The 57671-nt window shown below is 55.0% G+C and carries 53 protein-coding genes and 1 pseudogene (2 of these 54 running past the window's edge); 2 read left to right on the top strand and 52 right to left on the bottom strand.

Annotated features, from left to right (window positions below):
- From CCB157_RS01850 to CCB157_RS01640, 40 genes and pseudogenes are all read right to left on the bottom strand, one after another.
- Window positions 1-805, bottom strand: partial view of an ABC transporter ATP-binding protein gene (locus tag CCB157_RS01850; protein ID WP_077614223.1) — the 5' portion only. The gene continues 161 nt to the left of window position 1, outside the view; the window shows 805 of its 966 coding nt (coding positions 1-805); its start codon is at window positions 803-805; its stop codon lies off the left edge, out of view.
- Window positions 777-1793, bottom strand: coding sequence for an ABC transporter ATP-binding protein (locus CCB157_RS01845; protein WP_077614222.1), 1017 nt, complete (start codon window positions 1791-1793; stop codon window positions 777-779). The genes CCB157_RS01850 and CCB157_RS01845 overlap by 29 nt, the downstream gene beginning before the upstream one ends.
- Before the next feature lie 28 nt (window positions 1794-1821).
- On the bottom strand, window positions 1822-2724 hold the full coding sequence (locus CCB157_RS01840) for an ABC transporter permease (protein ID WP_077614221.1): 903 nt from the start codon (window positions 2722-2724) through the stop codon (window positions 1822-1824).
- Entirely contained in the window at window positions 2721-3680 is a 960-nt protein-coding gene (gene nikB, locus CCB157_RS01835; RefSeq protein WP_077614220.1) for a nickel ABC transporter permease, read from the bottom strand. Before nikB ends, CCB157_RS01840 begins: the two co-directional genes overlap by 4 nt.
- 78 nt (window positions 3681-3758) lie before the next feature.
- Window positions 3759-5327, bottom strand: a complete 1569-nt coding sequence (locus CCB157_RS01830; protein WP_077614219.1) for an ABC transporter substrate-binding protein — start codon at window positions 5325-5327, stop codon at window positions 3759-3761.
- 477 nt (window positions 5328-5804) lie between these two features.
- Window positions 5805-6254, bottom strand: coding sequence for an Lrp/AsnC family transcriptional regulator (locus tag CCB157_RS01825; RefSeq protein ID WP_077614218.1), 450 nt, complete (start codon window positions 6252-6254; stop codon window positions 5805-5807).
- A gap of 210 nt (window positions 6255-6464) precedes the next feature.
- Complete coding sequence (locus CCB157_RS01820; protein ID WP_077614217.1) at window positions 6465-7352, bottom strand: DUF1028 domain-containing protein; 888 nt, start codon at window positions 7350-7352, stop codon at window positions 6465-6467.
- Window positions 7353-7727: 375 nt separating this feature from the next.
- Window positions 7728-8651, bottom strand: a complete 924-nt coding sequence (gene spoIIQ, locus CCB157_RS01815; protein WP_158077168.1) for a stage II sporulation protein SpoIIQ — start codon at window positions 8649-8651, stop codon at window positions 7728-7730.
- Window positions 8652-8720: 69 nt separating this feature from the next.
- Window positions 8721-9017 carry a hypothetical protein gene (locus CCB157_RS01810; protein ID WP_143286884.1) on the bottom strand — a complete coding sequence of 99 codons (297 nt, stop codon included), beginning with the start codon at window positions 9015-9017 and terminating at the stop codon, window positions 8721-8723.
- Window positions 9018-9119: 102 nt separating this feature from the next.
- Entirely contained in the window at window positions 9120-10124 is a 1005-nt protein-coding gene (gene spoIID, locus CCB157_RS01805) for a stage II sporulation protein D (RefSeq protein WP_077614214.1), read from the bottom strand.
- A 551-nt stretch (window positions 10125-10675) separates the two neighbouring features.
- Window positions 10676-12003, bottom strand: a pseudogene (gene murA, locus CCB157_RS01795) (UDP-N-acetylglucosamine 1-carboxyvinyltransferase).
- Window positions 12004-12092: 89 nt separating this feature from the next.
- On the bottom strand, window positions 12093-12833 hold the full coding sequence (locus CCB157_RS01790; RefSeq protein ID WP_158077167.1) for a YwmB family TATA-box binding protein: 741 nt from the start codon (window positions 12831-12833) through the stop codon (window positions 12093-12095).
- Window positions 12834-12928: 95 nt separating this feature from the next.
- Window positions 12929-13162, bottom strand: a complete 234-nt coding sequence (locus tag CCB157_RS01785) for a DUF1146 family protein (protein ID WP_238594553.1) — start codon at window positions 13160-13162, stop codon at window positions 12929-12931.
- A 423-nt stretch (window positions 13163-13585) separates the two neighbouring features.
- On the bottom strand, window positions 13586-13990 hold the full coding sequence (locus CCB157_RS01780; RefSeq protein WP_077614211.1) for a F0F1 ATP synthase subunit epsilon: 405 nt from the start codon (window positions 13988-13990) through the stop codon (window positions 13586-13588).
- A 52-nt stretch (window positions 13991-14042) separates the two neighbouring features.
- Window positions 14043-15464 (bottom strand): F0F1 ATP synthase subunit beta, encoded by a 1422-nt coding sequence (gene atpD / locus CCB157_RS01775; RefSeq protein WP_077614210.1) that lies wholly within the window; start codon window positions 15462-15464, stop codon window positions 14043-14045.
- Window positions 15465-15490: 26 nt separating this feature from the next.
- Complete coding sequence (locus CCB157_RS01770) at window positions 15491-16360, bottom strand: F0F1 ATP synthase subunit gamma (protein ID WP_077614209.1); 870 nt, start codon at window positions 16358-16360, stop codon at window positions 15491-15493.
- 86 nt (window positions 16361-16446) lie between these two features.
- Window positions 16447-17958: a F0F1 ATP synthase subunit alpha gene (gene atpA, locus CCB157_RS01765; protein ID WP_077614208.1), complete on the bottom strand. Its 1512-nt coding sequence runs from the start codon at window positions 17956-17958 to the stop codon at window positions 16447-16449.
- A gap of 14 nt (window positions 17959-17972) precedes the next feature.
- Window positions 17973-18512 (bottom strand): F0F1 ATP synthase subunit delta, encoded by a 540-nt coding sequence (locus CCB157_RS01760; RefSeq protein WP_077614207.1) that lies wholly within the window; start codon window positions 18510-18512, stop codon window positions 17973-17975.
- Window positions 18509-18997: a F0F1 ATP synthase subunit B gene (gene atpF / locus CCB157_RS01755; protein WP_077614206.1), complete on the bottom strand. Its 489-nt coding sequence runs from the start codon at window positions 18995-18997 to the stop codon at window positions 18509-18511. The genes CCB157_RS01760 and atpF overlap by 4 nt, the downstream gene beginning before the upstream one ends.
- Window positions 18998-19100: 103 nt before the next feature.
- Entirely contained in the window at window positions 19101-19325 is a 225-nt protein-coding gene (atpE, locus tag CCB157_RS01750) for a F0F1 ATP synthase subunit C (protein ID WP_077614205.1), read from the bottom strand.
- 39 nt (window positions 19326-19364) lie between these two features.
- Window positions 19365-20114 (bottom strand): F0F1 ATP synthase subunit A, encoded by a 750-nt coding sequence (gene atpB, locus CCB157_RS01745; protein ID WP_077614204.1) that lies wholly within the window; start codon window positions 20112-20114, stop codon window positions 19365-19367.
- Window positions 20092-20511: an ATP synthase subunit I gene (locus CCB157_RS01740; protein WP_077614203.1), complete on the bottom strand. Its 420-nt coding sequence runs from the start codon at window positions 20509-20511 to the stop codon at window positions 20092-20094. Before CCB157_RS01740 ends, atpB begins: the two co-directional genes overlap by 23 nt.
- 5 nt (window positions 20512-20516) lie before the next feature.
- Window positions 20517-20735, bottom strand: a complete 219-nt coding sequence (locus CCB157_RS01735; protein WP_077614202.1) for an AtpZ/AtpI family protein — start codon at window positions 20733-20735, stop codon at window positions 20517-20519.
- A 770-nt stretch (window positions 20736-21505) separates the two neighbouring features.
- Window positions 21506-22135, bottom strand: a complete 630-nt coding sequence (upp, locus tag CCB157_RS01730; RefSeq protein ID WP_077614201.1) for a uracil phosphoribosyltransferase — start codon at window positions 22133-22135, stop codon at window positions 21506-21508.
- A 255-nt stretch (window positions 22136-22390) separates the two neighbouring features.
- On the bottom strand, window positions 22391-23632 hold the full coding sequence (gene glyA / locus CCB157_RS01725) for a serine hydroxymethyltransferase (protein WP_077614200.1): 1242 nt from the start codon (window positions 23630-23632) through the stop codon (window positions 22391-22393).
- A gap of 75 nt (window positions 23633-23707) precedes the next feature.
- Window positions 23708-24283, bottom strand: a complete 576-nt coding sequence (locus CCB157_RS01720) for a TIGR01440 family protein (RefSeq protein ID WP_077614199.1) — start codon at window positions 24281-24283, stop codon at window positions 23708-23710.
- 58 nt (window positions 24284-24341) lie between these two features.
- On the bottom strand, window positions 24342-24944 hold the full coding sequence (locus CCB157_RS01715) for a low molecular weight protein arginine phosphatase (protein WP_238594552.1): 603 nt from the start codon (window positions 24942-24944) through the stop codon (window positions 24342-24344).
- A gap of 419 nt (window positions 24945-25363) precedes the next feature.
- Window positions 25364-25882: a manganese efflux pump MntP gene (locus tag CCB157_RS01710; RefSeq protein ID WP_077614243.1), complete on the bottom strand. Its 519-nt coding sequence runs from the start codon at window positions 25880-25882 to the stop codon at window positions 25364-25366.
- Between the two features lie 287 nt (window positions 25883-26169).
- Window positions 26170-27204: an L-threonylcarbamoyladenylate synthase gene (locus CCB157_RS01705; protein ID WP_238594551.1), complete on the bottom strand. Its 1035-nt coding sequence runs from the start codon at window positions 27202-27204 to the stop codon at window positions 26170-26172.
- 188 nt (window positions 27205-27392) lie between these two features.
- The gene (gene spoIIR, locus CCB157_RS01700; protein ID WP_077614196.1) at window positions 27393-28031 is read right to left on the bottom strand and encodes a stage II sporulation protein R; all 639 of its coding nucleotides are present in this window, start codon (window positions 28029-28031) and stop codon (window positions 27393-27395) included.
- A 256-nt stretch (window positions 28032-28287) separates the two neighbouring features.
- Window positions 28288-29175, bottom strand: a complete 888-nt coding sequence (prmC, locus tag CCB157_RS01695) for a peptide chain release factor N(5)-glutamine methyltransferase (protein WP_077614195.1) — start codon at window positions 29173-29175, stop codon at window positions 28288-28290.
- On the bottom strand, window positions 29175-30248 hold the full coding sequence (gene prfA, locus CCB157_RS01690; protein ID WP_077614194.1) for a peptide chain release factor 1: 1074 nt from the start codon (window positions 30246-30248) through the stop codon (window positions 29175-29177). Before prfA ends, prmC begins: the two co-directional genes overlap by 1 nt.
- A gap of 1096 nt (window positions 30249-31344) precedes the next feature.
- Window positions 31345-31965 carry a thymidine kinase gene (locus CCB157_RS01680; RefSeq protein WP_077614192.1) on the bottom strand — a complete coding sequence of 207 codons (621 nt, stop codon included), beginning with the start codon at window positions 31963-31965 and terminating at the stop codon, window positions 31345-31347.
- A 173-nt stretch (window positions 31966-32138) separates the two neighbouring features.
- Entirely contained in the window at window positions 32139-32342 is a 204-nt protein-coding gene (gene rpmE, locus CCB157_RS01670) for a 50S ribosomal protein L31 (RefSeq protein ID WP_077614190.1), read from the bottom strand.
- A gap of 151 nt (window positions 32343-32493) precedes the next feature.
- On the bottom strand, window positions 32494-33756 hold the full coding sequence (gene rho / locus CCB157_RS01665; RefSeq protein WP_077614189.1) for a transcription termination factor Rho: 1263 nt from the start codon (window positions 33754-33756) through the stop codon (window positions 32494-32496).
- Window positions 33757-34278: 522 nt separating this feature from the next.
- Window positions 34279-35244, bottom strand: a complete 966-nt coding sequence (glpX, locus tag CCB157_RS01660) for a class II fructose-bisphosphatase (protein WP_077614188.1) — start codon at window positions 35242-35244, stop codon at window positions 34279-34281.
- Window positions 35245-35507: 263 nt separating this feature from the next.
- Window positions 35508-36797 (bottom strand): UDP-N-acetylglucosamine 1-carboxyvinyltransferase, encoded by a 1290-nt coding sequence (gene murA / locus CCB157_RS01655; RefSeq protein WP_077614187.1) that lies wholly within the window; start codon window positions 36795-36797, stop codon window positions 35508-35510.
- Window positions 36798-36861: 64 nt separating this feature from the next.
- Complete coding sequence (gene fsa / locus CCB157_RS01650) at window positions 36862-37515, bottom strand: fructose-6-phosphate aldolase (RefSeq protein ID WP_077614186.1); 654 nt, start codon at window positions 37513-37515, stop codon at window positions 36862-36864.
- Window positions 37516-37597: 82 nt separating this feature from the next.
- Window positions 37598-38461 carry a class II fructose-1,6-bisphosphate aldolase gene (fba, locus tag CCB157_RS01645; protein WP_077614185.1) on the bottom strand — a complete coding sequence of 288 codons (864 nt, stop codon included), beginning with the start codon at window positions 38459-38461 and terminating at the stop codon, window positions 37598-37600.
- 352 nt (window positions 38462-38813) lie between these two features.
- On the bottom strand, window positions 38814-39188 hold the full coding sequence (locus tag CCB157_RS01640; RefSeq protein WP_077614184.1) for a response regulator: 375 nt from the start codon (window positions 39186-39188) through the stop codon (window positions 38814-38816).
- Between the two features lie 289 nt (window positions 39189-39477).
- Here CCB157_RS01640 and CCB157_RS01635 point away from each other — a divergent pair, with 289 nt between their 5' ends.
- Entirely contained in the window at window positions 39478-40023 is a 546-nt protein-coding gene (locus CCB157_RS01635; protein WP_077614183.1) for a DUF2529 family protein, read from the top strand.
- A 133-nt stretch (window positions 40024-40156) separates the two neighbouring features.
- On the opposite strand, the gene pyrG is transcribed toward CCB157_RS01635, so the two are convergent.
- The 11 genes from pyrG to CCB157_RS01580 form a co-directional block, all read right to left on the bottom strand.
- On the bottom strand, window positions 40157-41761 hold the full coding sequence (gene pyrG / locus CCB157_RS01630) for a CTP synthase (protein WP_077614182.1): 1605 nt from the start codon (window positions 41759-41761) through the stop codon (window positions 40157-40159).
- A gap of 410 nt (window positions 41762-42171) precedes the next feature.
- Window positions 42172-42315: a hypothetical protein gene (locus CCB157_RS17510; RefSeq protein ID WP_158077166.1), complete on the bottom strand. Its 144-nt coding sequence runs from the start codon at window positions 42313-42315 to the stop codon at window positions 42172-42174.
- 25 nt (window positions 42316-42340) lie between these two features.
- A complete protein-coding gene (gene rpoE, locus CCB157_RS01625) occupies window positions 42341-42670 on the bottom strand; it encodes a DNA-directed RNA polymerase subunit delta (protein WP_158077165.1) in 330 nt (109 codons plus the stop codon).
- Between the two features lie 295 nt (window positions 42671-42965).
- Window positions 42966-46223 carry a fused isobutyryl-CoA mutase/GTPase IcmF gene (icmF, locus tag CCB157_RS01615; protein ID WP_143286882.1) on the bottom strand — a complete coding sequence of 1086 codons (3258 nt, stop codon included), beginning with the start codon at window positions 46221-46223 and terminating at the stop codon, window positions 42966-42968.
- Between the two features lie 111 nt (window positions 46224-46334).
- Complete coding sequence (locus tag CCB157_RS01610) at window positions 46335-46997, bottom strand: TetR/AcrR family transcriptional regulator (protein ID WP_077614178.1); 663 nt, start codon at window positions 46995-46997, stop codon at window positions 46335-46337.
- 106 nt (window positions 46998-47103) lie between these two features.
- Entirely contained in the window at window positions 47104-48099 is a 996-nt protein-coding gene (gene meaB / locus CCB157_RS01605; protein ID WP_077614177.1) for a methylmalonyl Co-A mutase-associated GTPase MeaB, read from the bottom strand.
- A 195-nt stretch (window positions 48100-48294) separates the two neighbouring features.
- Window positions 48295-49440 (bottom strand): acyl-CoA dehydrogenase, encoded by a 1146-nt coding sequence (locus CCB157_RS01600; RefSeq protein WP_077614176.1) that lies wholly within the window; start codon window positions 49438-49440, stop codon window positions 48295-48297.
- A 161-nt stretch (window positions 49441-49601) separates the two neighbouring features.
- A complete protein-coding gene (locus tag CCB157_RS01595) occupies window positions 49602-50741 on the bottom strand; it encodes an acyl-CoA dehydrogenase (protein WP_077614175.1) in 1140 nt (379 codons plus the stop codon).
- Window positions 50742-50825: 84 nt separating this feature from the next.
- Window positions 50826-51680, bottom strand: a complete 855-nt coding sequence (locus CCB157_RS01590) for a 3-hydroxybutyryl-CoA dehydrogenase (protein WP_274519605.1) — start codon at window positions 51678-51680, stop codon at window positions 50826-50828.
- 224 nt (window positions 51681-51904) lie between these two features.
- Window positions 51905-53086: an acetyl-CoA C-acetyltransferase gene (locus tag CCB157_RS01585; protein WP_077614174.1), complete on the bottom strand. Its 1182-nt coding sequence runs from the start codon at window positions 53084-53086 to the stop codon at window positions 51905-51907.
- A gap of 381 nt (window positions 53087-53467) precedes the next feature.
- The gene (locus CCB157_RS01580) at window positions 53468-55573 is read right to left on the bottom strand and encodes a (Fe-S)-binding protein (RefSeq protein ID WP_077614241.1); all 2106 of its coding nucleotides are present in this window, start codon (window positions 55571-55573) and stop codon (window positions 53468-53470) included.
- Window positions 55574-56082: 509 nt separating this feature from the next.
- Between CCB157_RS01580 and cls the strand changes: the two genes are divergently transcribed.
- Window positions 56083-57291, top strand: a complete 1209-nt coding sequence (gene cls / locus CCB157_RS01575; protein WP_077614173.1) for a cardiolipin synthase — start codon at window positions 56083-56085, stop codon at window positions 57289-57291.
- Between the two features lie 231 nt (window positions 57292-57522).
- On the opposite strand, the gene CCB157_RS01570 is transcribed toward cls, so the two are convergent.
- On the bottom strand, window positions 57523-57671 hold the 3' end of the coding sequence (locus CCB157_RS01570; RefSeq protein ID WP_077614172.1) for an alpha/beta fold hydrolase. It continues 637 nt past the right edge of the window; only the last 149 of its 786 coding nucleotides appear in the window; its start codon lies off the right edge, out of view — the gene reads right to left on this strand; it ends in the stop codon at window positions 57523-57525.

The following is a 57671-nucleotide window of genomic DNA, read 5'->3' as shown; positions in this document are numbered from 1 at the left end:
CGCGCTTTTCCTCGCCCATCTTCGGGATGGCGGAAAGCAAAGCTTGCGTATAAGGATGGCGCGGTTGCGCATATAAATCATGCTTATTCGCCATTTCCACGATCTTGCCCAAATACATCACGATTACGCGATCACTGATGTGTTTGACGACGGATAAATCATGGGAAATGAAAAGATAAGTCAAATGGCGTTCCTGTTTCAATTTCCGCAAAAGGTTCAAGATCTGCGCCTGCACCGAAACGTCCAACGCGGAGACGGCTTCGTCGCAGACGATCAATTTCGGCTGAACGGCCAATGCTCTGGCAATGCTGATGCGCTGCCTTTGCCCGCCGCTGAATTCATGGGGATAGCGATCGGCATGTTCGGGTTTCATGCCGACATCGACGAGCAGTTCGCGCACATAATTTGCGACTTCATGTTTCGGAACGATGCGGTGCGTCCGGACGATTTCGCCGAGCATGGCGCCGACCGTCATGCGCGGATTCAATGAGCCGTATGGATCTTGAAAGACCATTTGCATCTCTTTTCTCAACTTCCGCCGCTCACGGCCTTTTAACGTGGAAAGGTCCTTGCCGTTGAATGTGACTTGGCCGGCGGTCGGAGGCTGTAAGTAGAGGATCGCCCGCCCCATCGTCGACTTTCCGCAACCGGATTCCCCGACGACGCCGAGGGTTTCGCCTTCATAGACTTCAAAAGAGACATCGTCAACGGCTTTGACCGTATGTTTCCGACTCACGGGAAAATATTTTTTTAATCCTTTCACTTCCAATATCGATTCAGAGTTTGATCGTTTCTCCGGTTGCATGCTCCTGGCCACCTCCCGCCCATTCGTTTGTGTACATCCAGCAGCTCACGCGATGCGCTTCATCGCCGTACAGCCCCGGAGCTTTCGTCCGGCACAGTTCGGTCGCAAACGGACACCGCGTCGAGAACCGGCATCCCGTCGGCATGTCTTCAGGAGCCGGTACATTACCGGGAATGATCGGAAGTTCATCGACTTCTTTGTCCAGGCGCGGCATCGAGGCGATCAAGCCTTGGGTGTAAGGGTGGCGCGGGTTTTGAAACAACCGTTTGGTGTCCGTCGTTTCCACCACTTTTCCGGCGTACATGACGATCACTTTATCCGCCATTTCCGAAACGACGCCGAGATCGTGGGTGATCATCAAAATCGCCATGCCGAACCGTTTTTTCAACTCATTCATCTGTTCAAGGATCTGCGCCTGAATCGTCACATCCAAGGCCGTCGTCGGTTCATCGGCGATGAGCAGTTTGGGCCTGCAGGCGAGAGCCATGGCGATCATCACCCGTTGCCGCATGCCGCCGCTCATCTCATGCGGATAATTTTTGACGCGGGCCTCCGGCGAGGGAATGCCGACGAGCCGCAACAATTCAATCGCCCGATCCCAAGCTTCTTTTTTACTGACCGATTGGTGGATCAGGATGGCTTCCGCCACTTGTTTGCCGATCGTATGAACCGGGTTCAACGATGTCATCGGCTCTTGAAAAATCATGGAGATCTCATTGCCGCGGATGTTGCTCATTTCCTTCGCGGATTTTTTCGTCAAATCCTCGTGATTGTAGATGATTTTCCCGCCCGCGATCCGGCCGCCGGGAGGAAGAAGCCCCATGATTGCCAAAGAGGTCAAGCTTTTTCCGCATCCGGATTCGCCGACGATACAAACGGTCTCCCCCGGCTGAATGTCAAAACTGACGTCATCCAAAATTTTTACGAAGGATTTGCGATTTTTAAATCCGACGTCCAAATGTTCCACTTTCAACAGCGGTTCGCTCAACGATCGCTCCCCTCCTCTCAGCCATGTGTCATTTCAACTTCGGGTCGAGCATATCGCGGACCCCGTCTCCGAATACGTTGATGGACATGACGGCCAGGAAAATAAACAGGCCCGGAAACACCGCAATCCACGGCGCTTGGGTAATATAGCCTTGCCCTTCGGACAACATCGATCCCCAGCTCGGGGTCGGCGGCTGCGTGCCCAATCCCAAAAAGCTCAAGGACGCTTCGGAAATGATCGCCCCCGCCACGCTGAGCGTCGCCTGCACCATGATCGGCGCCCAGGCGTTGGGAAGAATGTGTCTGAGCATGATGCGCCAGTGGCTGATGCCCGCGGCGATCGCCGCTTCGACGTATTCCCTTTCGCGCTGGGCGAGCACTTGACCGCGGACAAGGCGAATGAAATGCGGCGTATAAACGAGGCCGATCGCGAGCATCGCGTTGTTCAAACCCGCCCCGAAAACCGCGGCTAAGGTTAACGCGAGGACGAGCGACGGAAAAGACAACATGGCATCGGTGATTCTCATGATGATGAATTCGTCCCAAAAGCCTCTAAAGTAGCCTGAAATGAGGCCGATCGGCACGCCGATCGCCAACGCGATGGCGACGGATATGATTCCGGCTTTTAAGGAAACGCGCGCGCCGTATATGATGCGGGATAAAACGTCGCGGCCCAAATCATCCGTACCGAACCAATGCTTGGCGCTGGGCCCCTGCAAAATGGCCATATAATCTTGTTTCATCGGGTTGTATGGCGCAAGCCACGGCGCAAAAATCGCTAAGATGACCAAGATGAGCAAAAAGAGGCCGCCGGCCACTCCCAGTTTGTTTTGAAAGAAACGCCCGAGCGCCTTTTTCAGCGAGCGTAGGCGCGGGGAGCTTTCCAGCCGGTTTGGATACGGCGCCGCCGTTTGCGCATTCGTCTGACTCATCCCTTCGACACCTCACCCAACTTAATCCGCGGATCAATGATGGAATAGGCGATATCCACCAGGAAGTTAATGACGACCACCATAAACGCCATGAACAGGACGCAAGCCTGAACGACCGGAAAATCGCGCGTCAAGATGGCGTTGACGACGAGTTGGCCGATCCCGGGAATACCGAAAATGGTTTCCGTAATGACCGAACCTCCGAAGAAGGCAGCCAGCTGCAACCCGCCAACCGTGAGGACCGGGACGAGCGCATTTTTTAAAGCGTGCCCGATGACGACGGCCCTTTCCAGCAAGCCTTTGGCATAAGCCGTACGAATATAATCGGACTGCAACACATCGAGCAAACTGGAGCGCAACATCCTCGTCAATTCGGCCGCCAAGTGCGTTCCTAAAGTGATCGCCGGCAAAATCATCAACGCGATGCTTTTGCCGAAATTTTCGCTGAGCGGCACATAACCCGAAGGCGGGAACCATTTCAATTTCACCGCAAAAAGATAGATCAGGAGGATTCCGAGCCAAAAAGACGGCAAGGAAATGCCGGAAAGAGCAAAGAAAGTGCCGAGATAATCGGATAAACGGCCGCGGCGAGTGGCGCTCAAAATGCCCACGGGCAAGGCGATCAGGATGGCCACGACGAAGGAAAAAAAGGTCAATTCCAACGTCACGGGTATTTTTTGAAGCAAGGTTTTTAAGACCGGTGAATGATCGCGGAGCGAATAACCGAAATCGCCATGAAGAATATTTCCAACCCAATGAAGGTACTGGATGTAAAGCGGATCATTGAGCCCCATTTCTTTTCTCAGCGCCGCCAAAGCTTCGGGCGTCGCTTCTTGCCCCAACATTAAGCGGGCGGGATCCCCGGGCAGCACATTGACAAGACTGAAGATGATCACGCTGACGATAAAAAGGATCACGATCATCAACAGAAACCTTCTTGCTAGATATCTAACCATAATCGAAAATCCTTTCAAAAAGGTTGGTGAAATGAGGGATCAGGGTCTGTGAGACACAGACCCCGACCCGTAACGCCATCACTTGAATTGAAGGTTTTCCGTCCGGATCATGATGTCGGGGACATGGACAAAGCCTTCCACATCGTTTTTCATCGCCTTATAATCTTTGGGATAGTACAAGAAAATGTAGGGCGCGTCGTCCCACAGAATTTTGGAAACGCGGTCATACAATGCTTTGCGCTTTTCTTGATCCAAAGACGTTCTCGCCTCTTGGAGAAGCTTATCGACTTCCGGATTGGAATACTTCATATAGTTTAACGTTCCGTTGGTCGTAAACCAGGCATAGGCATTGCCGTCCGGATCGGTTCTTCCGCTCCATCCCACACGGGCCGCTTGGTAGTCGCCTTCGGCCGTTTGTTCAAGCAACGTCCCGAATTCGACCATTTCGATTTTCACTTTAAACCCGACTTGTTGGAGCATGGACTGAATCATTTGCGCCAGCTGTTTTTCTTGCGGCGACGGCGAGATTTTCAACGTGAACGACACGTTGCTTAAACCGGATTCTTTAAGCAGTTGTTTGGCCTTTGCGACATCCGCTTTCGGAACCTGCAGATCGCTCGGATGCGCCCAGCTCGTTTCCGGGAACGGGCTGGTGGCCGGCACCACGCCGTTGAAGAAGACGACCTTGGCGATCGCGTTCCGATCCAAAGCGATATTGACCGCTTGGCGCACTTTCTTGTTGTCGAACGGCTTCACTTTGGTGTTCAATTGAATGCCTTGGAAGCCGAGCGATTCCGTGCTCGATACCTTGAGGTTTGCCGCACTGTTGGCCCGTTTGATGTCCTTATAGTCAATCGTGTTGACGATATCGACGTCGCCCGAAATCAAATTCGTCAAGCGGGTCGTTCCATCAGGGAACGGTTTATAAACGATGGTTTTGATTTTCGGTTTATTTCCCCAATATTTGTCAAAGCGTTCGACAACAAGATCGCCTTGTTTGACGTGTTTAACAAACTTATAAGGCCCTGTTCCGACGGGATGGTTGGCAAAATCCTTGCCTTCTTTCTTCACGGCGGTCGGGGAAACCATCATCCCGGCCCTATCCGACAAAACCGACAAAAACGGAGCATAGGGTTGTTTTAAATGGATACGGATGGTGTAATCGTCGACCACCGTAATCTTGTCGATCAAATTGATTTCCGACAGCCGCGGAGAACCAAGTTTCGGATCGAGCATGCGCTCAAAATTGAATTTGACCGCCTCGGCATTGAAGGGTGTACCGTCTTGGAAGAGAACGTTTTTGCGCAAGTTGAACGTATACGTTTTTCCGTCATCGGAAATTTTCCAACTCGTCGCCAGTTCCGGCACATAGTTTAAATTCTTGTCGATGTCAACGAGCGTGTTATAGATAGACTGATAGACTTGACGGTCGACGGCGGCCGTTGACATCGCCGGATCCAATTGCGGCGGATCCGCATCCAAGCCGATCACCAGTTTGGATTTATCGGTGCGGGTCGAGGCGGATTGGCCCGACTTCGCATCGCTGGACGAGCCGCCATTCGAAGAGGATTGGCCGCCGCAAGCTGCTAAAAAAGCAAATAAAGCAATGACGACAAATGGCAGGATCGCTTTCCGGAGCGTTTTCATAGTCTCCCCCTACTTAGAATCAATCTGGAATTGGGATTTTTAGGTTCGCCGATGAGGCGCGCCGGATCCCCGACGCCCTGTGCACCGCCTTGGATAAAGGTGATGCACAACGATAAGAGAATGATTTCCTTGACTATTTTGACAATGAACATCGAAAAAAAAGCCGCATCCGCTTGACCGACATCACGCGACTTTCATCCTAACTTTTAATTAGTTATGAAAGCGTTTTCCCTCCCTTTGTAAGCCAAAATTGATAATTTGCTTTACAAATGAAAAATTAATTGTCTTAAATTATAGACGGTTGGTTTTTGGTTGTCAACTCGTTTTATTTTAATTAGACGCTTTTTTCTTTGTTTTTATGGCGGCCGGCCGCCGGTGCGGCAGGCCTTCCGTTTCCGCGGTGAAGCGGCGCTTGATCAAAGCGGATTTATTCCCAAAAACAAAAACACCGCCGGTTGATTCCGGCGGCGGTCATCACTAGAGCTTCAACCCGTTCCGGCTCTTAAAGCGGCGAAGCAGGATGTGGCTTTCCACGCGGGTGATGCCTTCCAATTTGTATATCTCTTCGTTGATAAATTTCTCGAGTTCGTAAAAATCTTCGACCAGAACATGCATATGCAACGTGCTCGGTCCGGTCATCTGGTAACAGCTGACCACGCACGGATGGTTGACGAGCGTTTCGGCCACATTGACCAAATGTTTCGGCTCACAATCGACTTCAAAAAAGGCAGAAACCTTTTTCCCGGCCGCCTCCGAATTCACGATCACGCTAAACCGTTCAATCACGCCTTTTTCGATGAGCTGCTGCACCCGTTCGCGAATCGAGACGCGCGAAAGATTTAACTTCTTGCCGATATCCGCATAGGACATGCGGCCGTTTTCAATGAGGCAGTCCAGTATTTTTCGATCGATTTCATCAATGGCCATAGCGTTCCCCCTTTGCTGACAGCACTCTTCCGTTTCAAACCACGTGTTTCTTGCGCTTCTCGCCATCGGACTGAATTCGGCGTTCCGACGGGATCCGTGTCCCTTTAAGCCGGATCTTACCGAAAATGCGGATGGATCCGGGGGCTATGGTCGACGCAGCCCATACGGCGAAGATGGCGATCCGTCCGTTTATCCTTTCGCACGTGACCGTTATGTCGCATCGGGCATTTGCTTTAAAAATTCCACGACGGCGCGGTCGATCCGTCCGCGCGGCAACTCGCGCTCTTCGAAATTTTCAGTGTGTAAAAACGCCGTCAGCGCTTGGTAAAAAGCGTCGTCGCTTTCGGGCAACGCGTCTTTTTTTATAAAGCCCGTGCGCACGAGTTCACGGGTCAGCTCTTCTTTTAAATCAGCCGTTATCGGCAAAATGTCTTCCTCTTTTGTTTTGGAAAAGTAGAGCTGATGCAATCCGTAGAGGCGGATGAGCTCTTTGATCGGGTCCGGATGGTCATCGACGCGCAAGTCGATGGCGCGGTCATTATAGCCGCCGTACCCGCCTTTTTCACGGACGATCAACAGCGCCGCCGATTGCCGGCCGCGGCGGTCGCCGCCCGCTTGTTGTCCGGCATCGAGCGCAGCGAGCAGGCGTTCGGCAAGCGGCCCCGTCGTTCTTTCAAAGGTTTCGCCCATCGCGAGGACGGTTTCCTTGCCGACGAGAATATTGCCTTGTGCGGCATAATGCGTGCCGGTGATGCCGCCGGCCCACTCGTAACAGTCTTCACCGGTAAACGTCGCGGCGTTTCCGTTCGCGTCAATGATGCCGACTTGACGCATGGCGCGGTCCGGATCCTCTTTGATTAATTTGTCGAGCGCCTCTTCGGCGCTGTATCCTTCCTCCAGCAACGCCAAACCTTTCGGACCATATGACATGTTGGCCAGCGACTGGGTGGCGATCGCGCCCGCCCCCGCTTTCGCAAACGGGACGATCGCTCCGACGCCGAGAAACTTGGACTGCACCGCAACGCCCCATTCTTTTGCGTCCGGATCGTATCCGACTATGGAAAACGTCGCGATCAAATCCTTGGGTATTCGTTTCAATTTCCTATGCCCTCCTTCCTGCTGCCATTTTAAACAATTCGTCGTGCCCCGTTGCTAATCCTGCTTTCCGAATCGAAGGGCCCGCTGGAAGCAGAGCATAGATCCCTGTTTCATCGCATGGATGCCCGACCGTAAACGCGTCTGGCGGCTTCCTTTGCTTCGTTCACGATGGATGCTTAAAGCCGCACCGCCCGCATCGCACGAGGGCGTGTACGGGCGCGACGATTTTTAATTATCCGGATCGCATGGATTTCCGGCCGTCACCACTCGTTCACGGACACGCAAAATCCGCTTTCCATCGGACCGGAGGAGACAAATGCACAAAAAAAACCGCCGGATGTATCCGGCAGGTCGATGAAACGTTGGTATAAAGGGTTAAGGAGCCGTGTCGGCGCCTTCACCGCCATCGAGGGAAGTTCCGCTGTCCGTAGAGGACGTATCATCATGGGAACCGCCCGAAGTTCCTTGGTCCGTGCTGTCTTGGTTCGTCTTGTTTTGATCCCTGTTGTCATTGTTCGAACCGTCGTTGTTTTTCGCGCCGTTGTCGTTCCGTGTGTCGTCACCGGATCCGCTTTTTTCGCCGGTCGCTTTGTTGTTCGCTTTCGTCACTTTATCAAGGCTCGCGACGGTTTTTTGGAAGTAAGCGACCGGATCGACGGCGACGCCGTCCTTGCGGATTTCAAAATGCAAGTGGACGCCCAAATCCTTCATGAACTTGTTTTCACCGGCGGTGCCGATGACGTCGCCTTGAGAGACGGTCTGCCCTTTTTCGACCGCGATCGAGCCCAGGCTGTCATAAACCGTGTTTACGCCGTCTTTATGTTGGATTTCGACGACATAGCCGAGCAGATCATCCTTTTCGGCCCGAACGACTTTACCGCTCACGGACGCCGTCACGTCAAAGCTTTTGCCGTCTTTCGCCACGATGCAAATGCCTTTGTTCGGGACATAAGTATTATTGTAATTGACGAGAGCGGCTTCTTGTTCTTTTTCGTCGGCGTTGACATCGTAAAACGGCATGGCGATCTCGACGCTATCCTTGTCCAATACCGGCCATTGGAAAACTTCCTTGGCGCCGGTGACCGGGATCGCTTCCTTGTCTTTTTGGTTGAGCGCCGTTTTGCCGTGCTCATTGGCGTTCGGCTTTCGGTCGTTCAAGCTGTGCTGAATCAAAAAAGCGGCGGCCAAAACAATCGCGACGGCCGACAGGTAGACAGCCGGATAAAACCAACGTTTACGGGTGAGCTTCCGCAGTCTGGTAATCTTGACTTCTTGCGGTGTCTTCTTTTCATCTGACATGTCCATCACCTCAGAAACCATTCTGATCAGTTTCTTGAGGTTCTATACATGCAAATAAAAAAATTCTTATTATTTTTGGTGCCGCACAGCCGCCGCTCGTGCATCCATCGTCTTTCCGTCGCGTCGACCTTCCTTTGATCCGGGATCAATAAATAAAACATCCCAGCCAACGATGGCATCACAACGGCCAACGGGGGCTTTACGTCTTAAGGACAAACGGAAGCGGCATCCATAAGCCATAGCGTTTGTTGTGCGATAAAAAAAGACGAGCGGATCGAAGCCGCTCGTCATCGGCAGGTACCCGGCAAATGAAAGCCGCCAAACGGCCATCGCCCCATGCGGGCCATGTTCATCCATGAACTCCAACCCGCCGGTGATTCCGCCATCGCCGGGAAAGACGGAAGCGGTGATTTCTGACGAATGAAGGCGCGCCGCCTCAAAGCCCCTCGCCTTTTTTTCATGAGCGCCTTATTTTTTCTTCAACTCTTTGAGAAAAGGCGACACGTCCGAAACGGCGACCCCTTTATAAAAGTATTTGACGATCGCCTTATAATCTTTGCCTTCCTCCGCCATGCCGTTCGCGCCGTACTGGCTCATGCCGACGCCGTGCCCGTAGCCTTTTGTCGTCACAAGGACTTCACTGCCTTGGCGAACCATGGAAAAATCCGTTGACCGCAAATTCAAGCTTTCCCGGATTTCCCGGCCGGTAAATATTTTCCCGCCGATCTTGAAAGACGCGACCCGCTTGCCGGCCGTGCGCTTTATGACCGAACCGACGGGACCGTCGGTTTTCGGCAATCGGATGTTCAGCGCCTTTTCCACGGCCTGGACGGAAAGAGCGACGGTTTTTTTATATTTTGGCGATTTTAAGTCCCAAGGGCTTTTGACGGATTTTAAATAGGGATAAGAATATTTCCAGTAATCTTCGGCGTTTTCGGTATACCCGTTGCTCGTCGAAAAAAAGGACGGGGAGATGAGCTGGCCATCATATGTCAGCACCTGTCCGGCCGTCGCGTCGACCGCCTTTTCTATCTTTTTAATCTTCCAGCCGTAATCCGCTCCCCATGCCTTTTTTAACTCCGTCCGGCTCTTGAAGACTTGATTCGTCGGTGTGTCCGAAACGATCGGGTCGTTATTGTCGCGTTCGCCTTTATCCAGAAGGATTTTAACGATGTAAGTGCGCGCGGCGAGAGCCTGGGCTTTCAGCGCTTCGCTTTGAAACTCGGCGGGCATCTCGCTGGCGACAACCCCTATCAAATAATCGCGCAACGATAAGGTCTGAACTTTGTTCGTCTCGTGGCGCGACACGGTCACCGCAACCGCCGGATCGGTCGCTTTCGCCGCCGGGGCACGGGCCTGCACGGCCACGCCCTCGCTTTCTTTTGGATCGGTAAAAGGGAGGACGATGAGCGCCGGAATGGCGAAAATCATTGTAATGAAAATGCCGATGATAATGAGGGGGGTGCGTTTCATTGTGCGATCCTCCAAATCCATTTTTTTAATAGATTATGAGAACGGATCGGCTTTTAGAACCGCACCCTCCGCTGTTTCCGAGAAACGGCGCCTGCGCGGTCTGTCGTTTCCCGCGCTTTTGAATGATAGAGCAACCCAGGCGCCCGACACGGATGAACCGGGATCAGCATGCGCAAAGCCGCCTATCCGCATCGGCCGCCACCCTGTGCACGACAAAGAGTGAAAAATCAAGCGCGCGATTCATAATAAAGCGCGTTGGCGGCGAAGAACAAGGCATCCAAATCCGTAGCCCATTCGCACGGATTCAACGGTTCTATTTCGCGATGATCGGGCATACAATGGGGTACATAAAACCGCTGGGGGAAAATGGGGAGCGAAAGCGTAGAGAATAACGCGCGTGCCGACAATGAGGCGAATGTCTCATTGCCGGCACGCGCAAAGGGCCAAACAAGTGAAATGGCGTTGGAGCAAGGCGCTTGCCTTGTCTTACGCAAGAACGATGCCGTCATGTGCTCTGCACACAACACGGATGTAAGAAGACCATATACCGCTTATGCAAATTTTGGTTTCATGTTCAGCTTGGACGTCGATTGTTTGGAGGCTGTGGCTTCTTCCTCTTCCTCGACGTCGACCCGTTCGATGTCGGCGCCGAGCGCTTTCAATTTGCCGGCGAGGTCGACGTAGCCCCGATCGATGTGGTGCAGGTCGGTGACGCGGGTTGTCCCGTTCGCGGCGAGCCCGGCAAGGACCAACGCGGCGCCGGCGCGCAGGTCGGTGGCCGCCACTTCGGCGCCCTGGAGCTTACAGGGACCGTTAATGATCGCCGAACGGCCTCGATCTTAATATCCGCATTCATGCGGCGGAATTCCTCGACATGCATGAACCGGTTTTCAAAAACGGTTTCGGTGATCACCGCCGTCCCTTTGGCCTTTAACAGCAAGGCCATCATTTGCGACTGCAAATCGGTCGGAAAACCGGGGTGCGGCATCGTTTTAATGTCGGCGGGCCGGATGATATCGGGCCCGATGACGCGAATGCCGTTGAGCTGTTGTTCCACAATGATGCCCATTTCCTCAAATTTGGCGATCAACGGGCGCAAATGGTCGGAAACGGCATTCTCGACGAACACGTCTCCCCCGGTGATCGCCGCCGCGATCATATAGGTTCCCGCTTCAATCCGATCGGGAATGATGTCGTGGGATGCCCCTGTCAATTCCTTGACGCCGGTGATCCGGATCGAACTCGTGCCGGCCCCTTTGATTTTGGCCCCCATGGCGTTAAGATAGGTGGCCAAGCAGACGATTTCGGGCTCGCGGGCACAGTTTTCGATCAGCGTTTCACCGTCCGCCAAGACAGCCGCCATCATGATGTTCTCCGTCGCCCCGACGCTCGGAAAGTCGAGGTAAATGTTCGCGCCTTTTAAACGGCCGTTTGTCGTCGCTTCGATGTACCCGTTGCCGATGGTGACTTTGGCGCCCATCGCTTCAAAACCTTTGAGATGTTGATCAATGGGGCGGGATCCGATCGCACACCCCCCCGGCAACGCGATGCGGGCGCGACCGATTCGGGAAAGCAACGGCCCCATCACCAAAAAAGACGCCCGCATTTTCCGCACATATTCAAACGGCGCCTCAGCGTTCAAATCGGCTTGAGCATCGACCGTTATGGCGCTGCCGTCAAATTCCACCTTGGCATTCAGATGTCGGAGCACTTCATTGATCGTATAAACATCCGCCAATGCGGGAACATTATATATTCGGCTTATCCCTTTGCTTGCCAATATCGACGCAGCAATAACGGGCAAAACGGCATTTTTCGCCCCGTCAACTTTAACGGTTCCGCTCAACCGTTTACCGCCTCGTATAATGATCTTTTCCAACACTTTCCCCTCCGGTCCAATTTCATCATACGATATATCTGTTTCTGTACGGGCTGGCCGGAAGCCTATGCTCCGGCGTTACGTTGTCATTAATATTCCGTCGTAATAATGGGTGTGCCAACCGTTACGGTTGTGCTTTGACCCACGGTTCGAAGCCCGATCTGCACATTGATTTTCCGTCCATTGCTTGTGATAAAGTCTTGCCAATGATCAGTATATGCCGAAACGGATTTAAACGTTTTCTCCTCGACTTTTTCCACGATTCGGGCATGAAAAACGGAGAGGATGGCGTTCATCTTTTTTGAAACATTATTCATTTTACCATCGAAATTTCCCGATACACAAGCGAAGAAATTTCCTTTTTGTTGGAACAATGCACGGATGGTGTGACGAATTGATGAAGACTGAGTATTCCATTTATTGGTATCCCACGAGCGACCTTTAACCAAATAAATTAAATACGTTTCATAACCGTTTTTTTTGGGGTATGAAAACAAAATGATGGTTTCGGAAGCCCGGATGGCCGCGAGCTTTTTCGATCCCGAAAGCCGCAGTTCGCCGCCGTCCGAACGAATGCCTTGCCATTGAAAAGAACGGAACGTTTTTTGGAGCTGATGGGCCCGGAGATAAAATTCCGAAGATGTGTCGTCATGCCAAATCGTCCGCCCGTACAGCTGCCACGATTGCGTCGCGGCGCCTTGATCGGACAAAACGCGGACGAGTTCAGGCAGTTTTTCCAACGGGGAAGGCGCATCGGCCTGCGAATGGGCGATCCCGCAAAAAAATAACAGGATGAAAAATAGCACGGTATATATTGCGGTTTTTTTCATTGGACTCCTCTCCTTAATTACAGTTTTACCTGAGAGAGGAGTCACATACGTGGAACTTTGCGTAAATATGGGGCAAAAACCGACAAAAATCGGCGTCATTCAAAAAGATTGGGTAAAATCAGCGAATGATCTAAATAGTTCAGGAAAAATTGGCTGACCAAATAGCTGATCGCAATCGTGAACAAGATGATCAAAACCTTCGCTTGCGGGCTTTTCGGATGCTTAAGCACCCGCTCCCATTGAAAGGCTTGCAGCGCCCACCACGTCACGACCAACATGACGATGTGGACGAAAATATAAACGGCTGCATCCGCGCCGAAATTATACAAAACGCTTCGCTCCTTTCTTCAATGGCATCGAGGCCCTGCGCCGGGGCGATCCCGATGGATCGCGCGGCCGGACAGGGCCGTTGGCCATCGTTCTCCGTAAACAGAGGGAGCGGCCGTTTTTGACCGCATCCTGACGTGCCCAATGAGGGTAAGAGTTGTCGGGCGCCATTAATAAGTTGTACGCCTTTTAAGGCGGACGATCGTCGCTGCGATCGCTCACCGCACGAATGCATGCCTGCCGAACGGATGAATGGTTGATGGCAGGCCCGCAATCGTCTCTATTCATGTGAAACGATATGATGGGCCACATGACGTGGTGAAATGAGCGTTATCTTCGCTTAAATGCAACGAATCGGTGGGGGTTCGTTGGAGCCTACGGCCTAAATGAAACGCACGGGATTCATCCCGTGCGTTTCATCACGCTTACTTTAAGGAAGCCACGCGCAGGCGGTTTTCCGCGCGTTTCAGATCGTTCTTGGCCGCCTCGTACTCCGGCGACCCTTCGCCAAGCTCAGCAAGGCGCGCCTCGGCTTCTTCCTTCGCCCGTTCGGCGCGGGCGACGTCGATGTCTTCTTGCCGTTCCGCGGATTCCGTCAAGATGGTGATGCTGTCGCGCCGGACTTCGATGAAGCCGCCGCTGACAGCCACGTATTCGTCTTTTTCTTCCGTTTTCAGTTTGACCGCGCTGATTTCAAGCGGCGCAACGAGCGGCATGTGGTTCGGCAGCACGCCCATGTCGCCGCTCTTCGCCCGTACGCTGACCATTTGCACATGGCCCTCGAACACCTTGCCGTTTGGCGTCACAATCGTTGTTAAAATCGTGCTCATTTAAGCAACCCTCCTTGGGCGGCCGCGGGAGTCCACGCTGAGGGGAGAACCCTCAGACGTTGACGCCCATTCTTTTGGCTCTTTCAACGACCTCTTCGATGCGGCCGACGAGGCGGAACGCATCTTCCGGAATGTGGTCGTATTTGCCTTCAAGGATTTCCTTAAAGCCGCGCACCGTTTCTTTAACCGGCACGTAGGAACCCGGTTGGCCGGTGAACTGTTCGGCGACATGGAAGTTTTGCGAAAGGAAGAATTGGATGCGGCGCGCGCGGTGGACGATGAGCTTGTCTTCGTCCGACAATTCATCCATGCCGAGAATAGCGATGATGTCTTGCAGTTCACGATAGCGCTGCAACGTTTCTTGAACGCGGCGCGCGACGTTGTAATGTTCTTCGCCGACGATTTCCGGCGCCAGCGCGCGCGATGTCGAAGCCAGCGGGTCAACGGCCGGATAAATGCCCATTTCCGCCAAGCTCCGCTCAAGGTTCGTCGTCGCATCCAAGTGGGCAAACGTCGTCGCCGGAGCCGGATCGGTGTAGTCGTCCGCCGGGACGTAAACCGCTTGGATGGAGGTGATGGAACCTTTTTTCGTCGACGTGATCCGCTCTTGCAGCCGGCCCATTTCGGTCGCGAGCGTCGGCTGATAACCGACGGCAGACGGCATGCGGCCGAGAAGCGCCGACACTTCGGAACCCGCTTGGGTGAAGCGGAAGATGTTGTCGATAAAGAGCAGGACGTCTTGCCCTTCTTGGTCACGGAAGTATTCCGCCATCGTGAGCCCCGTGAGTCCCACGCGCATGCGCGCGCCCGGCGGCTCGTTCATTTGTCCGAAGACCATGGCGGTTTTGTTGATAACGCCCGAGCCTTTCATTTCAAAATACAGGTCGTTCCCTTCGCGCGTGCGTTCGCCGACGCCGGCGAAGACGGAGATGCCGCCGTGTTCTTGGGCGATGTTGTGGATGAGCTCTTGGATCAAAACGGTTTTTCCGACGCCAGCGCCGCCGAAGAGACCGACTTTACCGCCTTTGACGTACGGCGCGAGCAGGTCGATGACTTTGATCCCGGTTTCAAGGACTTCGGTTTTCGTGGCGAGCTCTTCAAATTTCGGCGGTTCGCGGTGAATGGAGACGCGAGGAACGTCTGCCGGGATGTCTTCCTTTTGGTCGATCGGTTCGCCGAGCACGTTGAAGACGCGGCCGAGCGTCGCTTCGCCGACCGGGACGGAAATCGGCGCACCGGTGTCGACCACTTCCATGCCGCGGACGACGCCGTCGGTCGACGCCATCGCAATCGTGCGGACGGTGTCGTTGCCGAGGTGTAACGCGACTTCAAGCGTCAGGTCGATGTCCGTTTCGCTTTCGGATTTGGCTTTATATTCTATTTTAAGCGCATTGTTCAGTTTGGGCAGCTGGCCGTGCTCGAACTTGACGTCGACGACCGGGCCCATTACTTGCGTCACGTAACCCTTGTTCATCCTTTTCCCTCCTAACGGGTGCTGTATTACTGTATAGCGTTGGCGCCGGCGACAATTTCGGTAATTTCTTGGGTGATCGCCGCTTGCCGCGCGCGGTTGTAGGAAAGGGTCAGCTTATCGATAAGCTCGGTCGCGTTATCGGTGGCGTTCTTCATCGCCGTCATGCGCGCGGCGTGCTCGGCCGTTTTCGCATCAATCAATGCGCCGTATATTAAGCCTTCCGCGTAAAGCGGCAGCAACGTCTCGAGCACCTCTTCCGGCGACGGTTCATATTCGTAATAAGTGGCCGGTCCGCTGTCTTCTTGCTCGCCGATGTCGGCAAGCGGCAGGAGTTTGACCGACTTCACTTGTTGGACGATCGGGTTGACGAAATGGTTGTAAACAAGATAAAGTTCATCGATTTCTTCCCGTTCGTAAAGGCCGACGGCCAGACGCGTCAGCTTTTTGACGTCGTCAAATGTCGGCTGATCGGAAAGCCCCGTCACTTGCGAAACGACGGGCATGCTGCGTTTATTGAAATAAGACAGGCCTTTTCGCCCGATGACGATGATCTTGTATTCATCTTTCGAGCGATGGCGCTCGTCGATCATTTGTTGGACCGCTTTTAAAACGTTGGTGTCATACGCCCCGGCCAATCCCCGGTCGGTCGTGATGACAAAATAACCGGTTTTCTTAACCGGACGCGTGACCAACATCGGATGGCGGAGGCTCGCGCGATTCGATTTGGCGATGTGGGCGACGACGCTCCGCAGCTTATCGGTATAGGCTTGGTAAGACTGCGCTTGTTCTTGGGAGCGGTTGAGCTTGGCGGCCGAAACCATTTCCATCGCCTTCGTGATCTTGCGCGTCTTTTTCGTCGCATTGATTCGCCCCCGGATATCACGCAATGAGGCCACTTCGGTTCACCACCTTTTCACGGAAGGCGCCGGATCTTCCGCCGGCGCGCCTCCATTTTCCCAAAATCATCCTTCACAGATTGCCGTCAGTTGTTCGATGTGACAAACGTTTTCTTGAAGCCTTGGATCGCCTGATTCAACGCTTCATCTTCCGGCAGCTGTTTTGTTTCCTTGATGTGCTTGAGAAGATCCGCATGGTTTTGATCCATGTAGGCCAAGAATTCTTTTTCAAAACGGCGGACGTCTTCGAGCGGAATATCATCGAGATAACCGTTGTTCAACGCATAGATGATCACGACTTGCTTTTCAACCGGATACGGATTGTGCAGCTCTTGTTTCAAAATTTCAACCGTGCGTTGACCGCGGTTCAATTTCGCTTGCGTCGCGGCATCAAGATCCGATCCGAATTGGGCGAACGCCTCAAGTTCGCGATAAGAAGCGAGGTCGAGTTTCATCGTCCCGCCGACTTTCTTCATCGCTTTGATCTGAGCGGCACCGCCGACGCGGGAAACGGACAGACCCGCGTTCACCGCGGGGCGCACGCCGGAGTGGAACAAGTTGGTTTCAAGGAAGATTTGCCCGTCGGTGATGGAAATGACGTTCGTCGGAATGTAGGCGGAAATGTCGCCCGCTTGGGTTTCGATGATCGGAAGCGCCGTCATCGATCCCCCGCCTTTTTCGTCGCTCAGTTTCGCGGCGCGTTCCAGCAAGCGCGAGTGCAGATAGAAGACGTCGCCCGGATACGCTTCGCGGCCCGGCGGACGGCGGAGCAGCAGGGACAATTCGCGGTAAGCGGTCGCTTGTTTCGACAGGTCGTCGTAAATGATCAGCACGTGCTTGCCGTTGTACATGAATTCTTCGCCCATCGCGCAACCGGCATACGGCGCGAGGTACAGGAGCGGAGCCGGTTCGGAAGCGCTCGCCGACACGACGATCGTGTTTTCCAACACTCCGTGTTCGCGCAGGGTTTCGACGACGCTCGCGACCGTCGATTCCTTCTGGCCGATCGCGACGTAAATGCTGATTACGCCTTCATCTTTTTGGTTGATAATCGTGTCGATGGCGATCGACGTCTTGCCGGTTTGCCGGTCTCCGATGATCAATTCCCGTTGGCCGCGGCCGATCGGAATCATCGCATCGATCGCTTTAATGCCGGTTTGGAGCGGTTCATGAACCGACTTCCGATCCATGACGCCGGGAGCGGGGCTTTCGATCGGGCGCGTTTTGGTTGTATGGATCGGGCCTTTGCCGTCGATCGGTTGACCGAGGGGGTTCACGACGCGGCCGAGCAAGGCTTCGCCGACCGGAACTTCCATGATCCGTCCGGTGCGCTTGACTTGATCGCCTTCGTGAATGTCGGTATACGGACCAAGGATAACGATACCGACGTTGTTTTCTTCAAGGTTTTGCGCGAGACCCATGACCCCGTTTTCGAATTCGACGAGCTCGCCGGACATGACGTTGTCGAGACCGTGAGCGCGCGCAATGCCGTCGCCGACCTCAATGACCGTGCCGACATCCGTCACTTGGACGACGGCGTCATAGTTCTCGATCTGCTGTTTTATCAGAGAGCTAATTTCTTCAGCTTTAATGCTCACGTGCTATTTCACCCCTATCTCTGTGCTTTCAGCTCTTTCGCAAAGCGGTTGAGTTTGCCGACCAACGTGCCGTCGTAGAGGCGATTGCCGACTTTGACCAGCACGCCGCCGATGATCTTCGGATCCGTTTTGGCGTGTATGCGCAATTTTTTGTTGAAATGGCGCTCGAAGGCCTCGGCCAACTTTTTCTCCTCGGCTTCATTTAAAGGGCTCGCCGTCGTCACGGTCACTTCGACGATGCCCTTGTAGTCGTTGGCGATAACCGTATACTGTTCTTTAATATCGTCAAGGAGGTTGACCCGCCCGCGATCGACGAGGATTTTGAGCAGGTTCAAAACTTCCGGATTGACTTCGTCTTTAAAGATTTTTTCCAGAACCGCTTTTTTGTCGTTGCGGTCGATTTGCGGATGGCGGAGCATCCTTTTCAATTCGTCGTGGCCGCCGACGGTATCGGCGACAAGTTGCATTTGGCTTTCGACGGCATCAATGATGTCGCGCTCTTTCGCCACTTCAAAAAGAGCGGCGGCATAGCGCTTTGCTACCGTTTCGCTCATAGCCGTTCGCCCACCTGTTTAAGAAACGCGTCGATTTCTTTTTCGTGGTCTTTTTCGTTGACTTCACGCTCAAGGACTTTGGAGGCCAGGAGCATGGACAGATGCGCGACCTCGTCGCGGAGGGAAGCGATCGCTTTGTCTCTTTCCGTCGCGATTTCTTCCTTCGCTTCTTGGATCATGCGGTCGGCGCGCTCTTTCGCCTGCGCGATGATTTCTTGCGCTTGGGCTTCGGCGCGCTTTTTCTCAGCCTCCAGGATTTGGTGGGCTTCTTCACGCGTTTTCTTCAGTTCTTCGCGCTGCTTTTCAAGAAGCGCGGCCGCTTCTTGCCGGTTTTTTTCCGCATCGTCCAGCTGTTGGTCGATATAGTCCTGGCGCTTTTTCATCGTTTCAAGCACCGGGCCGACCCCAAACTTGGCAACAATGACCATCAAAAGAATGAAGACGACCAATTGGAAGAGAATCGTGCCCAAATGGAATTCCAGCACTCTTCAGTCACTCCCTTCAGAGAAGAACCCGAAATTTATACAGTTACAGAAGGCGGGAGAAAAGAGCTTTTCCCGCCGCTTGGTCAAATTGGGTCAACCTTTATTAAATAACGCCGAAGAGCACCAGAAGACCGAAGGCTATGGAGATGATCGGCAACGCTTCGACAAGACCGAGCGTGACCATCGCTTGACCGAAGAGCGTTCCGCGAGCTTCCGGTTGACGAGCGATACCTTCAAGATAACGGCTGAACAGCACACCGTTACCGATACCCGCAGCCAAAGCGCCAAAAGCAATCATGATTCCGCCAGCAATAACACTCAAGTCCATTTGCAAAATCCTCCCTTGGTTAATGAGATCTAGAATTCATTAATGATCTTCATCCGCAATTTTTTGTGAAATATAAACCATGGCCAATACCGTAAAGATGTAGGCTTGGATCGCTCCGACAAACAAGGAGAAACCGATCCAGGCCATGAGAGGGATGCCGGTCAAATAAGGCAGCCCGTTGCGCAAAATGAGAATGAGCACTTCGCCCGCAAAGATGTTCGCCCAGAGCCGCGCCGCGTGCGTCGTCGGTTTGGCGAGCTCGTCGATGATATGGAGCGGGAACATCAGGGCGTACGGTTTGAAATAATGGCCGAAATACCGCCTCGGGCTTTTAAACAGCCCGGCGAAGTGCGCGTAAAGGGCGATCGCAAACGCCATCGCGACGGTGACGTTGATGTCGGATGTCGGCGATTTGAACCAGGAAACTTCGCCTTTCGCCGATTCCAATGCTTGTTTCGTCAAACCGAGCCAAGCGATCGGTTTGTGGACTTCCGAAGTCACCATCACGATGACGCCCAACTCGTTCGCAATGAACACGAACAGAAAAACGGTGACCGCGAAGCTGAGGTACTTGGCGGCCTTTTTCGGCGGGAGCATCATTTGCGTGATGCCTTGGATGAATTCAAGCACCATTTCCATCACGTTTTGCATGCCCCTGGGCCGCATCGACCGGCCGCGCGTGGCGGCGAGCACGAGGATGAGAACGAGAATAGCGGTCACGAGCGTCCCGATCATGACGGTGACGTCGAAGGTTAAGCCGAGAAACTTAATTTTCGGAGTGATTTCCAAGGATCTCCCTCCCTTCGCGCGGTAACCTCTCCTTTTTGTTATAGCGGCACGCGGCGATCACCATGAGAATATAGCCAAGCGCCAGCCCGGGCGCCAAGCCCCGGTAATCGATTTGTTCGGGAAACCGATACGCGAGGATGACGCCGAAGGCCACCATCAAGACGCGATTGACAAACCCCGAACCCGCGCGGCGGGGCACGGCCCAGGCCGCTTGCTCATGGATGATCCTTACGCGTCTCGCCAAGTAAAGAATGTTATAAAGACTGATCAGGCCTCCGAGAATAAATCCAGCGGCGAAGGACTTGAGAGGAGTGAACAGCCAGAGTAGAAGAGATGCGCCGTAAAAGGCGCATGAAAGGATGAGAATAAAGCGGCGGTACCAAGCCCATTCATCCATTCGTCTCAGTCCTTCATAAAAGTTCGTAATGTGAAGAGCGCGCTGGTGATCCCGACGATTAAACCGCCAAAAATGCCGATGACCAGCCCAAGCGGATCCGTGCCGTACGCGCGATCAAACGCTTTTCCGGCCCAGATGCCGGCAATCAGAACCAAAGTGATTTCGACCCCAAGCGTACCGACGAGTCCGACCGCCTGCCAAGGGCTGTTTGTGTTCTTCTTCACATAAACACCCTTCCTTCACCGCCCGTTGTTTAAAACAGACGGCAAATGCGTACGTTCGCTCCTTCGGCCCTTCCCACCTCGGCGCGTCCGTCCAGCCGAGAACGTGCGCCCTTTTACCATACCGCACGTACTGCAGGACGTCATTAACATTTATCACCCAAAATTCCGGGCATATACCTGCGTGGAAGCGGCGAATTGCCTCTTGGGGAAAAAAGAACTTCCGCATCGGACGGCCTCAGTGCGGGGTTAAAGGCGGTTAAGACATCAAGTCGGGGATGCCAAAATGCTGGAATTATTCGCAATGAAAGCCCTTTAATTTACTTTATCCCTTGCCATCTTACCAAGCGGGTAGGGGCTTGTCAACGCGAAATAGTGTGTAATTTTTTGATTTTTAATCGTTAGGATCTCATCATTATAATTTTAAACAATTTTTTTAGGAGATTCATGAACAAAATCGGTGAATTTATGACGTTTTTTTTGAACAGCCCGGTACTTTTTGCTTTGCTCTTCTTATATCGTTCGGTTTCATGGGTTCAAGTATAGGGATTCAACGGACAAAACCCGTTTGGCCGGCGAGCCCAGAATGACGAAATCGGACATGAGGCACACCGGCTGTCCAAACCTTCCGGCGCGCGCGGTCCGCCTATCCTGCCGAGCGGCGCCAAGAAGGCGGCCGGCGCCGATTCCGCCGCCCGCGAAGCGCCAGGTTGCCGCTCGCCATACCCGACTAAGTCCCCGCCGCGAAAACGGGAAGTCGAACCGATCGGGTGTTACTTCGTTCCGAACAGCCGGTCGCCGGCGTCGCCGAGCCCCGGTACGATATACCCTTTTTCGTTCAGCTTTTCATCCAGAGCCGCTAGGAAAATGTCAACATCGGGATGATCCGTTTGAATGCGTTGGACGCCTTCCGGAGCGGCGATCAGGCACATGAGCTTGATGTTGACGGCGCCTTTTTCTTTCAACAAGGTGAGTGCCGCGGACGCCGATCCTCCGGTCGCAAGCATGGGATCGACGACGATGAGCTCGCGCTCGTGGATGTCCGACGGCATCTTAGAGTAATATTCAACCGGTTTGAGCGTTTTCGGATCCCGATACAAACCGATGTGTCCCACCTTGGCCGTCGGGATCAACTTTAAAATGCCGTCCACCATGCCGAGGCCGGCGCGCAAAATCGGGATGACGCCGAGCTTTTTCCCGGAGAGATGATAGGTTTTCGCTTCAGCCACCGGCGTTTGCACCGTGATTTCTTCAAGCGGCAAATCGCGGGTGATCTCGAAAGCCATCAGCGTCGCGACTTCGTCCACCAACTCGCGGAATTCCTTCGTCCCCGTCCGATGGTCGCGTATGTACGTCAGTTTATGTTGTATTAATGGATGATCGAGCACTTTAACTTGTCCCATAATGGCCTCCTCTATTCCTCACATCTTCTGCGTTTCCGTCAAACCAGCCTCCCGACAAATTTTACAGAAAAACCGCGGCAACTGCAAACGAAGCGTGTAATCACCATATATTGCTAATTACCGTTAAACCGAAGCCTTTCATCATCCAAAGACAGCCGGAAACGCCCACTTTTCAGGCACAGGTGTCGCTATAAAAAAAGATCGCCGCATGGGCGATCCTACAGCCGTTGTTTTCCGGCTTAGACTGAACGCGCATCATAATTTCGGATAAAGCGGGAAACGGTTGGTCAGCGCGATGACCCGTTCTTTGACTTCGGCCAACTTGGCGGGATCGTCGGCGTTTTTCAGCACGTCGATGATCATCCGGGCGACTTCCGTCATTTCTTCTTCCTTAAAGCCGCGCGTCGTCACCGCCGCCGTGCCGGTGCGGATGCCGCTCGTGACAAAAGGACTTTCCGGATCGAATGGAATCGTGTTCTTATTGGTCGTGATGCCGACTTCATCAAGCGCTTTTTCCGCGGCTTTGCCGGTCAGCCCCAGATTGCGGACGTCGATCAAAACGAGATGGTTGTCGGTGCCGCCTGAGACGAGCGTGAGACCGCCCGCCTTGAGCTCGTCCGCAAAGCGCTTGGCATTGTTGACGATTTGTTGTGCGTATTCGGTAAAAGACGGTTCGAGCGCTTCGCCCAGAGCGACGGCTTTCGCCGCGATGATGTGCATGAGCGGACCGCCCTGGATGCCCGGAAACACCGCCTTGTCGAGTTTTTTCGCGTACTTTTCTTTGCAGAGGATCATGCCGCCGCGCGGACCGCGGAGCGTTTTATGCGTCGTCGTCGTGACGAAATCCGCGTAGGGAACGGGGTTCGGATGAAGCCTTGCCGCCACAAGTCCGGCGATATGGGCCATGTCGACCATTAAATAGGCGCCCACTTCATCGGCGATTTCGCGGAATTTTTTAAAATCGATTTCCCTCGGATACGCGCTGGCGCCCGCGACGATCAATTTAGGACGGTGCGCCTTTGCCTTTTCCAAAACATCATCGTAATCAATACGGTGGGTGACGGGATCGACGCCGTAATCCACAAAGCGATACAATGTACCGCTGAAATTGACCGGACTGCCGTGCGTCAAATGGCCGCCATGGGACAAATTCATGCCGAGCACCGTATCGCCGGGCTCGAGGACGGTGTAATAGACCGCCATGTTGGCTTGGGCGCCGGAGTGCGGCTGAACATTGACGTGTTCCGCCCCGAACAATTTTTTCGCGCGTTCCCGGGCGAGATTTTCGACGATGTCGACGTATTCACAGCCGCCATAGTAGCGCCGTCCGGGATACCCTTCGGCGTACTTGTTGGTGAGCACCGAGCCGGCCGCTTGCAAGACCGCCTCGCTGACAAAATTTTCGGAAGCGATCAATTCGATTTTATGCCGCTGGCGGTCCAGCTCCTTCTGAATGGCGTCAAAAACTTCCCGATCACGTTCTTTGAGGGCTTCCATATCGTCACGTCCTCTCCATGTCTTTTTCCCCGATTTTATATGGTGATGGATCCGTCGTCCCTCAACCGCTGCCGATTAAAAATGATTGACCTTTTCCCGTTCGGGATAAACCGCGCGCTCCCCGCCGATCAGTTTCGGCCGCGTCCGCGCGATCGACACGTGCGCGTGACCGATTTCCGTCACTTCGCAACGGACGGGAACGACGACGGGTTTCAAATGCATGCCGATAAACGTGTCGCCGATGTCGATGCCGCAATCCGCTTTAATCGCTTCGACGACCACCGGATCGTCTAATTTATTGTAAGCATACGTGGCCATCGCGCCTCCTGCGGAGCGGACCGGAATGACGGTGACGATTTCCAGACCTCTTTCCTTCGCGGTTTTTCTCTCGACGACGAGCGCGCGATTCAAATGCTCACAACATTGGAAAGCGAGCTGCACGCCGGTTTCGGCGCGAAAGGTTTCTAAAGCGGCGTAAATCGCCTTGGCGACGTCCATCGAGCCGGCGGAACCGATGTGCTGACCAAGGACTTCGCTCGTGCTCGCCCCGACCACCAAAACATGCTCTTCCGAAAGCGGCATTTCCCGATTTAATGCATGTAAAACGGTGAGTGTTTGTTCGCGTATTCTCTGAAGCTCATCCAATTCCATTGCGTTCCTTTTTCCTTTCATTTCTTAGATTACAATTTTCATCATTTCCCGGGAAAAGTCAGACATCCTTCTCCAAAAATCGTTCAATCAAGGTTTCCAATTCCCGACAGACCTTGTCGTATATTTCCTCGGGCGCCCCGAAAGGATCAGGGACATCCCAATCCTGCATCCGATCTTGCAAGGCTTGCACGCGTGTTTCGGCCTGACGAACGGCTTCTTCAAGTTCTTTTAACGCCTCGGAGTCCGGTTGTTCATCGCGCTTGAGGCGGTTGTATTCCGTGCGCTTCGCCATCCAATCGGCGACCGCTTTTTGCCATTCCTGACGTTCCTTCGGATCGGCGGCAAACTCTTTTAAAGTGAAGGTTTTGTCCGTCGCTTCAGGATAACGCTCCAAAATCATGGTTTTGTGTCCCATCGTCATCGTTATGATGAGATCGGCCCAATCGACGAGCTCTTTCGTCAAAGATTGTGAACGATGATCGAATGGGATGCCGCGTTTCGCCAGCACCTTTTCGACATTGGGATGAGCGTTCTGGCCGTCCAGCGCAAAGATCCCGGCCGATTGAACGGCGTAACGATCTGCCGCCTTTTGCCGCAGAAGCGCAGCGGCCATCGGGCTGCGGCAGGTATTGCCCGTACATACGAATAAAATATTTTTCACTCCATCACTCCCCGCTTCATTTTGCCGGTGGATGTTTAAAAATGCTCCGTCTGTCCTTACGTCCGGTCCCCGGGGCGCCGAGGCACCGCCTCGTCGTGCAGGCGCGGGACCGGCACATCGTTTTCGCTCATTATCATACATCAATCTCCGCGTGAATGGCACGGTTTAGCAAAAAAAATTCGGACGATAGGATGGGGTTATTTTCCATACCCTCCAACTTGGGCTTTGTCGACCTCCTTATTTTAACCGGGTGTGTACTAAAAAACGCCTTCGACAGGCGCATGGAAAATGATCATCCCAACAGCGGTCAGCGGACCCTTCCTTTAAAGACGAAGCCCGGAAGCCCATCCCGAATGTTTGGAGAAACGCACCGCCTCTCGGACGGCGGCATGACATGCCCTTGGACCGGACATCATTTCTTATTTATATAGAAAAAGCTTGATGCCGAAAGCGAAAAGAATGCAACCGCCGAGCGCTTCGCTGTAAGAACCGAACACGTGCTGAAACTTGCGGCCGACGAGCAGGCCGCACCACGTCATGACCGTCGTCACCAAGCCGAAAAAGACGACCGTGATGAGAACGCGGGCGCCGAATATGCCAAGGCTTAATCCGACGGAAAAACTGTCCAAACTGACGCTGACGGCGAACACCAACATCCCGATTCCGGCGGGCTGAAGCACATGTTTTTCTTGATCGCGAAGCGAAGAAAGCACCATTTGCGCCCCGAGGATGAGAAGCAAAATGCCTCCCGCCCTCTGGGCGACCCACCCGAAATGTTCGGAGAGGATATGGCCAATGATCATGCCGGTCAAAGGCATGATCACATGAAAGGTTCCGATCAAGAATCCGATGTGGATGATTTGCCTGAGCCTGAGCCCGATCATGCCCATGCCCATGCTGACTGAAAAAGCATCCATGCCGACGGCGACAGCCATCATCAGCAAAGCGAATACAGGTCCGATAAACGTGGCTGAAATCAACGTGCCCGCCTCCTTACATGCCGCTAAAATAACGTATGCATGTCCGAGGCGGTTTAGAATCGGGCCACGGCGCCCGGCTTGGCGGAAAGCACCGATCCGCCAAATAAAGGGGCGACGTTCTCGCGCCGGCTTGCAGCGCATGTTTTTCGATCGGGCAGAGGCGCTTCTCGTTCCATCGGTCCGTGGGAGCGGCCGGATGCCTTTAAAAGGGAATCCGGCGCCTTAAGAAGAGCACTTAAGACGGCTCATAACACGCGGTGGGCGGCGGCTTTGTTCAACCGGTTCATGATCGCTTCACCGATGCCGGCGCGCTCAAACGTTTCGCTGAAGATGACGTCCAGCGCCCGGCTGTCAAACGCGCGCAAGGCGTCATAAAGACCGTGCGCCACGGTCGCCAAATCCGTGCGGCGGCCGGCAACGGCGACAAAATCCGCATCCGGATAAGCGTCGCGATGTTCCGCGGTCGTCAGCACCCCAACCGCCTTGCCCTCGGCTTTGGCTTGACGGACGAAACGCCGCACGCGCTCGCAGTCCCCGGTCACCAAATAAACCGGCGCTTTCGGGGCATAATGGCGGTATTTCATGCCCGGCGCTTTCGGTTTGGCGTCCGGCGTCGTCAACGCCGCGTCGCTTTCGACTTCGCCGACGCACGCAACCAATTGTTCCCGAGTGACGCCCCCCGGCCTTAAAATGGTCAACGGGCGAACCGTCGCATCGACGACGGTGGATTCCACGCCGACGCCGGTCGCCCCGCCGTCGAGAATCCCCGCAATCCGGCCGGTTAAATCTTCCAAGACGTGAGCGGCCGTCGTCGGGCTCGGCCTTCCCGAACGGTTTGCCGACGGCGCCGCAATCGGAACGCCCGCCGCTTCGATGAGCGCGCGGGCGACGGGATGGTCGGGCATCCGCACCGCGACGGTTGGCAAGCCGGCGGTCACCTTATCCGCCACCCGGCCCGACGCCGGAAAAACGATCGTCAACGGCCCCGGCCAAAAAGCGTCCATCAGCACCTCGGCTTCCCGAGGGACAGACAGCACCAAATCTTTCAATTGCACCCGATCGGAAATATGGACGATCAACGGATTATCCCCCGGCCGCCCCTTCGCTTCAAATATTTTTTGCACCGCTTCATTAGAAAGGGCATTGGCGCCGAGACCGTAAACGGTTTCGGTCGGAAAGGCGACGGTTTCTCCTCTTTTGATCCGCAGCCCCGCTTCCCGGATCCCCGGGTCGTCCGTCAAATTTGCCGCATCGGGATCGACTTTCCAGACGATCGTCATGAACGCTTCCCCCATTCCGTGCACTTCTGAACGGCTGAAAGGTTATCCACTTTTTGTGGATAACCTCCATCCGCCTGTGCATAATAGCCAAACAAGCTTTATCTTTATGTATTTTAAAACATTTTAAATGCGTTCAGATAACCGTGCGCTCCTGCCGTTTTCTTTTTTTCGAGCGGTTATCTGAAACACTAAGAGAAAAGCCCTTTAAAAAAACCGATGACCGAATGGATGATGTTTGCCAAGAAAAACTCCACTTTCACGTCGTGTTGCGCGTCCGGCCGTTGCCCGCCATGGCCGCTAGCCTCCGCTTTTTCCACGTCCGGTTTGACGGCATCCCCGTTGGAAAAATCAAGAAAACAAAGGGGCGGAAACAACACGCACCACCAGTTGGCTCCCTTTCCGGCGCCCAATGTGATGACGAGCGCGTCATAGCGGCCCGCCGGATACACGTAACCGCCGTACATTTTCGTCGGGAATACGGCTTTTCCGAAAGTGACGGTAAACGATTCATGCACGCCTTTTTCGCTCAACGTTTCCCGCACCGTCCGGCGAACGTCGTCGAGATGGGAACGGATGACCCGTTTCGCCGCTTCCGCCGACGTCAATTCCCGCACCCACCGGTCAACGTCGCGTTTGACCGCATCGCGGATCGCCCGTTTGGTTGCTTGGTCGGCGGCCGAATTGCTGTTGGCCAAAATCCTCAGGCGAATGGCATCATCCGGGATTCTCTCATTTCCGTTGTCGGCTTTTGATAGATTGCCCGCATGGGTGAAAACAAGAAAAAGAAACAACGATAAAAGTCCGATGAACACCTTTTTCCCCGCCATGCTTCTCCCCCGCTTCTTTTTAAAGAGAGCGACGTTCGATCGCTCCCGCTCTTCTATCCGCCATTATGGGCAGAAGCTTAGCCGCTTAAACGCAGACAGCGGGATTTTTTTCGCCGGGTAAAAGGCGGGCATTCTTTTTCATGCCGACAACAAAAACACGGCTCACAAATCGCAAATGACCGGCTTCCAAACTCTCTTATTCTAAAACCTCGGGCGCCGACCATGAGCGATCGGCCGGCCGTCCGCTTCGCACCGTTCAGGCGCCGGCGTTCACCCCGTAAAGCCCGTTTGTATCGATACGGGCCAGCACTATGCGTTCATGCCCGTTGATGTCCTTCAATATTTCTATATCCGCGTGGGAGGAAAAGGCGGCGGCGAGTATTTCGGCGACGGCGCGGCCTTGCCCTTCCCCGATTTCAAACGCCACCAACCCCGGGCGGCGAAGCACCTGTGGCAAATCGCGGCACAGCCTGCGATAGACCTCCAGGCCGTCGCTGCCGCCGTCCAATGCCAGGCGCGGCTCGTGATCCTTTACCAGAGGATCCAGCCGCCCGATCTCTTGGCTCGGGATATAGGGCGGGTTCGAGACGATACAATCGAACGTCTCGCCCGCGGCCAAAAACGGCGACAACAAATCCCCGTGGACGAAGCGAACGCGGGCGCCGAGGCGTTCGGCGTTATCGCGGGCGACCGCAAGCGCCTCCCGCGATAGGTCGACGGCGGTGACCTCGCAGTCCGCATGCTCAAGCGCCAAGGTGACGGCAATCACGCCGCTCCCCGTTCCGACATCCAGCACGCGCACCGGCCCGTCTCTCAAAGCTTTCAAGCGCTTTAAGGTTTCGGCGACGAGCTCCTCGGTTTCCGGACGCGGGATCAACACGTCCGGAGTGACGCGAAACGCGCGGCCAAAAAACCATTCCGTCTCCGTCAAGTATTGGACGGGCACCCCGTCGGCATGACGGGTCACTCGATCGCAAAACCACTCCCAATCTTCCGGCGCAAGCGGTTTTCGCCAATCCGCCAGCAGCTCGCTCCGCGTCTTCCCGAGGCGGTGCAAAAGCAGGATCTCCGCCGCGCGGGCTTCACGGCCGCGTTCTTTTAAAAAAGAAGAAGCCCGCTTCAGGGCTTCATAAATGGCCGGCATCAGCGTCCCTCCGATTGTTCGATCAATTTCGCCTGTTCGTTCACGATCAAGGCATCGATGATTTCATCGAGCTTGCCGTTCAAAACCTGATCGAGCTTTTGCAGCGTCAAACCGATGCGGTGGTCGGTCACCCGGCTTTGCGGAAAGTTGTAGGTGCGAATCCGCTCCGAGCGGTCGCCGGTGCCGATCGCTGATTTGCGCGTCGCGGCGTATTCGGCTTCCGCTTCTTTGCGGTATTTGTCATAAATGCGCGCACGCAACACCTTCATCGCTTTTTCTTTGTTTTTAATTTGCGATTTTTCATCCTGACAGCTGACGACGATGCCGGTCGGAATGTGCGTGAGCCGAACCGCGGACATCGTCGTGTTGACGCTTTGGCCGCCGGGGCCGCTCGACGCGAACGTATCCACGCGGATATCCTTTTCGTTGATTTCCACTTCGATTTCCTCGGCTTCGGGCAACACGGCGACGGTCGCCGTCGACGTATGAATGCGCCCGCCCGACTCGGTTTCGGGAACGCGCTGCACGCGGTGGGCGCCGTTTTCGAATTTCAGCTTGGAATAGGCGCCTTTGCCGTTGATCATAAAAATGATCTCTTTAAACCCGCCGATTTCGTTCGGACTCGCTTCGATGACTTCCACCCGCCAGCCTTGGGACTCCGCGTAACGGGTGTACATTTTATAAAGGTCGCCGGCGAAAAGCGCCGCTTCGTCTCCGCCCGCCGCGGCGCGGATTTCGACGACGACGTTTTTCTCGTCGTTCGGATCTTTCGGGATGAGCAAGATCTTGAGCTGCTCTTCCAGCGACGCCTTGCGCGCCTCCAGATCGGCAATCTCCGCCCGGATCATCTCTTTCATTTCCGGATCTTTTTCTTCTTCCAACATGCTCTTCGCTTCCCGCCACGCCGAGACGACGGATTTATATTCACGATAAGTCGTCACCGTCTCCTCGAGATCGGCCGACTCCTTCGAATACTCGCGCAATTTATTAGGGTTGTTGATCACTTCCGGATCGGATAACAGCTGATTTAATTTCTCATAGCGATCTTCCAACGCCTGCAAGCGTTCAAACACCGGTTTTCACCTTCCCTCAAGGCGGAACCTTCGCCTAGATGCCACAATCATTATAGTACAGGGCCCGAAGGCCGTCAAAACGGCCACGCGCACGAAAAACCCCGCTTTAGCGGATGAGTAAGGGACGGCAAGCCTTCCATGACAAAGGACTTCTCATGACCATGACGCCGCTCCTCTTGGTCGCGCCGGATGACGTCAAACATCCTCCAACAACGGGCGCAGCCGGATAACCGCTCGGCTTTGGCCACAGGGCGAACAGACCCGCATCCGTGCGTCCCGCCGGCATCCATAGAAACACGCGGAAATCCTTGATGCCCCAAACATCCTGGCCACCGCGCCTTCGCGTGCGCATAGAAAACGCACGGGTCAAAAGCCCGTACGTCTGTTTGGCGAGGGGCGGGGATCAACCGGATATCGAGGGCGGCATTTGGCTTTACAAGCGGTGTTTCAAGCGGCGGACTGGCGGACTGCTTTTTGAAAGCCGCCTGCTTCGCCGGTATGGGGAGACATGCACCGGGCTTTGTCGCCGATCGTGGGGATCATGCCCGCCGGAAATGCCCCGTCGCCCGGACGGTATCGCGCATCGTTTCTGGATCGTGACCATCATTGCGAGGCTTGTTCGTCGAGGTTTTCGGCCGCCGAGAGAACCCACTCAAACGCCGGCTTTGCTGTTGGAAGCATGGTCCGAGGCCGACCGCCTTGTCCCTGAACGTTTTATTCCCATAAGAAGGCTTCGGTGCCCGGCTCGGGGAGGAGCGGATGTGCCGCAACCCGCCGCGGCAAAGAGAACCGGCATAAGGGAATCCCTCAACACCGCTTTCCGGTGCATGGTATGCCCGAAACCGGAGCCGGATTGCCCAAAACCCGGCGTTCAACGGAATGGCGGTACATCGGGATGCGCGGAACCCGATGTCCGGCACAGCCCATCGCTCTAAAATATGGCCGCCGGCACGCACGGAGGCCGCCGACGGGCGCGCTTACGTGACCGCCAGCCGCCACGCCTGGAAGATTTCGGGCCCGGTGTGGGAGGATGCCACGCCGAGCGGAAACGGCGTGACCGCAACGGGGAAATCTCCTATTTTATCGGCGCTTGCCGTTACACTTCGGTCGTCGCTTCGCGGCCGTTCGCCCCGCGTTTTTCTTTCCCCGGAACGACGTGGCAGCGCCGGCAGCGCGCTTCATAGGTTTCCGCCGCACCGACTAAAATGACGGGGTCGTCGTAACTTGCCGGCTTGCCGTCGATCAGCCGCTGCGTACGGCTCGCGGTGCCGCCGCAGACGACGCAGATGGCGTTGAGTTTCGTCACCTCATCGCTCACCGCCATGATCTCGGGCACCGGATGAAACGGCTCCCCGCGAAAATCCATATCCAATCCGGCGCAGATGACCCGCATGCCGTCATCGGCGAGCTTTCTGACGACTTCAACGATCGCCTCATCAAAAAACTGCACTTCATCGATCGCGACGACGTCGGTATCGGGCTCGACGGCGTTTTCAATGTCTTCGGCCCGCTCGACGGGGCAGGCGACGATCGATTTGCCGTCGTGGGAAACGACGGCGTCTTCGCTGTACCGGTTGTCCATCGCCGGTTTGAAGACTTGCACTTTTTGTTTCGCATAGGTGGCTCGGCGGACGCGGCGGATCAATTCCTCAGACTTGCCGGAAAACATGCCCCCGCAAATGCATTCGAGCGATCCAATGTTGCGGCCAGATTGCATGCTCATTCTCCTTCTTCTTTTATATTACGCGGCGCGGGAAAAGAAAAACGCGGCGCTCGCCCCCTCCGCCGCCGGCGGCAAAAACAGCCGCCGATGCGCCGAGGATTCGAGGCCCCGCACCGAAAAATCTCGGGAATCAAAAAAAACAGGCAAGCTGCCTTGCCTGCCCCGGATTAATTGATGTTGTATTTCTTTTTGAAATGTTCGACGCGGCCTCCGCGTTCGGCAAAGCGTTGACGACCGGTATAGAAAGGATGGCATTTCGAGCAGATTTCGACGCGAATCGGTCCCGGTTTCGTCGAACCGCTTTCGAATTCGTTGCCGCACGCACACGTAATTTTCACTTTATGGTATTCAGGATGAATCCCGGCTTTCATTCCACATTCACTCCTTTTTGCCCTGGTTATTCTTTCAAACCAGAGATCGTTGCACAAAGTCCATTATAACAGGACCGATCAAGCATTTCAAGGCATACCGAAACGGCGGAAATTCGCCCGGCCGCCCCCGCGGGAACCCATCAGGCCTTTTTTATATTAAACCGTTTTTTTCTTTCTCAAACAGCTGGAAAAATTCTTCGTTCGATTTCGTCTGTTTCAGCCGGCGATAGAAATGTTCGACAAACTCCGGCGTTTCTTCCATCGTCTTCCGCATCGCCCACAATTTTTCCAAATGATCCTTCTCAATCAGCAATTCTTCTTTGCGCGTGCCGGAACGGCGGATATCAATCGCCGGGAAGATGCGGCGCTCGGCGAGACGGCGATCGAGATGAAGCTCCATGTTGCCCGTCCCTTTAAATTCTTCATAGATGACATCATCCATCCGCGAACCGGTGTCGATTAAGGCGGTGGCGAGAATCGTCAGGCTGCCGCCTTCCTCAATATTGCGAGCTGCGCCGAAGAACCGCTTGGGACGATGGAATGCCGCGGGATCAATGCCGCCGGAAAGCGTGCGGCCGCTCGGAGGGATGACCAAGTTGTAGGCACGGGCCAAACGAGTGAGGCTGTCCATGAGGATGACGACGTCGCGCTTATGCTCAACGAGCCGCATCGCCCGTTCCAAGACGAGTTCGGACACCTTGATGTGATTTTCCGGCACTTCATCGAAGGTCGAGCTGACGACGTCTCCTTGAACGGAGCGCTCAATATCGGTCACCTCTTCCGGCCGTTCGTCGACGAGCAGAACGATGAGTTCGACATCCGGGTGATTGGTCGTGATGCTGTTGGCAATTTCCTTAAGCAGCATCGTTTTCCCCGCTTTAGGCGGCGCGACGATCAAGCCGCGCTGGCCGAAACCGACCGGGGCGATCATGTCGATGATCCGGGTCGACAGATTAGACGGATCGGTCTCAAGCTTCATTTTTCGGTTCGGGTAAAGAGGCGTCAGCGCCGGAAAATGGACGCGTTCTCTCGCCGTGTCGGGATCTTCGCCGTTGACCGCCTCAACATGCAGCAAGCCATAATAGCGCTCGTTTTCCTTCGGCGGGCGAACCTTGCCGGAAACCTTATCCCCGTTGCGCAAATCAAAACGGCGGATTTGCGAAGCGGATATATAAATATCTTCTGAACTCGGCGAATAATTGATCGGCCGCAAAAACCCGAAACCTTCAGTCGGAATGATTTCCAAAATGCCTTCCATGAAAGACAAGCCGTCTTTTTCGGCCTGTGCTTTTAAAATCGCAAAAATCAACTCGCGTTTGTTCAATTTGGCATAATAAGAAATTTTATATTCGCGGGCAAGTTGATACAAATCTTTGAGTTTCATATTTTCCAATTCTGACAGGGTAACTTCCATTGTGACACCACGCTTTATGAAATTTTATGAGGAAAAACTGAAATGAAAAGTATAAGGGCTTGAAGGCAGTCGGGTTTATGAGACGAAGCATGTTCGGGAGTCAGAATATGAAGCGAATCGATATCCATACTTCTTATTCTTACCGCTAGTCTATTTTTTATACCGCCTTTTAAGTGGTGATTTTTAAAAGGCAATCGGACGGTCGGAAGAGTTCCGCTATATTATACGATGATAGAATAGCGTTTGCAAGACGGCGCCCTCGTTTCGGCAAAATCTTATCCGCAAGGGACACCAATCGTTCAAAGCCGCCAAAAACGCTTAAAAAACACAACGATCGTCCTTTTGTGGTGGAAAACGAGTTTGGAAGCATCCCGAGGTTCGGGTGGGGCAAAGCGGTGATGGAATGGCCATCAACGGATATGGGTTCCCGTAAATCTGCCGACCGTCTGGGTGTCGCGGACCATCTGGGGATGATGAGATCAAGGCAGCACCGGTTCACGTTCCGATGCTGCCCGTCCGACTTTATTTTATCACGAGATTCGGTTTTTTCTTCAAGCTGTGGCGACCTTGGATAAACCGCACCGTTCCCGATTTGGCGCGCATGACGACCGAATGCGTCGTCCCGGTCGCGCCGTCAAAGCGCACCCCTTGCAAAAGCTCGCCGTCGGTCACGCCGGTGGCCGCAAAAATGGCGTCATCGCCCTTGACGAGGTCGTCCATGCGCAACACTTGGTTAATGTCGTGAATGCCCATTTTCTCACAGCGTTCTTTTTCGGCTTGGTTTTGCGGGAGGAGCCGGCCTTGGATTTCCCCGCCCAAACATTTCAACGCGACGGCGGAGATAACCCCCTCCGGCGCACCGCCGATGCCCAGCAAAATATCGACGCCGGTGTTGTCGAAGGCGGTGTGGATGGCCGCGGCCACATCCCCGTCGGGAATCAGCTTAATGCGGGCTCCGGCTTCGCGGATGTCGTGGATCATTTTCTCATGGCGCTTGCGATCCAATATGACGACGACCAAATCTTCAATGTCTTTATTCTTTGCCCGAGCGACCGCTTTCAGGTTGTCGATCACCGGGGCGTCGATATCGATTTGCCCGACGGCTTCGGGACCAACGGCAATTTTTTGCATGTACATGTCCGGGGCGTGAAGCAAGTTCCCGGCGTCGGCGACGGCGATGACGGACAGCGCGTTCCACGTGCCGTTGGCGACGATGTTCGTGCCCTCCAGCGGATCGACGGCGACGTCCACCCGCGGGCCGTAACCGGTGCCGAGCTTTTCTCCGATGTAAAGCATCGGGGCTTCATCCATTTCCCCTTCGCCGATGACGACCGTTCCTCGCATCGGAACGGTGTCGAAAACCGTGCGCATCGCTGTCGTCGCGGCGTCATCGGCTTCATTTTTTTTGCCGCGTCCCATCCAGCGCGCGGAGGCGAGCGCCGCGGCTTCGGTGACCCTTACCAATTCCATCGAAAGGCTTCTTTCCATTTTGCCATTCCCCCTTGCTTTATGTCGCCAAACGATAAAGCACGGGGACTCAAGGAGCGGGGTTGTGCTTCATCGACCGGAAAAAGCCGGTTCATGCCGAGGACGGCATCGCCCGTATTCAGGTTAGATGAAGGGGACCCCGTCATAAAAACATGCAATCGGCCACCGATCACCCACGGCCAAACGGCCGGCGGGCGCTCTTTTTTTCAGGTTGAAATCGCGGGCGCAGCGCCAAACCGGATCGAACGGGCAGCGCCGGCCATTCAACGGCCGACGGCGGTCGTTTCCTCTTCGGTTTCCGTTTTTTCCCGCCAAATTTTCATGCCGATGCCGCGCAACTTATCCACCAATCCGCTATAACCGCGGTCGATGTGTTCAACGCCGGTGATTTCCGTAATGCCGTTCGCCACGGCGCCGGCCACCACCAGAGCCGCGCCCGCCCGGAGATCCGTCGCGTTGACCTTGGCGGCTTGCAGCCGGGTCGGCCCTTCGACGATGGCCGAACGTCCCTCCACTTTGATCTCAGCGCCCATTCGGCGCAGTTCGTCGACGTATTTGAAGCGATGGTCAAAGATCGTTTCCGTGACGAGGCTCGCGCCGTGGGCTTGCGTGAGGAGCACCGTCAACGGCGGCTGCAGATCGGTCGGAAATCCGGGATAGACGAGCGTTTTGATGTCGGCTTTTTTTAACGGCGTCCCGTCGCGCACGATTTCGATCTGATCGTCATAGGTGTGCACCTTAACGCCCATTTCCCTCAGTTTGGCGGTGAGCGATTCGACGTGCGGAGGGATGACGTTGTCAATGAGAACGCGCTCGCCGCAAGCCGCGGCCAAAATCATGTATGTACCGGCTTCGATCCGGTCGGGAATGATGCAATGGCGGCAGCCGTGCAAAGACTCCACGCCGTCGATGCGGATGACGTCCGTGCCGGCGCCTTTGATTTTTGCGCCCATGCCCGAAAGGAGCGTCGCCACGTCGATGATTTCCGGCTCTTTGGCGGCGTTCTCTATGATGGTGCGCCCTTTCGCCAGCACGGCGGCGAGCATGATGTTAATCGTCGCGCCGACGCTGACGACGTCCAGATAAATGCGGGCGCCCCGCAGTTCGTCGGCTTGTAAATAAATCGCGCCTTGCTCGTTCGTCACTTTTGCCCCGAGGGCTTCAAAACCTTTGATATGCTGATCGATCGGACGCGGCCCGAGATTGCAACCGCCGGGAAGGCCGACAACGGCTTTCTTAAATCGCCCGAGCATCGCGCCCATCAAGTAATAGGATGCGCGCAATTTTTTTACGCGTCCGTTGGGAAGCGGCATCGGAATCATTTCCCTGGGATCGATAACCATGGTGTTGTTTTCAAAGGTGACCTTGCCGCCGATTTCTTTCAATAGTTCACAGAGATTTCTGACATCAGAAATGTCCGGCAACTGCTCGATGGTGACCGGGGAATCGGCCAATATGGCAGCGGGGATCAATGCGACCGCACTGTTTTTTGCCCCGCCGACTTGGATGGTTCCGTTCAGACGGTTTCCACCTTCGATCACGATTTTTTCCATGTTGGTCTCCCTTTCCTCGTTCGCCGTGCCGCCGCAACGGGCGGATACTCAAGCGATATGCGCGTTAAATTTGACCTTTCTGATAATTTTCCCAATCCTTCAGGAATGCGGCGAGGCCATTATCCGTCATCGGATGGGCAATCATCTTTTTAAAAACATTATATGGCAAGGTCGCGATGTGGGCACCGGCTTTCGCCGCCTCGGTGACGTGCAACGGATGACGGACGGATGCGGCGATGACTTCGGTATCGATTCCGTGCAGCTCAAAGAGTTCGACGATATCCGAAACGAGCTCAATGCCGCTATGTCCGATGTCGTCCAGCCTCCCGATGAACGGAGAAACGAAGGCCGCACCGGCGCGGGCAGCGAGCAATGCCTGATTGGCGGAAAAAATAAGGGTGACGTTAACGGATATGCCTTCGTTGCTGAGCTGTGAAACCGCCTTAAGGCCCTCTTCGGTCATCGGAATTTTCACCGCGATGTTCGGGGCAATGGCCGCCAATTCCCGTCCTTCTCGCACCATCTCATCGGCGCGGGTGGCGACGACTTCGGCGCTGACCGGTCCTTTGACGACGGCCGTGATCTCCCGCAAGCGCTCGCGGAAATCGACCCCTTCCTTCGCGACAAGCGTCGGATTCGTCGTGACGCCGGAAAGAATCCCCCATTCATTTATTTCGCGGATCTGTTCAATATTCGCGGTATCAATGAAAAATTTCATCAGCCGTTCACCCCTTTTTCCGTCCTTTATTTTAACAGATGCCGCCGGACGCAAGCGCCGGCGGCGAATAAACCCGTGCGAATCAGGCTTTACCGGAAGAACCGAATTCGCGGATTTTGGCTTTGACGGTTTCTTTGATCGCATCGCGCGCCGGGCCGAGATATTTCCGCGGATCATAAAGGTCCGGTTTTTCGGCCAGCACTTGGCGGATCACTTTCGTCATCGCGATTTGGTTTTCCGTGTTGACGTTGATTTTGGCATGGCCGAGCTCGATCGCCCGCTTGATATCTTTGGTCGGGATGCCGGTTCCGCCGTGAAGGACGAGCGGGACCCCCGTCAAGTTTTTGATTTCTTCCATGCGGTCGAATCCGAGCTTCGGTTCGCCTTTATACGGCCCGTGCACCGATCCGAGCGCGGGAGCGAAGCAGTCCACGCCGGTTTCATCGATGAGCCGTTTGCATTCAGAAGGCACCGCGTACATCGCTTCGGCGTCGTTGACATTGAGGTCATCTTCTTGGCCGGCGATGCGCCCGAGTTCCGCTTCGACCGAGACGCCCACGGCGTGCGCCGCCTCGACGACCCGCTTCGTCAGCGCAATGTTTTCTTCCAACGGATAGTGGGATCCGTCGATCATGACCGACGTAAAGCCGGCGCGGATCGCTTGGATGCATTTTTCGAAAGACGAACCGTGATCGAGGTGAATCGCGACCGGAACTGTGATATGATATTCTTCCATCAAAGCTTTGACCATCGCGACCGCCAATTTAAAACCGCCCATGTATTTCGCGGCGCCTTCCGACACGCCCAAAATGACCGGCGCTTCTTCCTCTTGCGCGGCTTGTAAGATCGCCTGGGTGAATTCCAGGTTATTGATGTTAAATTGGCCGACGGCATATTGGTTGGCCCGAGCTTTGTTCAACATGTTTGTCATCGATTCCAAAGCCATCGTAAATTACCTCCTTTAATACTGTCGTTTTTCCCTTCCCGCATGCGCTCCGCTCCAAGCGCCGTTCATGCGCACGGAAAATCCATCCACACGCGCGATGCGTTTTTGAAAGAAAAAACAGCCTTTCTCATTATGGCAACCATATCTAAAAACATGATTATTATAGCACATAATAATATAGGTCGAAATGATGGAGCGCACATGCGCCGCGCGCTGGCGGAACGTCCGAAAAAGCGGCCGAACTTGTGGGACGAAGTCGCCGCCAACGCAATCCTATGTTGAACGCTTAAGCACAGCGGCGGCCTTAAACGGTCAGTCGCCAAACAAGCTCTGAACGCATAACGGCGCTGCGTTAAACGGGCAATTGCTTTTGTACGGCTTCGATCAACTCGTCGATGTCAAAGGGTTTGGCAAAATGCGTGATCGCCCCGTATTCCATGGCCTCTTGGATCATGTCCAGCTCCCCGTAAGCGGTCATGATGATCACTTTAATGTCGTCGTAGTCCTTTCTAATATGTTTAAGGATATCCAAGCCATCCATACCCGGGATTTTCATATCGAGAATGACGAGTTCAGGATGCTCGTTTTTGACAATCCGCAAAGCTTGTTCTCCGTTGGCCGCTTCATAAGTTATGTATCCTTCTTTTTGAAAGATCTCATTCAACAGAATGCGGATGCCGAACTGATCGTCGACGATTAAAATTTTTCTTTTCTCTCCCGCTGTCATCTTTATCGCCTCACTTATGGTTTGATATTGACCGCATAGACGATGGATGAAAAACCGCGGTACCACCCGTTCATGCACTATTCGGGTTATTCGCTTTTTATCAATCATTTTCCTTCTTTACCGCAAAAACAACGCCTCTCCCGCGCTCCGGAAGGCCGGCGGAGGTCCGATTCCCGCCGCGTTGTGTTATATTAACTAAACGGAGGAAAGCGAGCGGCGTCTGCCGACGGCTCGCTTCATCTTCCCCGAGAATGGTTCCGATCCCAACGGATGATGGAGGACGACATATATGCTGAAGATCTATGCGACGCAAATGACCGGTGTCCTGCGAAAACTCGTCGAAAAAAATGAAGCCGCCGTGGAAGACGGCGGCCGTCTGCTCGCCCAAGCGGCGATTTCGGAAGGAAATCTTTTCGTTTATGGTTTCGGAGACATGCAGGCCGTCGAATTCGAAGCCTTATATAGCCAAAACGCGTTGCCGAAAGCGAAGCCTCTCGTTCGCGACGACGAATGGGCACCGACGGGCGCCATGGATTGCGTGTTGCTGGCGACCTTTTCGGGAGCCGATGAAGAGGCGGCCGCCGTGGCGGAAAAAATCAGGGAGACGGGCGCGTCCGTCATCGGCATGTCCAATCTTGAAAAAGGTCAACCCAATCCGTTTGCCGAAGCGGTCGACGTCCATGTCGAACTGTGCGCCGGCGAACCGCTGATCCCTTTGGAAGACGGCAAAAGAATCGGACTGCCTTCGACCGCGGCAGCCCTCTTCGCTTATCACGCTTTATATATTTCTTTATTCGACATCCTCGACGAACAAGGATTGTTGAACGACTTATAAAAAAAAATTTTGGTAGAAAAAAGGGGAAACGGAAGGGCATATCGATTTCAAGAGTTTTTCCCGCCCTTGTTTCCCCATTCTCCCTTGCCGCTTTCCCCGAATATCGGCTCGTCCAACCGTTTCCAACCCGCTTTTAATTGGATTGATGATTGAGCGCGGCTTCCACGAAATGTTTAAAGAGAGGTTCCGGCCGCGTCGGCCGAGATTGAAACTCCGGATGGAACTGGGACGCCACGAACCACGGATGGTCTTTTAATTCGATGATTTCGACGAGGCGGCCGTCCGGGCTGAGGCCGGAGAAGACAAACCCGTGTTTTTCCATGATGTCGCGATACGAATTGTTAAATTCATAGCGATGGCGATGACGCGCGTAAATCACGGGCTCTTGATAAGCTTCGTACGCCTTCGTGCCTTCCATCACCTTACACGGATACAAGCCGAGGCGGAGCGTGCCGCCCATGTCCTCGATCTCTTTTTGCTCGGGCAGCAAATCGATGATCGGATGCGGCGTCGTCGGGTCGATTTCCGACGTGTGCGCCCCTTTCAAATTTAAAACATTGCGGGCAAACTCGATGGATGCGAGCTGCATGCCGAGGCAAATGCCGAGAAACGGCACGCGGCGTTCACGGGCGTATTGGATCGCGGTAATTTTGCCTTCAATGCCTCGATCCCCGAAACCGCCGGGAACGAGAATGCCGTCGACATCATGCAACAGCGCTTCGGCGGTCTCGGACGTGACGTCTTCGGCGTTGATCCACTTGATTTTCACGTCCGCGTCGAATTCGTAACCCGCGTGGCGCAGCGCTTCGACGACGGAAATGTAAGCGTCCTGCAGTTCGACGTATTTGCCGACGAGCCCGATCTTCACCTGGCGGCTGAGATTCAATACCTTTTCAACGAGCTTGCGCCACTCGCTCATATCCGCCTCGCCGCATTCGAGTTTCAGATGATCGCAGACGATCTGATCCAAATGCTGTTCTTGCAAAGCAAGCGGAATTTCATAAAGCGTTTCGGCGTCGCGGGCTTCAATGACCGCCTTCGGTTCGATGTCGCAGAACAGCGCGATTTTATCTTTCATTTCTTGCGAGATCGGAACTTCCGTGCGCACGACGATGACGTTCGGCTGAATCCCGAGGCTGCGCAATTCTTTGACGCTGTGCTGCGTCGGTTTCGTCTTCAACTCGCCGGCCGCTTTGATGTAAGGCACAAGCGTGACATGAATGTACATAACGTTTTCGACGCCGACGTCGCTTTTGATCTGACGGATGGCTTCAAGAAACGGCAGGCTTTCGATGTCGCCGACCGTCCCGCCGATTTCGGTGATGACGACATCGGCGCCGGTTTCGCGGCCGGCGCGGAAGACGCGCTCTTTGATCTCATTGGTGATGTGCGGGATGACCTGCACGGTGCCGCCGAGATAATCGCCGCGGCGCTCTTTGCGGATGACCGACGAATAAATTTTCCCCGTCGTCACGTTGCTGTTCTTGTTGAGATTGATGTCGATGAAACGCTCATAGTGGCCGAGATCCAAGTCCGTCTCCGCCCCGTCATCCGTGACGAACACTTCCCCGTGTTGATATGGGCTCATCGTCCCGGGGTCCACATTGATGTATGGGTCGAATTTTTGGATGGTCACTTTTAATCCGCGATTTTTCAAGAGCCGGCCGAGCGACGCGGCGGTGATCCCCTTGCCGAGAGAGGAAACCACACCACCCGTGACAAAAATGTACTTTGACATTTCAAAGTTCCCCCTTCGCGATTAGTGTGTTCGATCGATGATTATTTCATGGCCGGACAGCTGCGCCGGCCGCCGTAAAAACGCAATGGTCGTGCCTCACATAACCTTTTTGGGGGAAAAACAAAAAAAGTGCGCCCCGATGCACAGGGGACGTCACTTTGTTTCATTCAGTCTGTATAGCCCAAAAGTTATTTTAGCAAAGAACGCAGCGTATGACAATAGGTATCGTTTTTATAAAATGCGGCAGTCTCTATCGTTTTTTCCAGAAAGGTCGGATCTTCAGGCCCGTCCTTTTCGCCCGCGCAGCGCACATGACTGGTCCATCGCGTTCGGCGCCCGCCCGACGGCTGCCTTGGAAGCGCCGGCTAAAGCGGGAGTGCCGTCAAACCGAAACACCCAACTTACCGCTATTATTCTTCGCGTTCTTCATCGCCGAGATCGAGATCCTCGTCAAGCAGCGCCTCGTCTTCAAAATCTTCGTCATCGACGAAAGGCGCATCGGCGTCGAAGTCGTCGAGGGCATCCTCCACGTCGGCGAATTCATCGCCGTCCAAGCCGTAAACATCGTCGTCGTAAGCCTCATCGAGATCGTCGTAATCGTCGAAATCGTCCTCGGCTTTGCGGCGTTTTTTTGGACGTGATTTTAGAGGCGACTTCTTCGTCTTGCTGCTCGACCGGATACCACGTTTTCAGCCCCCAAAAATTGTCGCCGATGCAAAGGAACCGGCCGTCGATGTTCATATTCGTGTATAAACGGGCCATGAATTCGGTCCGATCGTCTTCCGAAAGATCCTCATCGATGAGCTGGTCAACGATATCGTAAAAATTCCTCGGTTGTTTATCGCTTGCCAAAAGGTCATAGACGCGGTCGATAACCGGCCTTTCGTCTGTGAGATTCTCTTGTGCCATCATTTCCACCCCTTCCGACCGTAAGCGTATCGCGTATCGCACCAACCATTATAAACAAATTAACAGATTGTATGCCACTTTTTTTTAAGGGACCGCGCCGTTGACGCTTCTGCGCCCCGAATCAACCGGGCGGCCGCGGCAAGCGTCCGATGAGATTTGATTGCCAAGGTTCCCTGAGGCCACGGGGCGGGCGAAAAAAACGCCGAGGCCCGGACGGCGTCCGGACCCCGGCGGACTTGATCGCCCTTCCGCAACACGGAGGACGGATCATGCCGATCCCCGGATGTTTAAAGCGTTACATGTTCCGGCGATACTGCCCGCCGACTTCGTAAAGGGCGTTCGTGATTTGACCGAGGCTCGCCACCTTGACCGTCTCCATGAGCTCAGCAAAGATGTTGCCGCCGGAAAGCGCCACCTTTTTCAAACGTTCAAGAGCGGGACCGGCCTCATCCTTATGCTTTTCTTGAAAGGCTTTGAGGTTCCGAATCTGCTGTTCTTTTTCCTCAACCGTTGCGCGGGCGAGTTTCAAATCTTTAACCGTCTCTTCGGGCGGGTTCGGATTGAGAAACGTGTTCACGCCGATGATCGGCAGTTCTCCGGAATGTTTCTTCATCTCGTAAAGCAGCGATTCGTCCTGGATTTTGCCGCGCTGATACATCATTTCCATGGCGCCGAGCACCCCGCCCCGCGCGTTGAGCCGTTCGAATTCGGCGAGGACGGCCTCCTCCACCAAATCGGTCAGCTCTTCGATGATGAACGATCCTTGAAGGGGATTTTCGTTTTTCGCCCAACCGAGTTCCTTCGTGATGATCATTTGGATGGCCATGGCGCGCCGCACCGATTCTTCGGAAGGCGTCGTGATCGCTTCGTCGTAGGAATTCGTATGCAAGGAGTTGCAGTTGTCGTAAATCGCCATCAACGCCTGCAGCGTCGTCCGGATGTCGTTAAAATCGATTTCTTGCGCGTGCAGCGATCGCCCCGACGTTTGAATATGGTATTTCAGTTTTTGGCTGCGTTCGTTCGCCCCGTACTTATATTTCATGACGACCGCCCAAATCCGCCGCGCCACCCGCCCGATGACCGTGTATTCGGGATCGAGGCCGTTCGAGAAAAAGAAGGAAAGGTTCGGGGCGAAATCGTCGATGGCCATGCCCCGGTTCAAATAATATTCGACATAGGTAAAGCCGTTGGCGAGCGTAAAGGCGAGCTGGGTGATCGGATTGGCGCCCGCTTCCGCAATGTGGTAACCGGAGATCGACACCGAATAATAATTTTTCACGTGATGTTCGATGAAATATTCCTGAATGTCGCCCATCATCCGGAGGGCGAACTCCGTCGAAAAAATGCACGTGTTTTGCCCTTGGTCTTCTTTTAATATGTCGGCCTGCACGGTGCCGCGCACGGTGGCGAGCGTTTTCGCCTTGATCGCTTTCGCCTCTTCTTCGGTCGGGGGACGGCCGTTTTCCGCCTCGAACTTTTCAAGCTGTTGGTCGATCGCCGTGTTCATAAACATGGCGAGGATGATCGGCGCCGGCCCGTTGATGGTCATCGAGACCGATGTCGACGGATCGCATAAATCGAAGCCTTTATACAGCTTCTTCATGTCGTCGAGCGTGCAGACGCTCACGCCGCTCTCGCCGATCTTTCCGTAAATGTCCGGACGGCGGGCGGGATCTTCGCCGTAGAGCGTGACGGAATCGAAAGCGGTGCTCAAGCGCTTCGCCGGGTCGTCCTTCGATAAATAATGGAAACGGCGGTTCGTCCGCTCGGGCGTGCCTTCGCCGGCGAATTGCCGCTTCGGATCCTCGCCTTTGCGTTTGAACGGAAAGACGCCGGCGGTAAACGGGAAGGCGCCCGGGACGTTTTCCGTGTAGGCCCAGCGGACGATGTCGCCCCAATCTTTGTATTTCGGCAGCGCCACCTTCGGAATGTCGAGGCCGGAGAGGCTCTTCGTCGTCAGTTCGTTGACGATTTCCTTGCCGCGAACGGTCACCGTCAACGTTTTTTGCCGGTATTTTCTCTTTAAGCCCTCCCAGCCTTCGAGAATTTTGCGCGAATCGGGATGGAGCTTCTCGAGCCAGCGGTTTTTGATCGCTTCCAGCTTGCGGATCTCCGGCTCAAGATCGCCGCCTTCTTCTTTCAAGGCTTCAATGGCCCCGTGCAATTGGTAGGCGCGGCGGGCGATTTTCTCTTGTGCCTGGACAAACGCTTTGTAATCGCGGACGGTTTTCACAATTTCATTTAAATAGTTGACGCGTTCGGGCGGGATGATGACATTTCGTTTTTTCACCGTCATGTCGCCGATCACGGGCACCGGCCAGCCCGCCCCCGTTTTTTCGTTGATTTTTTCAATCAGAGCGGTGAACAATTTGTTCGTGCCCGCATCATTAAATTGACTGGCGATCGTGCCGTAAACGGGCATTTCTTCGAGATCCCTGTCGAAAAGCAAACGGCTGCGCTGGTATTGCTTGCGAACGTCCCTGAGCGCGTCTTCCGATCCCTTTCGATCGAATTTATTGATGACGACGAGGTCGGCAAAATCGATCATGTCGATCTTTTCAAGCTGAGAAGGCGCGCCGTACTCGCTCGTCATCACGTACATGGAGATGTCCGAAAGGCCGACGATTTCCGCGTCGCCTTGGCCGATCCCGCTCGTCTCGACGATGATGAGGTCAAAAGACGCGGCTTTGACGATATCGATTGCGTCGTGGATCGCCTCGGAAAGCTCCGTCTTCGAACGGCGCGTGGCCAGCGACCGCATGTATACGCGGGGATGGTTGATGGCGTTCATCCGGATGCGGTCGCCGAGAAGCGCGCCGCCGGTTTTTTGCTTCGTCGGATCGACGGACAAGATCGCGATCGATTTTTCGGGATAATGGCTGAGAAAACGGCGGACAATCTCATCCGTGAGCGAGCTTTTTCCGGCGCCGCCCGTGCCCGTTATCCCGACGACGACCGAATTGGAGCGGGTGCGGGCGGCATCCTTCAACGCCGCCAATGCGGCCGCCTGTTCTTTCGGGACGGCCGGGCGATTTTCGATCAGGGTGATCAACCGGGCGATGGCGCGATGATCCCCTTCCGCCGCCCTTTCGATTTCGTCGCCGAGTTCGGTGACGGTCGGAAAATCGCACTCCTTGAGCATGATGCTGATCATGCCTTCCAGCCCGAGTTCCCTGCCGTCGTCCGGGGAAAAAATGCGCGCGATGCCGTATTCGTGCAGTTCGCGGATTTCCCTCGGAATGATGACGCCGCCGCCCCCGCCGTAAATCCGGATGTGCGGGGCGCCTTTTTCCCGCAAAAGATCATACATGTATTTAAAATATTCCATGTGGCCGCCCTGATAGGAAGATACAGCGATGCCTTGGACGTCCTCTTGAATGGCGGCTCGCACGACTTCCTCGACGGAGCGGTTGTGGCCGAGATGAATGACCTCCGCTCCGCCTTGTTGGAGTATCCGGCGCATGATGTTGATCGAAGCGTCATGACCGTCGAAAAGGCTGGACGCCGTGACAAAACGCACGTGGTGCTTCGGCCGATAGAGCTCCCTCGGCATACACATCTCCTCCTCATTCGTAAAAATGATCGCAACCGATACACGCCTTCGCCTGTTTGCTCGCCTGATCATGGCCCCGGGGCCGGGAGACGTTTGCCGAGTCGCAACGCCTCATCGTCCGCGTAACTCCGGATCGACCGGACCAGGCTTCTCCCGATTGATTAAACCGCTTACAATCGTCTCCGCCAAAAGATCGGCAAATTCCCGCACCGTAAAGCGCGGAGCGAGTCCCCAGCGGCGGAACGCCCACATCTGGCATTGAACGAGAATGTGATGAGCGTAAAACAGTTTTTCTTTCGGTGTCAGCTGAAAATGGCCGGACGCCACGCCGTGTTCCAGCACTTCTTCAAAGAGGCCCACCATTTCCATCTCTTTGTTCAAAACGTAAGGGAGCGCGTCCTTGGCCAGCGACTTGGCTTCCTGATACATGACGAGCACCTCGTCCTGCATTTCATCCATAATGTTGACGCAGCCTTTAATGGCTTCTTTAAGGCTTAAGACGCCGTCGCGTTTTAAGGCAATCGCTGTTTTTAAACGGCTGCTCACTTTGTTATAGATGTCATCGCAAACCAAATAGAGAACGTCTTCCTTCGTCCGGATATATTCATACAACGTGCCGATGCTAAAACCGGCCGCCCGCGCGATCTCACGGGTCGTCGTGCGGTGAAAGCCCTTGATTTTAATCAACGAAACCGCGGCCTTCACAAGCTGGTCGCGCCGCTTTTTGATCAACGCTTCGTCTTTGACCGTCGATTGGACGTTTTTTTCCGCCATCGTCACACCCCCTTAATGGGCAGAGCGCTCAAGCCGCCCCCTTTCGGCAGCCCGAGCGTTTTCATCCAAGCTCGCCGCCGGCAGCGCGCTTTCGTGCCGTCGCCGATCACGAATCCGGCGCTTCACGATCCGCCGCGGCCCGCTCATCGGGCTGTTCCGGAAAACACCGACCGCCGGCTTCCGACCACCGGGCCATGAGCTTCGCCGCGCCGGAATAGGGATCCAAATCTTCCGTCTCCAAGATGTTGTCGAGCTCGCGCAAAAACCGTTCTTCCAAGCGGCGGAGCGCTTCATCGCGCACGATTTCCAATATCTCTTTCCGCCGAATGATGCGGCGGCGGTGAACCCCGGAGCCCGTGTCGCTTAAATATTGTCGATGGTTACAGCAAGCTTCCCACAGCTCGGCGAGGCCTTCCCCTTTTGTGGCGCTGACCCGGACGACGGGCGGACGCCATCCACCGGCAGCGCGAACGAGGTCGAGCATGGCATTAATCTGTCCGTGAAGGGGCCCCGCGCCCGGCAAATCGGCCTTATTGATCACAAACACGTCGGCGATCTCCATGACGCCGGCTTTGAACACTTGGACGACATCGCCCGTCCCCGGCGTGACGACGACCGCGGTCGTTTCAGCGATTTCCATGATGTCGAGCTCGGATTGCCCGACCCCCACCGTTTCGATCAGAATGACGTCAAATCCAAAGGCGTCAAGGATTCTGACGGCATCCTTCGCCGAACGAGACAAACCGCCGAGGCTGCCCCGCGTGCCCATGCTGCGGATATAGACGTCCGGATCCGTAAAATGCGTCGCCATGCGCACCCGATCGCCCAAGATCGCCCCGCCGCTGAACGGGCTGGTCGGATCGACGGCGAGAACCGCAACGCTCCGATGCGCCGCGCGCAAATGCCCGATCAAACGGTTGACGAGCGTGCTCTTTCCGGCCCCCGGCGCGCCGGTGATGCCGACATAATAAGCGCCCTTCCTTAACCGATAAAGGTCGCTCATCAGCGCGAGCTTTTCGGGATGATCGTTTTCGACATAAGTGATCGCGCGGGCGAGCGCCCGCAAATTCCGGTTTTTGATGCCTTCCGCGAGCGGATGCATGGTCTTCCCCTCGGTTCGTGATCGGTGTCAGTGTCCCGGCCGCCTGGCCCGGCGCGGCTTTAAGGCGGCGCCATGCGGATGGGCGCCGCACGGCATGCCGTATTGATCAGCCCCGCCGTCCGCTTCGGCTGGTCCCTTCAGCGGGCGGCCCATCGTCCGCAAACCCTTTCTATCAAGCAAGATGGCCGCCTACGATTAATGGTTGTTTAACAGATAGCGCGAAATGACGAGGCGTTGGATTTCGTTCGTCCCTTCGTAGATCTGCGTAATCTTGGCGTCGCGCATGAAGCGTTCAACCGGATAATCTTTTGTGTAGCCGTATCCGCCGAAGATTTGCACGGCATCGATGGTGACTTCCATCGCGATATCTCCGGCGTAAAGCTTCGACATCGCCGACGCTTTGCCGTAGGGCAAGCCTTCGCTTTCCAGCCACGCCGCTTGGTAGGTCAACAGCCGAGCGGCCTCGATTTTCGTGGCCATGTCCGCCAATTTGAAGCTGATGGCTTGTTGCCGCGCGATCGGTTGCCCGAATTGATGGCGTTCTTTCGCATAAGCGATCGCGGCGTCAAGCGCGCCTTGAGCGATGCCGACCGCTTGGGCGGCGATCCCGTTCCGGCCGCCGTCGAGGGTCATCATCGCGATTTTGAACCCTTCGCCTTCGGCACCCAATCGGTTCTCTTTCGGGATCCGGCAATCTTCGAAAATGAGTTCCAACGTGGGAGACGACCGGATGCCGAGCTTTTTCTCCTTTTTGCCGAACGAGAATCCGGGCGTGCCCTTTTCGACGATGAAGGCGGTCGTCCCTTTATGTTTTTGGCTCGGGTCGGTCAAGGCGAAAACGATGTAAATGTCGGCTTCGCCGCCGTTCGTCGTGAAGATCTTCGTGCCGTTCAGAACGTAATCGTCGCCTTCCCGTTTCGCGGTCGTGCGCATGGCGCCGGCGTCCGAACCCGAGCCGGGCTCGGTCAAGCCGTAAGCGCCGAGCTTCTTGCCTTCCGCCATCGGCCGCAAATATTTTTGCTTTTGTTCCTCGGTGCCGAACTTATACACCGGCCACCCGGCGAGCGAGGTGTGCGCCGACAGCGTCACGCCGACCGAAGCGTCGACCCGCGATAATTCTTCCACGGCGATGACGTAGCTCAGGTAATCGGCCCCGATGCCGCCGTACGCTTCCGGCCACGGGATGCCGGTCAGGCCGAGTTCGGCCATTTTTTCAAAAATGCTGCGGTCAAAGCGCTCCGTTTCATCCCTTTCCGCGGCCGTCGGCGCCACTTCCTTTTCCGCAAATTCCCGAACCATCTTCCGCAACATTTCATGTTCTTCGCTCAATCGGAAATTCATCGTGTCCTCTCCCTTTTATTTAATGAACCGGCGGTTGAAAAGTTGTTCCGCCTTTACAAATGTGAAGGCGGAAAGAGGCTGTCCCATGTCGCGTTGCCCGCATTTTGCGCTTTAAAACCGCGGCCTATTTCTAAGGCCAGCGCCCGCAAAAATGATTGCCGCTAACTTAATAGATGTTTGCTGATGACCATGCGTTGAATTTCACTCGTGCCTTCATAGATTTCCGTGACCTTCGCATCACGGAAAAAGCGCTCGACGGGGTAATCCTTTGTGTAGCCGTAACCGCCGAAGATTTGCACCGCTTCGACCGCCGCCCTTACCGCCGTCTGTGAAGCGAACAGCTTAGCCATCGACGCCTCTTTCGCGCACGCCTCCCCTTCCTGGACGATGCGGGCGCCGCGGTAAACGAGCAGCCGCGCCGCTTCGATACGGGTAGCGAGGTCAGCGAGCTTAAAGGCAATTGCCTGTTGGCGCCCGATCGGCGCTCCGAATTGCCGCCGCTCTTGGGCGTAGCGGCGCGCGTGTTCGAACGCCGCTTCGGCGATGCCCAATGCTTGGGCGGCAATGCCGATCCGTCCGTAGTTTAAGTTGCTCATCGCGACTTTAAATCCTTCTCCTTCATCGCCGAGCCGGTTTTCGACCGGCACCAACGCGTCTTCGAACTGCAAGGGAACGGTGCCCGAACCGTTCAGCCCCATTTTTCGCTCGGGTTTGCCGATCGAAAAGCCGGGCGTATTCCTTTCCACGATAAACGCCGAAATGCCCCGGCGCCCCGCATCGGGATCGGTTTTCGCGAACACGATGAAAACGTCGGCGGCGGCACCGTTGGTGATAAACACTTTCGCCCCGTTGATCACATAGTGATCGCCCCGTCGAACCGCCCGGGTGCGGATGCCGGCGGCATCGGAGCCCGCCTCGGGTTCGGTCAGGGCGAACGCCCCGATATTTTCGGCCCGCGCGAGTTTCGGAACGTACTTCCGCTTTTGCGCTTCCGTGCCGAAATAAAGGATCGGGTTCGTGGCGACCGACGTGTGGACGGACAATATGACGCCGGCGGTTGCGCTCACCTTCGAAATCTCGTGGACGGCGATGATGTACGACATGAAATCCATGCCCGTTCCGCCATATTTTTCCGGAACGACCATGCCCGTGAGGCCAAGCTCGCCCATCTTTTTCACCAGTTCGACGGGAAAACGGTCTTCGGCTTCCATGCGCGCCACTTCCGGGGCGATCTCATTTTCGGCGAATGTCCGGACCGTCCGACGCAACATCTCCTGTTCCTCGGTAAAAAGGAAATTCAACGTTGGCACCCTCCTCCAAATCATCGGTGTAGAGCCCCTCGTTCCGCCGCAAGCGGCTGGCCAACGCGGCGCCGCCCGGCGCACTCAATCGTACACGTAAAACCCTCTGCCTGATTTTCGCCCGAGCCAACCGGCTTTGACGTACTTTCGCAAAAGCGGGCACGGCCGATATTTGTCGTCGCCAAAGCCTTCATGCAGCACTTCCATGATGGATAAACACGTGTCGAGGCCGATGAAATCGGCGAGCGTGAGCGGCCCCATCGGGTGATTCATGCCGAGCTTCATCACTTCGTCGATCGCTGCCGGTTCCGCCACGCCCTCGTAGACGCAATAAATCGCTTCATTGATCATCGGCATGAGCACGCGGTTGGAAACAAATCCCGGGAAATCGTTGACTTCGACGGCGGTTTTTCCAAGCGATTCGGCGGTTTGCCTGACGGTGGCGAAGGTGTCGTCGGACGTCGCCAATCCCCGGATCACTTCGACCAGTTTCATGACCGGCACGGGATTCATGAAATGCATGCCGATCACTTTGTCGGGACGCCGGGTGACGGCGGCAATTTCGGTGATCGGAAGCGAGGAGGTATTCGACGCGAGAATCGCGTGGGCGGGCGCCAGCGCGTCCAATTGTTTAAAGATGTCGGCTTTCACGGCCATGTTTTCGACGACCGCTTCTACGACGAGATCGGCCTCGCGCGCCGCTTCTAAAGTCTCCGTCGTCCGCAGGCGCGCCAATGCAGCGCGGCGCTCTTCATCATTCAGGCGCCCTTTATCGACTTCACGGGCCAGCCGCTGTTCAATGCCGGCCATTCCTTTTTCCAATTGGGCGGCGCTGATGTCTTGCAGGAACACTTGATAGCCCGCCGCCGCAAAGACTTGAGCGATGCCGGCCCCCATCTGGCCGGCTCCGATGACCATCACGTTTTTAACCTCGTTCACTGCCCTTTCCTCCTTTACGAATCCTTTCAATCCGCGGAAAAACCGGTATGGCACGCGTCGCCGCAACGGTTTCCCGGCCGTTCCTTCGCTCGTTCCGGCTGTTGACGCGGCGCCACTGTTCCCAAAAATGGGCCATTGCGGCGTTTTTTCTCGCCGCGCTGTTTTTCCGGGCCATTCCGAACGAGACGGCGCATGCCGTGCTTTTTCGTGGTGCTTACGGCGATTTACCGGACTTCCACCAGGACGGCGTCGCCCTGTCCGCCGCCGCTGCAGATGGCTGCGATGCCGAGCCCGCCGCCGCGGCGTTTCAACTCGTACACGAGCGTCATTAAAATGCGCGCGCCGCTCGCGCCGATCGGATGGCCGAGCGCGACCGCACCGCCGTTGACGTTGATTTTCTCCGGGTCGATCCCGGCGATTCTTTGCGCGGTAAGCGGCACGGCGCTGAACGCCTCGTTGATTTCAAAGAGGTCGATATCGTCTAATCGGTATCCGGTTTTCCTGAGCAGCTCGAGAATGACGCGTCCCGGCGTTTCCGGAAAGTCTTTGGCTTCCACCGCGATTTGCGCATGGCCGATGATCGCGGCCAGGATGTCTTTGCCTTGGCGCTCGGCGGCTTTTTCCTCCATCAAGACGAGCGCGCCCGCCCCGTCGTTGACCCCCGGAGCGTTCCCGGCCGTAATCGTTCCATCCGGGCTGAACACGGGTTTCAACGCGGCCAATTTTTCAAGGGACGTGTCGCGGCGGACCGCTTCGTCGGCGCGAACGACGATGGTGTCCCCGCGGCGCCCGGGGAGTTCGACGGGAACGATTTCCTCGTCGAATTTGCCTTCATCGATGGCGCGGGCGGCGAGCCGATGGCTTCTGAACGCCCAGCGATCTTGCTCTTCTCGGGAAATGCCGTACGATTCGGCGGTGTCGCCGCCGTAGATGCCCATGTGAACGCCGTTAAAGGCGCACGTGAGCCCATCGTGGACCATCAAATCGACGACCGCCTGATCGCCCATCCGGTAGCCCCAGCGCGCCTTGGGAAGAAAGTAAGGCGCGTTGCTCATCGATTCCATGCCGCCGGCGACAATCGTTTCGGCGTCGCCGGCGCGAATGATTTGGTCGGCAAGCGTGACGCTGCGCAAGCCCGAGGCGCACACTTTGTTCACGGTTTCGGTCGCGATCTTCCACGGCAAACCGGCATGGCGCGCCGCCTGGCGCGAAGGAATCTGCCCTTGACCGCCTTGGAGCACCATGCCCATGATCACTTCATCAACGCGGTCTCCTTCGATTCCGGCTTGCTCCAGGGCGGCTTTGATCGCCATCCCTCCCAACTCGACGGCTTTCAACGGGCTCAAGACGCCGCCGAACTTTCCAAAAGGCGTCCGCTTGCCGCTGACGATTACGGTTCTCGCCAATGTTTTTCCTCCTCTTTTACAAAGTTTGGATGTGCCCGGACCGACTTTCCCGCTCACGTGGCCATTCCTTGCGGCCGCGGCCCTATCCCCCGGCTTCATCGCAACGGTCTTGCGGATCGCCGAGCGGACAGGGGAAGGTCAGGTTCAGCACTAATGGTAAGCGTTTACATTTTATGTTGCCGATAGGCTGAGCGAACGGTCGCTCGACAAAGTGCGGAAAAAGAGAACGGGCCGGAGCCCTCTTGTCCCCACTGTATTCCGGCAAGTGAGGCATGATGCATGGCATGGCGCTTTTATCTATCTCAGTCGGATGAGGCGATGGATTCGCCCGAAAGGCGTTCAGCGATTCAGCATCGGATCAAATGCCAATGCGGCGAACCATCAAACCGCTGCGGATTCGGTGATCGGCGGGATGATCGAACGCTCGACGAGCTCGACGACGTCAAAGGTGTGCACTTGGTCTTCCACTTCTTTCGCCTTGGTGCCGTCCGACAGCATCGTCAGGCAATACGGGCAAGCGCTGCTGATAATGGTTGGCTGGAGGGCCAAGGCTTGCTCGGTGCGCGCGACGTTAATGCGGTTGCCCGTGCGTTCTTCCATCCACATGAGACCGCCTCCGGCCCCGCAACACATCGCGTTTTCCCGGTTGCGTTCCATTTCGACGAGTTCGACGCCGGGAATCGCTTGAAGAATGCGGCGCGGCGCGTCATAGACGTCGTTATAGCGCCCGAGATAACAGGAGTCATGGTAAGTGATGCGTTCGTTCACCGGATATTTCGGCTTGATGCGCCCCTCTTGGATCCACTTCCAAATCAATTCGGTATGGTGGTAGACTTCCACCCCTTCTAGGCCGAATTCCGGGTATTCGTTCTTAAACGTGTTATAAGCGTGCGGGTCGCACGTGACGATTTTCTTCACGCCGTATTTTTTAAACGTATCGATGTTCTGGCGCGCCAACTCTTGGAATAAAAATTCGTTCCCGATCCGGCGCGGCGTGTCTCCGGAATTCCTTTCTTTGTTGCCGAGGATCGCAAACGAAATGCCGGCTTCGTTCATGACCTTGGCAAAGGATTGGACGATTTTTTGGCTGCGGTTGTCATAAGACCCCATTGAACCGACCCAGAAGAGATATTCAAATGTGCCGCCTTCTTTTTCGACTTCGCGGACCGTCTTCACGACGATGTCGTCACGGCCGTTTCGCCATTCCTCGCGCTCCTTGCGGCTGAGCCCCCAAGGATTGCCTTGGCGTTCGATGTTGGTGATGGCGCGTTGGGCGTCGGGGTCCATCCGGCCTTCCGTCAAGACGAGATAGCGCCGAAGATCAATGATTTTGTCCACGTGTTCATTCATGACGGGGCATTGGTCTTCACAGTTCCGGCACGTCGTACACGCCCAGATTTCCTCTTCCGTAATGACGTTGCCGATGATGCCCCCCGAGAAGGATTCCATCGCCGCCGCGGCTTCCGCACCGCCGCTCCTTGAGGCATAGGCGAGCTGGTTCGCCTTCGTATTCGCGAAGGCATACGCCGGCATCCACGGCGTGCGGGATGTGACGGCGGCGCCAAATTCCGTGAGATGATCGCGCAGTTTCACGATCAAATCCATGGGCGAAAGCATTTTGCCCGTTCCCGTCGCCGGACAAAAATTCGTGCAACGACCGCATTCGACGCAAGCGTACAAGTCGATGAGCTGGCTTTGCTGGAAATCGCGAATGTCGTTGACGCCGAACGTTTCTTGAGATTCGTCCTCAAAATCGATCGATTTCAAACGGCCGACCTTATGCGTTCTGCCCAGGAATACGTTGACGGGCCCGAAAATCAAGTGGGCGTGTTTCGACTGCGGCACATAGACCGCAAAGCTCAGCAAAATCAACAAGTGCGCCCACCAAAACGCGTAAAAACCGGCCTCGGCGGCTTGCGGCGACAACCCGTGAAACAGAAACGCGACGAAGCTCGCGAGCGGCGTCCACCAGGCGTAAGGCTCACCGTGCCAAATCATGTCCATGCCGCCGGCGAAAATGACGGACAGCATGAGAGAAGCGATGAAGAGAAGGACGAGGCCGGCTTTAAACCCGCGCTTGAGGCGGACGAGCTTTTCGATGTAGCGGCGGTAAAACGCCCAAGCGACCGCGACGAGAATCATCAGCGTGACGAATTCCTGCATCACTTTAAACGCGGGATAAAGCGATCCGAGCGGCAAATGGGACCCGGGCGCAAGGCCTTTCCAAATGAGATCGATCGCCCCGAATTGCACGAGAATAAACCCGTAAAACATCATGACGTGGATGGCGCCGCTCTTTTTGTCCTTCAAAAGCTTTTTCTGGCCGAAGACGTAGATGAGCACGGCGTTCAGACGCTCTTTCAACGTCTGTTCCCAAACGGCCTTTTTCCCGAGTTTAATAAATGTGATGCGCGTTTTGAGGACATGGGCGAAAAGATAAATGCCGTAAGCGACGACGATGAGAAATAGAATCCAGTTAACGACCATGAACGGGCTCAAATTGGCTCACTCCTTAGAAGCAATTTTATCACTTTGGGCAATCTGTTGAAAGCCATTACATATCAGAATGAGAGAAATATTCTGCACTCATTATACCATAAAAACCATAATGAATGAGCATTCAGTCAGAACAAATTTTTCCTAAATACCCAAAAGGCCGATCATGCGGTCATTACCTACGCGAGAAAGGAGCGGCGAACCCGTGATGTTGAGGTGTTCATCCTCGTCCGATTGGCATGGGGAAACTTCAGCGCCCGGCCAGATGAATTTGTATATTTTTGGGAGCGCGAATTGTAAAATGTTGCTTGGTGCTCCATCTCAGTCAGAGATGCACTTTTTTTGAAGCGGCGACCGCCTGGAACGCCGCTTTCAGCATGGCAGTCGACGCCTTAATTTGTCCGCGCTTGGGCATTCTAAGAATTACGACATTCCTTGCACGATATCGAGATCGGATTTGCAACCGAGACGCCACATTTTTATGAAAGGAGTGACCGCCGTTGGTCGTTTTTTGGACAATCGCCTTGATTGTCGTATTATTGGGCCTGTTCGTCTTTTTCGTCCTACTGGACATTTATTTAGGTTACAAAAAGTTCAGCAAAGGCAAAGCCCCGTCCTCGTCTGCCGCTCGCCTGAACGATGTCGAATGGTTCAACGACGGTCGTCGTTTTTTTGACCGCCTAAAAAACGACATCAAAAGCGCCAATCACCACATTCATCTGTCTTTCTTCATCTTTCGCAGCGACTGGATCGGAGGGGAAATCATTGATGCCTTGATCGCCAAGGCGCGGGAAGGCGTGAAGGTCCGCCTGTTGATCGACGCGCTCAACGGCTTAGGGATGACGAAAAAAGCGAGGAAATCCTTGCGCGAGGCGGGCGTCGAACTCGCCTTCGCCGCGAAGCCGTTTTTTCCGTTTTTCTTTTACGCCTTAAATCACCGCTATCACCGGAAAATCGCGGTGATTGACGGTTCCATCGGTTATTTGGGCGGCTTTAACGTGGGCGATGAGTATCTGGGAAGAAAGGCTGAAATGGGCGATTGGCGGGATTATCATATCCGGATCGTCGGCCAAGGGGTTAAAGATTTGCAAGATCAATTTCTGAAGGATTGGGAGACGGCCACCGGAAACCGGGTTGAAGGTGAGCGGCACTATCCGACCGCCGCATCGGGTCCGCATGAATTGCAATTCATCGCCACCGACGGATGCGGGTTGGAAGACCTTTACATTCACCATTTCCGGCAGGCCGAAGAGCGCCTTGTCATCGGCTCTCCCTACTTTGTTCCGAGCCGGCGCCTGCAGGCCGCTTTGATGGGGCTGTTGGAGCGCGGGGTGGAATTGACCATTCTCTTGCCGGCAAAAAAAGACCATCCGTTCGTCCGGCCGGTTTCTTATCGCTATCTCACCCCGCTCTTAAAAAAGGGTGCTCGCGTTTACCACTTTTATCAAGGGTTTTACCATGCCAAGGCGTTTATCGTCGATCGTAAAATCGCCTGTCTCGGGACGGTAAACTTCGATATGCGCAGCCTGTATTGGAATGACGAAATCAACGGGTTTTTCTATGACCGAAAATCGATCGAAGAAATCGAGGCGATGATGCAAAAAGATTTGCATCAAGCCTATAAAGTGACGCTGCGCGATGTCCAAAATCGTCCGCTCCTCGAAAAAATCAAGACGTGGCTGTCGGCCCCGCTCGCGCCGTTTCTTTGAAGCGGCCGCTTCTATGTATTGGGAAACAAACCGGAGAAGTTTCAAGGCTGCCGCCATCGGCGGCGCCGCCTCCGCCTGACCGAACCTGCGCCTTTCTTAAGACCTAATTGAGGAAAGGCGTTTTGTCAGAAACGCGCGTGTCGCGCCGAAGCGAGGACGTTTTGCGCGCAAATGTAAAAAAGCAAAGCAACGATCACAGAACGGAGCGCATGCCTTGCTTGCCAACTTCATTCAAGGTTCATGGAGATGGGATGCCTTAAAATCGGAAAGAAACCGGTGGACGGCATGATTGAACGGTTCGTGAAAACGCGTCGGCAATTGATGCGTGCCTTTGTCGATAAAAACGATCCGCACGTTCGCCAAGCCACGAAACCATTTAT

The organism is Caenibacillus caldisaponilyticus (assembly GCF_002003465.1).
In the GTDB taxonomy this organism is placed as follows: domain Bacteria; phylum Bacillota; class Bacilli; order Bacillales; family Sporolactobacillaceae; genus Caenibacillus; species Caenibacillus caldisaponilyticus.
Note: the sequence above shows the minus strand (reverse complement) of the source record. Positions and strands in the feature narration are given on the sequence as shown.

Bases quoted from the DNA above. Each gene is read 5' to 3' on its own strand.
- rho (WP_077614189.1), bottom strand. From the start codon at position 33,756: ATGGAAGTTACCCTGTCAGAATTGGAAAATATGAAACTCAAAGATTTG.
- rpmE (WP_077614190.1), bottom strand. From the start codon at position 32,342: ATGAAAGCCGGGATTCATCCTGAATACCATAAAGTGAAAATTACGTGT.
- CCB157_RS01760 (WP_077614207.1), bottom strand. From the start codon at position 18,512: ATGAGCGAAACGGTAGCAAAGCGCTATGCCGCCGCTCTTTTTGAAGTG.
- icmF (WP_143286882.1), bottom strand. From the start codon at position 46,223: ATGCCGAGGGAGCTCTATCGGCCGAAGCACCACGTGCGTTTTGTCACG.
- pyrG (WP_077614182.1), bottom strand. From the start codon at position 41,761: ATGTCAAAGTACATTTTTGTCACGGGTGGTGTGGTTTCCTCTCTCGGC.
- upp (WP_077614201.1), bottom strand. From the start codon at position 22,135: ATGGGACAAGTTAAAGTGCTCGATCATCCATTAATACAACATAAACTG.
- CCB157_RS01780 (WP_077614211.1), bottom strand. From the start codon at position 13,990: ATGAGCACGATTTTAACAACGATTGTGACGCCAAACGGCAAGGTGTTC.
- atpE (WP_077614205.1), bottom strand. From the start codon at position 19,325: ATGGACTTGAGTGTTATTGCTGGCGGAATCATGATTGCTTTTGGCGCT.
- prmC (WP_077614195.1), bottom strand. From the start codon at position 29,175: ATGCCGGCCATTTATGAAGCCCTGAAGCGGGCTTCTTCTTTTTTAAAA.
- CCB157_RS01710 (WP_077614243.1), bottom strand. From the start codon at position 25,882: ATGATGGCTGTCGCCGTCGGCATGGATGCTTTTTCAGTCAGCATGGGC.
- CCB157_RS01840 (WP_077614221.1), bottom strand. From the start codon at position 2,724: ATGAGTCAGACGAATGCGCAAACGGCGGCGCCGTATCCAAACCGGCTG.
- glyA (WP_077614200.1), bottom strand. From the start codon at position 23,632: ATGGAAGCCCTCAAAGAACGTGATCGGGAAGTTTTTGACGCCATTCAG.
- CCB157_RS01635 (WP_077614183.1), top strand. From the start codon at position 39,478: ATGCTGAAGATCTATGCGACGCAAATGACCGGTGTCCTGCGAAAACTC.
- CCB157_RS01825 (WP_077614218.1), bottom strand. From the start codon at position 6,254: ATGGCCATTGATGAAATCGATCGAAAAATACTGGACTGCCTCATTGAA.
- nikB (WP_077614220.1), bottom strand. From the start codon at position 3,680: ATGGTTAGATATCTAGCAAGAAGGTTTCTGTTGATGATCGTGATCCTT.
- CCB157_RS01680 (WP_077614192.1), bottom strand. From the start codon at position 31,965: ATGCAATCTGGCCGCAACATTGGATCGCTCGAATGCATTTGCGGGGGC.
- fsa (WP_077614186.1), bottom strand. From the start codon at position 37,515: ATGAAATTTTTCATTGATACCGCGAATATTGAACAGATCCGCGAAATA.
- CCB157_RS01705 (WP_238594551.1), bottom strand. From the start codon at position 27,204: ATGACGATCGTCTGGAAAGTCGATCCCGATGCGGCAAATTTGACGGAC.
- spoIIQ (WP_158077168.1), bottom strand. From the start codon at position 8,651: ATGTCAGATGAAAAGAAGACACCGCAAGAAGTCAAGATTACCAGACTG.
- spoIID (WP_077614214.1), bottom strand. From the start codon at position 10,124: ATGAAACGCACCCCCCTCATTATCATCGGCATTTTCATTACAATGATT.
- CCB157_RS01830 (WP_077614219.1), bottom strand. From the start codon at position 5,327: ATGAAAACGCTCCGGAAAGCGATCCTGCCATTTGTCGTCATTGCTTTA.
- CCB157_RS01600 (WP_077614176.1), bottom strand. From the start codon at position 49,440: ATGAATTTCCGATTGAGCGAAGAACATGAAATGTTGCGGAAGATGGTT.
- CCB157_RS01740 (WP_077614203.1), bottom strand. From the start codon at position 20,511: ATGGATGAATGGGCTTGGTACCGCCGCTTTATTCTCATCCTTTCATGC.
- CCB157_RS01610 (WP_077614178.1), bottom strand. From the start codon at position 46,997: ATGGCGGAAAAAAACGTCCAATCGACGGTCAAAGACGAAGCGTTGATC.
- atpD (WP_077614210.1), bottom strand. From the start codon at position 15,464: ATGAACAAGGGTTACGTGACGCAAGTAATGGGCCCGGTCGTCGACGTC.
- CCB157_RS01640 (WP_077614184.1), bottom strand. From the start codon at position 39,188: ATGACAGCGGGAGAGAAAAGAAAAATTTTAATCGTCGACGATCAGTTC.
- CCB157_RS01790 (WP_158077167.1), bottom strand. From the start codon at position 12,833: ATGAAAAAAACCGCAATATATACCGTGCTATTTTTCATCCTGTTATTT.
- CCB157_RS01720 (WP_077614199.1), bottom strand. From the start codon at position 24,283: ATGGAATTGGATGAGCTTCAGAGAATACGCGAACAAACACTCACCGTT.
- spoIIR (WP_077614196.1), bottom strand. From the start codon at position 28,031: ATGGCGGGGAAAAAGGTGTTCATCGGACTTTTATCGTTGTTTCTTTTT.
- fba (WP_077614185.1), bottom strand. From the start codon at position 38,461: ATGGCTTTGGAATCGATGACAAACATGTTGAACAAAGCTCGGGCCAAC.
- CCB157_RS01580 (WP_077614241.1), bottom strand. From the start codon at position 55,573: ATGGTCGTTAACTGGATTCTATTTCTCATCGTCGTCGCTTACGGCATT.
- meaB (WP_077614177.1), bottom strand. From the start codon at position 48,099: ATGCATCCGCTCGCGGAAGGCATCAAAAACCGGAATTTGCGGGCGCTC.
- murA (WP_077614187.1), bottom strand. From the start codon at position 36,797: ATGGAAAAAATCGTGATCGAAGGTGGAAACCGTCTGAACGGAACCATC.
- glpX (WP_077614188.1), bottom strand. From the start codon at position 35,244: ATGGAAAGAAGCCTTTCGATGGAATTGGTAAGGGTCACCGAAGCCGCG.
- rpoE (WP_158077165.1), bottom strand. From the start codon at position 42,670: ATGGCACAAGAGAATCTCACAGACGAAAGGCCGGTTATCGACCGCGTC.